Genomic DNA, 55371 nt, shown 5'->3' with positions numbered 1-55371 from the left:
TCGCTTCACCGGCGCGCGGCAGGCGCTTGGCCGGCGCATTGGCCCGAATTTACCCGCACGACACTGTGAACTTCGACTGTCGCGTCGATTCTCGGCTCCAACTGGCGCCCCCGCTCCATCCCCCCACGCCTTGCTCAACTTATCCACATAGTATAGGGGGGTATCCTATGCACATCATCGCGGATCGGGACAAATTGCTGGCGCGGGTGCGCCGCATCGCGGGGCAGGTCAACGCCGTCGAGCGCCAGCTGGCGGGCGACGCGGGCTGCTCGGAAACGCTGCAGCTGGTCGCCTCGGTGCGCGGCGCGGTCGGCAGCCTGATGGAGGAGCTGATCGAACAGCATATGCGCGAACATGTCGCCCGCCCCGGCCTGACCGACGAAGCGCGCACGGCCGCCACCGAAGAAATGCTGGCGCTGATCCGCCGCTACGGGAAATGACCATGCACGACGATCACGCCCATGGGCACCATCATCATGGCGCCGGCTGCAACCATGACCATGCGCATCATCCCGCCCCGGCCGCCCCGCCGCCGACCGACAAGGATGGCGCGGAACGCCATTATTTCGACCATATCTATCTGAGCGCCGGGCATGACAAGAATGCCAGGCGCACCCTGTGGGTCGTCTGGCTGACCGCCGCGACCATGGTGGTGGAAATCGCCTTTGGCTGGATCACCGGGTCGATGGCGCTGCTGGCCGACGGCTTCCACATGGCGACCCATGCCGGCGCGCTGGCGGTGGCCGCCGCCGCCTACAGCTATGCCAGGCGCCATGCCCGCAACCCGCGCTACACTTTCGGTACCGGCAAGGTCGGCGACCTGTCCGGCTTTGCCTCGGCGCTGCTGCTGCTGCTGACCGCGCTGTTCATCGCGATCGAATCCGGCATGCGCCTGTTCGAGCCGGTGAAGGTCGCCTTTGGCGAGGCAACCCTGGTCGCCATCATCGGCCTGGTCATAAATCTGGTCAGCGCCCTGCTGCTCGGCCACGACCATAGCCATGATCATGGGCATGCGCACGGTCACGCGCATGACGACCATGATCACGACCACAAGGGCGGCCATGCCGACGATAATCTGCGCGCCGCCTATGTTCATGTGCTGACCGATGCGCTGACGTCGGTGCTGGCGATCGCCGCGCTGCTGGCCGGCCGCTATCTCGGCTGGTGGTGGCTCGACCCGGCGGTCGGCCTGCTCGGCGCCGTGGTCATCGCCCGCTGGGCCTGGGGCCTGATGAAGGACACCGCCGCCATCCTGCTCGACACCGCCGAACCCGCGCTGATGGCCAGGGTGCGCGGCCTGGTCGAAGCCGAAGGCGCCACCATCCGCGACCTCCATGTCTGGCGCATCGGCCCGCACGCCCATGCCGCGATCATCAGCCTGGCGCCCGGCGCCGACGGGCCGAAGGTCCGCGAACGAGTGCGCAGCCTGCCGCGCATGGAGCATGTCACCGTGGAGTGCGGCTGAGCGGCCGCTTGAGAAAGCCGGTTCCGGCCCGCTCCCCCGCCCTGTCCTACAGAACCGGGCCCATGTTAGGCTGCGCCCGGCTCTTTCCCATCGTCCGGCGTCCCCATCCCCTCGCAACATGATTTCCTACTTGCGTAAGGAAATGTCGAAATGTGCGGGAAATATGCGAAGTTAAGCGGACGAAATCCTATTTTCAGGCGGGCTTCAACGCATCCATGATCTGGCGCACCGGGCCAAGATCATAGCCCGCAGCCGTCGCCTGCGCCGACAGCGCATCGGCATCGTCGCCGGCCCGCGCGCGGGTCAGCGCCCACAGCAGGGTGCTGCGCGTGCCCGACCGGCAATAGGCCAATATCTTGCCCTCGCCCGCCTGCTCGATCGCGGCGGCCATGCCGTCGAGCTGCCAGGGCGCGAAGCCGCCATGAGCCACCGGCACGGCGGCATAGGCGACACCAGCGTCGATCGCCGCTGCCTCGACCGCGGCACCGTTGGTCTGGCCCGGTTCCTCGTCATCGGGACGGTTGTTGATGATCATGGTCACGCCCAGCGCCTTGGCGGTCTCCACCTGATCGACACTGATCTGGGGCGAGACATAGAGGCGGTCGGTCAACTGGCGGAACATGGGCAAATCTCCTTCGCCCCCGCCATGCGCCCGCCCGCCACAGGATTCAAGCGTCTGCACGCCCAACCGGCATCGATGCCCCTTCATCCGTTCGTTTCGAGCCTGTCGAGAAACGGGGCCACACGCTCATCCGCTACAGATAGGGCCGGATCGCCGCCAAGAAGGCATCGCCATAGGCATCCAGCTTCTTCTGCCCGACGCCGCTCACCATGCCCAGTTCGTGGATGGTCGCCGGCCGCTGCTCGGCCATCTCGCGCAGCGTCGAATCATGGAAGATGACATAGGGCGGCACCCCGGCATCCTGCGCCAGTTCGCGGCGACAGGTGCGCAGCGCGTCGAACAGCGGATCGCCGACCGGATTGGCATCGCTGCCATTGCGGGCGTTGCGCTTCTTCCGCTCGCGCCGCGGCGGCACCAGGATGCGCACTTCCTCCTCGCCGCGCAGGATCGGCCGGGCATTGGGGCCGAGCATCAGCCCGCCATGCTCGGTCGTCTCCAGCGCGTCGCGCACCAGCAGCGCGCGCGACACCGGCCGCAGCAGCGCCGTCTCGTCGCCATCGACGATCGCATAGACGGAGATCTTGTCATGCCCGCGCTCGCGAATCTTGTCGGTGACGGCGCCGCTCAGCACCGCCTCGATATGACCCGCGCCAAAGCTCTGCCCGGTGCGATAGACGGCCGACAGATATTTGCGCGCGGTTTCGGTCGCGTCGACACTGGCCGGCGGGGTCAGGCAATTGTCGCAATTGCCGCAGGTCGCCGGCGGATTCTCGCCGAAGTGCCGCAGCAGGATCGCCCGACGGCAGGTCGCCGTCTCCACCAGCGCGCCCAGCGCCGCGATCCGCGCCCGCTCGCCCTGCTGGCGCGCCGGTTCCAGCTCCATGATGCGCTGGCGGGCACGGGCGAAATCCTCCGCTCCCCAGAAGAGATGCGCGACCGCCGGTTCGCCATCGCGGCCGGCGCGGCCCGATTCCTGATAATAGCCCTCGATCGACTTGGGCAGGCCAGCATGAGCGACGAAGCGCACGTCGGGCTTGTCGATCCCCATGCCGAAGGCGACGGTGGCGACCATCACCATATCCTCGCTGGCGATGAAGGCGGCCTGGTTGGCGGCGCGCTGGGCCGGGTCCATGCCGGCATGATAGGCGCGCACCGCCCGGCCGCCGCGCCCCAGCGTCTCGGCCAGCTTCTCGGTCGCGGCGCGGGTCGGCGCATAGACGACGCCCGGCCCCGGATTGGCGGCAAGCAGGTCGGCCAGCTGCCGGGTCAGCCCATCGCGCGGATGGACGGCATAACGGATATTGGGCCGGTCGAAACCGGAGATGATCAGGCCATCCTCGGGAATGCCGAGCTGGACGAGGATGTCCTTGCGGGTATGCGCGTCCGCCGTTGCCGTCAGGGCGAGACGCGGGACATCGGGAAACTCATCAAGCAGCGGCCGCAGCAGGCGATAGTCGGGGCGGAAATCATGCCCCCATTCGGACACGCAATGCGCCTCGTCGATCGCAAACAGGGCGACCTTCGCCGAGCGCAGCAGATTGCGGAACCCCTCGCCGCTCGCCCGTTCCGGCGCGACATAGAGCAGGTCCAGTTCGCCATTGCGCAGCCGGTCCTGCGTCTCGCGCCAGTCGGCATCGACGCTGGTCAGGCTGGCGGCACGGATGCCCACGGCGGTCGCCGCGCGCAGCTGGTCATGCATCAGCGCGATCAGCGGCGAGACGACGACGCAGCAGCCATCGAGCGCCACGGCCGGCAGCTGATAGCAGAGCGACTTGCCCGCGCCCGTCGGCATGATCGCTAGCGTCGGCTGCCCCGCCATGACCCGGCCGACCACCTGTTCCTGCACACCGCGGAACGTCGTGAAGCCGAAAATATCGTGGAGCAGCGTGGGAATGTCGCGGGGCATGGACTGGCCTTAGCGAGTCAGGGCCACAGGTGCCAGTGGCGCGGAGTGTCTGTTTGAGATGCGCCAGATGGCGCATTCCGGCACCAGCCCGCTCCCCCACCCGGCCACCCAACGGCAGTATTCTATGGGTGGCCGGGTGGGGGAGCGGGCTGGTGCCGTATCAGAAATCGCTCTTTCGCGATTTCTCAAACACGCGCTTAGCCTGCCGGGTCGAGCAGACAGCCCCAGCCCGGCTTGAAGCGCGCGGTGCGCGACGCCAGCAGCGGGACATGCGCCTCGACCGCCCGCTCCTCCGGCTTGTCGGTCAGCCGCACCATCGCCATGCCCGGCTCCTTGTCGCCCTGGCAGCTGCCCATGGCGCGACCCTCGACATAGCGGCAGGAACAGGTCAGCCGCGCACCATAGGCCGAGCCGAGCTGCGCGCGGGCACGCAGGGTCGACCAGTTCCACGCCAGCGCCGCCAGCAGCGCGAAGAGGATCAGTCCGGCGACGATCCACCATTTACCACGAACCGCCATGGTCCTTCTTCCCGCCTCCATGCTAAGGGCGCCGGCTTATGCAGATCGAGAAGCGAATCGTAAAGCGCCTTGCCATGGGTGCCGGACTGGTGGCGCTCGTCCTGGCCGGCACGCTGGCGGGGCGCGCGGCGCATGCGCCCGAGCCCGTCTATAGCGTCGACACCGACGCCGTGGTCAACGCCAGCGCGCTGCGCGGCGCGATCGATCCGCTGTTCGACGACAAGGACATGGGCGATACCCGCGCCCTGCTGGTCATGCGTGACGGCAAGGTGATTGCCGAACGCTATGCCCCCGGCATCACCCCCGACACGAAATTGCTGTCCTGGTCGATGGCCAAGAGCGTGACCGCGGTGCTGGTCGGCCTGATGGTGTCGGACGGGCGGCTGGCGCTCGATTCGCCGGTGCCGGTCGCGGCCTGGAGCCAACCGGGCGATCCGCGCGGCCGCATCACCCTGCGCCAGTTGCTGTCGATGACCTCGGGCCTCGACCATGCCGAGGATGGCGAACCGATCACCGACGGCGACACCGTGCGCATGCTGTTCATGGACGGCGCGCAGGACATGGCGGCCTATGCCGAATCCAAGCCGCTCGCGCATGTTCCCGGCGAGGTCTTCTCCTACTCCACCGGCAGCACGATGATCCTGTCGGACCTGATGACCCGGATGCTGACCAACAGCCCCCATCCCGACGTGCGTCGCCGGGCGATGCAGATGTTCATCGACGGCCGGCTGAAGGCGCCGGGCAAGCTGTCCAGCCTGACGCCCGAATATGACGCCAATGGCACGCTGATCGGCGGTTCGATCATGCACATGACCGCGCGCGACTATGGCCGCTTTGGCGAATTGCTGCGCAACCATGGCCGCTCGCCCAACGGCCATCAGATCGTGCCGGAAAAATGGGTCGACTATATGCGCGCGCCCTCGCCGCGGAACACGGCCTATGGCGCCCATCTCTGGCTCAACCGGGACAGCAGCGAAAGCGCGCTGATGCCCGGCCTCGCCTCGGCCAGCTTGTTCGGCTGCGTCGGCCATAATGGCCAATATATATTGGTCGCACCCGGCCAGCGGCTGACCATCGTGCGGATCGGCATGTCGCCCAAGAAGGAGCAGCGCGCAGCTGTGAAGGCGCAACTGGCCCGGCTGATCGGCCTCTTCCCCGGTTAAAGGGTGAATATGCCTTCGATCACCGTCCGACAGGCGCCGGTCATCACCACCCGGTCGCCCTCCAGCCGGCAACCGAGCCGCCCGCCCCGCGCCGACGCCTGATAGGCACTGATTGCGCTCTTACCCAAACGCTCCGCCCAATAGGGCGTCAGCAGACCATGGGCCGATCCGGTCACCGGATCCTCGTCGATCCCGCCGCCGGGCACGAAGACACGGCTGATGATGTCGCTGTCGTCGCCCGGCGCGGTCGCAATCAGCAGATTATCGCCCAACTTGCGCAGGGTCGCGAAATCAGGCTCCAGCGCACGGATCGCATCGGCGTCGCGATAGACGAAGATCGCATAGCCGCCCTCGCGCCAGCGTGTCTCGACGATGTCCCCGCCCATCCCTGCCGCCAGCTCCGGCAGCGCCTTCGGCGCGCTGGTCCAGGCCGGCAGCGACAGTTCATAGCCCTCGCCCGCGCGGGTCACGGTCAGCACCCCGGCATGGAGGGTGCGAAAGCGGATGGTCTCGCCCTCAATCAGCACATGCCCGCTCGCCAGCGTGGCATGGCCGCACAGCTTCACCTCGACCGCCGGGGTGAACCAGCGCAGCGCATAATCGGCCTCCGCATCGTCCGGCGACGGCACGGTGAAGGCGGTCTCGGACAGGTTGTTTTCCGCCGCGATCGCCTGCAGCACCGCATCATCGAGCCAAGCGTCGAGCGGCATCACCGCCGCCGGATTGCCGGTGAAGGGCGCGTCGGCAAAGGCGTCGACCTGGGTGAAGCGAAGGCGGGTCATGGCGATACTCCTGATGGATCGCCGTCTTCATGCCGGGCCCGCATCCGTGCCGACAGGGCCGGATGCGGGCAATTGGTCCCTAGCCCAGAATCAACAGCGCCGCGCACACCGCGGTGCCGACGATCAGGTTGAGCGGCACGCCGATGCGCACGAAATCGGCGAAGCGATAATCGCCCGCGGCATAGACCAGCGCATTGGTCTGATAGCCGATCGGCGTCGCGAAACAGGCCGATGCGCCGATCATCAACGCTATCACCAGCGGACGCGGATCGGTGCCCAGTTGATGCGCCAGCGCGATGGTGAGCGGCGTCAACAGCGCCGCGACCGCATTGTTGCTGAGAAGCTCGGACAGGATCAGCGCCGCGAAATAGACGATGAAGACCAGGCTCCATTGCGGCGCGACCTGCATCAACGGCGTGATCCAGCCGACCATCAGCGCGACGCTGCCCGCCTGTTCCAGCGCCAGACCGACCGCCAGCATGGCAAAGATCAGGATCAGCACATCGCCGTCGATCGCCGCCCAGGCTTCCTCCGCATCGATGCAGCGGGTGACCAGGATCACGCCGACGGCGATGAAGGCGGCCAGGCCGATGCCGATCACGTCGAGCGCCGACAGGATCACCACCGCGGCCATCGCCAGGATCGCGATCCATGCCTTGCGCGGGCGGAAGGCGCGCGTCCGGCTGATGTCGACGCCGATCAGGTTGGGATTGTCTTTCAGCGAACGCATCGCGTCGTCGCTGCCCGCCACCAGCAGCCGGTCGGCGCCGCGCACCCGCGTATCGGCCAGGTCCGGCCCCGGCAGATGGCGGGCGCGATGGATGCCGATCAGACGGACGCGCAGGGCATGAAGGAAGGGAATGTCGATCAGCCGCTCCCCGATCGAGGGGTGGCTGGGCGCGACCATCGCCTCGATCACCGTACCCTCTCGCGCCGAAGTCTCGGAATCGGCGGCAATGCCCAGTTCGAAATCGCCCGATTCGCGCAGCGTCATGATCGCCGTGCCATCGGCGCAGACGATCAGCCGGTCGCCGACATGCAGTTCCTCCTGCTCCAGGTCGTGGCGTCGTATCTCGCCGGCCCGCTTGAGCCCGATCAAGGTGACCGAGCGGCCAAGGACGGACAATTCGCCAATCTCCCGTCCGACCACCTCGCTGTCCGGCGTCACGACCAGTTCGGTCAGATATTCCTGCACATTGCCGCCATTCTCGCCCGCGATCGAGGGCGGGTCGCTGGGCAGCAGGAAACTGAGGCAGGCCAGGCCGATGACGCCGGCAATGGTGCCGGCCAGGCCATAGGGGGTGATATCGAAAATGCCGAAGGCCTGCATGCCCTGTTCGGCCGCGATGCCCGCGACGATCAGGTTGGTCGATGTGCCGATCAGGGTAACGCAGCCGCCCATCACCGCCACCGCATTCATCGGGATCAGCAGCTTCTTGACCGGATAGGCGGTCGCCTGCGCCAGCCGGAACATGATCGGGATCAGCAGCACGACGACCGGCGTGTTGTTGAGGAAAGCCGACAGCAGCACCGTGCCCACCGCAACCTCGATCAGCGCCAGCCGCGGATGCTTCTGCGCCCGTACCATGACCAGATCGGCGATGCGGTTGATCGTGCCGGTGCGAATGAGCGCCCCCGACAGCACGAACATCGCGCCCACGGTCAGCGGCGCGCTGTTCGAAAAGACGGAGAAGAGCGATTTCTCGTCGAGCAGGCCGAGCAGCGCGAAGGCACAGGCACCCAGCACGGAAACGACGGTCGGGGAATAGCGTTCGCGCACGAAGGCGACGAACATGCAGGCGAGAATGACCAGGCCGATTTCCGCGCGGTAGATGCCCAATAGCGCGGTGATGAAATGCATCTCGTCTTGCCCCCGTTTGATCGCGTGATCGCGTCTCTAACGGAGGTGAAACGAAATGGGCCAGCCATGGTTGCATGGCTGGCCCGTGTCGCGGCGTCAGGGGACGTTTTGACCGTCAATCCACGCATGGCGTGCTGACGCTCCCCAGGCTTACGCTCTGCCGCTCACCCTCCCGCGGGTGACCATGTCATCCTAGCGTAACATGGGTGAGTCGTCTCGCATCTTTTGCACATTCGGCGCGCGATTGGCGCGGTTCGGCGCGTCAGTCGGCCCCGCACTGGGCGCGGTGCAACAGCTTCTGGTCGGCCAGCACCAGCGCCATCATCGCTTCGACCACCGGCACGCCGCGAATGCCGACGCATGGGTCATGACGGCCCTTGGTGATGATGTCCGACGCATCGCCTTCGCGCGTCACGGTCTCGACCGGAATCAGGATCGAACTGGTCGGCTTGAAGGCGATCCGCACCTTGACCGGCTGGCCGGTCGAAATGCCGCCGGCGATGCCACCGGCATGATTGGCGAGGAAGACCGGACCATCGGCGCCGGGCCGCATCGGATCGGCATTCTGCTCGCCGCGCAGCCGGGCGGCTGCGAAGCCGTCGCCGATTTCCACGCCCTTAACCGCGTTGATGCTCATCATCGCGCTCGCCAGTTCGCTGTCGAGCTTGGCATAGAGCGGCGCGCCCCAGCCGGCCGGCACGCCCGATGCGACGCATTCGACCACTGCACCCAGCGACGAGCCATCCTTGCGCGCGCCATCGACCAGCGCTTCCCAGCGCACCGCGGCTTCGGCGTCGGGACAGAAGAAGGGATTCTGGCCGATCTGCGCCGCGTCGAAATTGCCATAGTCGATCGCGTCGCCGCCGATCTCGCTCACATAGGCGAAGATATCGACTTCGGGGATGACGAGCAGCGCCACTGCACCGGCCGCGACCCGGCTGGCGGTTTCGCGCGCCGAGGAGCGCCCGCCGCCGCGATAGTCGCGAAAGCCATATTTGGCGTCATAGGCATAGTCGGCATGGCCGGGACGATAGGCCTTGGCGACCTCCGAATAATCCTTCGATCGCTGGTCGGTGTTCTCGATCATCAGGCTGATCGGCGTGCCGGTGGTCCTGCCCTCGAACACGCCCGACAGGATGCGCACCACATCGGGCTCGCGCCGCTGGGTCGTGAACTTCGATGTGCCCGGCTTGCGCAGGTCGAGCCAGGGCTGAATGTCCGCCTCGCTCAATGCCAGGCCCGGAGGGCAGCCATCGACCATCGCGCCGATCGCCGGCCCATGGCTCTCGCCCCAGGTCGAGAAGCGGAAGACGCGACCGAATGTGTTGAAGCTCATATCCGTTCCAATCCGGTCGCGTCGTTCTTACTTGTCCAGCGCGATGTCGGGCGCGTCTTCGGCCTTCATGCCGACGACATTATAGCCCGCGTCGACATGGTGAATCTCTCCGGTCACGCCCGAAGCGAGGTCCGACAGCAGGTAAAGGCCGGCACCGCCGACATCATCAATCGTCACGTTGCGACGCAGCGGCGAGTTCAACTCGTTCCACTTCATGATGTAGCGGAAATCGCCGATGCCGCTGGCGGCCAGCGTCTTGATCGGGCCGGCCGAGATCGCGTTGACGCGGATATTTTCCGGGCCCAGGTCCATCGCCAGATATTTGACGCTGGTTTCCAGCGCCGCCTTGGCCACGCCCATGACGTTGTAATGGGGGATAACCTTTTCCGCGCCATAATAGCTCAGCGTCAGCAGGCTGCCGCCTTCCTTCATCAGCTTGCGCGCGCGGGCCGCGACGGCGACGAAGCTGTAGACCGAGATGTTCATGGTCATCAGGAAATTGTCGAGGCTGGTATCGGCATAGAGGCCGCGCAGCTCATTCTTGTCGGAAAAGCCGATCGCATGGACGACGAAGTCCAGCTTGCCCCAGCGCGCCTCTATCTCGGCAAAAGCCTCATCCAGCTTCGCCATGTCGGACACGTCGCAGTCGATCAGGAAGTCCGAGCCGAGCTGTTCCGCCAGCGGCTTGACGCGCTTGGCCAGCGCCTCGCCCTGGTAGGAGAAGGCCAGTTCCGCGCCCTGCGCATGCAGCTGCTTCGAAATACCCCAAGCCAGCGACTTATCGTTCGCCAGGCCCATGATCAGCCCGCGCTTTCCCGCCATCAAGCCTGTCATATCGTCGTTCCGTTCCCTTTATCCTGCACGGTGCCGGCTGCTTCGTCTTCCGGAAATTCCGCCAGTGCCGCATTCAATTCGGCGCCAATTACCACGCCGAGCCCCACGAGAAAGAAAAAAATGAGGGTGATCATGACACCGGCCAGACTGCCATAGGTCCGGTCATAGCCGCCCAGCATCGACAATGTGACCGGCAATAGCAGAGTGACGGCATACCACCAGAGCGCGGTGGCGGCGGCGCCAGGCCATTTGGGAAAGCGCTTGTCACGGTAGAGCGACGGGGTCAGCGAGACATAGAGCGAGTGGAGCGCCACGCATAATATCGCCATCGGCACCAGCTTGGCCGAGGAAACCCAGGCGATCGCCTCATCCGCGAAGGGCAGCAGCCGGTGGAGCAGCTGGTCCACCGCCGTTATCATCACCTGCATCGAAAAGGCGAACATCACAGCTAGCACACTGACCAGGGTGATGCCCACCGACGCCAGCCGATACCGCCAGAAGGGCTTGGTGCTCTTCGTCCCATAGGCGCGGCGCAATATATCGCGGATCGTCTCGATCAGGCTGCCCACGGTCCAGAGCCCCACCAGACCACCGAACCAGAGCAGATTGCCGGAACGGGCCTGCAACACATCGCTGATCGGCTGGCGCACGACATCGGCAACGCCGCGCGGCACGGTGTAGAGAAAGGCGTTCACCGCCGACAGCCCGTCCGACGTGCGGCCAAAGACGCTGGCGACGGCGGCGGCGACGATGAAGAAGGGAAACAGCGTCATCAGCGAGAGATAGGCCAGGTTCCCCGCATGGATGAACCCGTCGCTATAGACGCCCACCATCACCCGCTTGGCGATCTCGAAGCTGCGCGATCCCGGCCGGACCCGATCGATCTGGCGATGGAATTTCTCCTGCGCCTGCGCCGCCATGTGGCGGCGCGACTCCGGACTATAGGGGGAAGGCAGCGGCACCCTCGCCGAACGTCCTAGACGCCCAGATGGGTCCGCACCGCGCGACCATCCTGCCAATCCTCGACCAGCTGGAGGATCACCGGATCATCGGCAGGCACGTCGATCAGCAAGGTCACAAGCTGGTCGCCGCGCTGGCCATCCTTGCCGGTAAAGCCCTTGCCGCGCAGGCGCAGCGTCTTGCCCGATGTGGTGCCGGCCGGCACGCCCAGCATCACCGGGCCATCGACGGTCGGCACCTTCACCTTGCCGCCCTTGACGGCCTCGTTGATGGTGATCGGCAAATCGAGCAGCACATTGTCGCCGTCGCGCTTGAAGAAGGGATGCGACTTCACCTCGATGGTGACGATCGCGTCGCCCGCACCGCCGGCGCCCGGCTGCCCCTTGCCGGTCAGACGCATCTGTGTGCCGGTTTCGACCCCGGCGGGCAGCTTCAGGTCGATCGTCTTGCCATCCTGCAGGGTGATGCGCTGCGGCGCCAGCGTCGCGGCGTCAACGAACTGCACCGCCAGCCGATAGGCGACATTGGCCCCCTTGGCCGGCGGCGCGCCGCGACCAAAGCCGCCAAAACCACCGCCGCCCCCGGCGCGACGGCCCGCACCGCCGAACAGGCCTTCGAAAATGTCACCGAAATCGGCGCCGCCCTCGTTGAACTCGAACCCGCCGGGACGGCCACGCCCGCCGCCACCGCCGCCAAAGCCAAAGGGGGCTGTCGGATTGCCATCGGCATCGATCTCGCCCCGGTCGAAACGGGCCCGCTTGTCCTTGTCCGACAACAGGTCATAGGCGTTGGTCACGGCCGAGAATTTCTCCGCCGCCTTGGGATTATCCTGATTCTTGTCGGGGTGATATTGCTTGGCCAGCTTGCGATAGGCGGACTTGATCTCCGCTTCGCTCGCGCTGCGCGCCACACCCAGAGTGGAATAGGGATCCGCCATCTATCATCCTGTTATGCTGAACCGGTATTTGCCGCATCACGGCCATATCGCCCCTATGTGGCCGAAGGCCGGGCATCGTTCAAGCTGCGGCGCATCCGTATCGACAGTGCGGTGCCGGGAATCTAAGGCAGGGGCATGACCGATCCCTTCGCCCTTTTCGACGAGTGGTATGCGCAGGCGCGCGAGACCGAACTCAATGACAGCAACGCCATGGCGCTGGCCACGGCCGATGCACAGGGCCGCCCGTCGGTCCGCATGGTGCTGCTCAAGGGCCATGGCCCCGACGGCTTCATCTTCTACACCAATTTCGAAGGGCGCAAGGCGGGCGACCTGCTCGCCAATCCGCATGCCGCCCTGCTGTTCCACTGGAAGTCGGTGCGCCGCCAGATCCGGATCGAGGGCAGCGTCGGCCCGGTCGACGACGCCACCGCCGACGCCTATTTCGCCACCCGCAGCCGCGACAGCCAGCTGGGCGCCTGGGCCTCCGACCAGTCCCGCCCGCTGCCCTCGCGCGCCGTCTTCATGGATCGCTATGAAGAGGTGCGCGCCCGGTTCGAGGGCGGCCCGGTGCCGCGCCCACCCCACTGGTCGGGCTTCCGCCTGACCCCGGAACGGATCGAGTTCTGGCAGGACCGCGAGCATCGCCTGCATGAACGGCGCGTCTTCACGCGCCAGGAAAATGCCTGGAACGAGGGGCTTCTCTACCCCTGAGCGAGCACCATGCCATTGTCCTGCCGTAAAACAGGGCGCGGAATATGGTGGCTCATTCGTCTATCCCCGCACAGTCCAAGCCTGCCCGATTGCGGGCTGGCCGGGCGCCTGTTAGGTGTCACCACCCAGCAGAACAGAATGAATGCGCGGGCGGACCGCTCGCTGGCTAGAGGAATATAATGCGAAATCGACTGACGGCCTACATCCTGACAGGCATGGTCCTGGGCGTGATCGTGGGCTTCGTGGCCAATCTCTGGGTCGGCGGGGATGAAGCGCTGGCCAAGGATGTGGCGGGCTACTTCCATCTTCTGGCCGACATCTTCCTTCATCTGATCAAGATGATCATCGCGCCTTTGGTCTTTTCCACGCTGGTCGCGGGCATCGCCCATATGGGCGACAGCGCGGCACTGGGGCGGATCGGCGGGCGCGCGCTCGCCTGGTTCATCATCGCCAGCCTCATTTCGCTGACCTTGGGCCTGATCTTCGTCAATTTCTTCGAGCCGGGTGCCGGCCTCAACCTCGTCCGGTCGGGCGCGGATGCAGGCGTCAACACCGAAGCGCTCAATTTCCGCGACTTCATCCTGCACGTCTTCCCGACGTCGATGATCGGCGCGATGGCGGACAATCAGATCCTGCAGATCGTCGTCTTCTCGCTGTTCGTCGGCGTGGCGCTGACCGCCATCGGCGAAAAGGGCAAGCCGATCATCACCGTGATCGAGGCGCTGGTCGAGCTGATGCTGCAGGTCACCGGCTATGTCATGCGGGTCGCGCCGCTCGCCGTGTTCGGCGCCCTCGCCTCGTCGGTGACGGTGCAGGGCTTGGGCGTGCTCAAGACCTATGGCGCGCTGGTCGGCGAATTCTACATCGCCCTCATCTGCCTGTGGGTGCTGCTGTTCGGCGCGGGTGCGATTTTCCTGGGTAAGCGAATGTTCAAGCTGATCCGCTATGTCCGCGAACCGATCCTGATCGCCTTCTCGACCGCCTCGTCGGAAGCCGCCTATCCTAAGATGTTGGAACAGCTCGACCGGTTCGGCGTGCCGCGCCGCATCTACAGCTTCGTGCTGCCGCTGGGCTACAGCTTCAACCTCGACGGCTCGATGATGTATGCGACCTTCGCGACCATCTTCATCGCCCAGGCCTATGGCATCGACCTGCCGATCGCGACCCAGATCACGATCCTGCTCGTCCTGATGGTCACCAGCAAGGGCATCGCCGCCGTGCCGCGCGCCTCGCTGGTCGTGGTCGCCGCCACGCTCGGCCAGTTCGACCTACCGGTCGAGGGCGTCGCCTTCATCCTGGCGGTCGATCATTTCATGGACATGGGCCGCACCGCCACCAACGTGCTGGGCAATGCCATCGCCACCTCGGTCATCACCAAGTGGGAAGGCATGCTAGAAGTGGAGGAGCCGGTCGACGTGCCCCATCCCAAGGCGCCGGCCCATACCCCGTCCCATGGCCGGGCGGGGCTGGAACTGGCCTCCGACATGGTCGACGAAGACCGCAAGGGCTAAAGCCCGCGCTTCAATATCAAAGAAAAAGCCCCGCCTGCATCATGCCGGCGGGGCTTTTTCTTACCAGAGGACGCCGCGCACCGGCGTGACGGGGTCTGGCGCCGGATCTCCGATCGACTGGAGCAGGTCGATCTCGATCGTCCGACACATCGCGGTCAGCGGCACGTCATGCACGCTGTCGGCAAAGGGATCGGTCAGATCATCGCCGATCCGCAGCACCGCCATGAACATCAGGCCCGCCACCGTCGAACCGAGCGGCGTGGCGAAACCCAGCGTCTCGACCAGCCCGATCGGCAGCAGGATGCAGAAGAGATGGGTGAACACGACCGGCAGCAGTCGATACTGGAAAGGCAGCGGCGTGTTCTTCAGCCGCTCCATCCCGCCCTGGGCATTGGCGATGTCGACCAGCACCTTTTCCATCTGCGTCTGCTGGATCGTATCGATCCAGCCTTCCCGCCGCGCCATGTCGATCCGCCGGCCCGTGCTGTCGAGCAGGCCATTGGCCGGATTGGCGCGCGCCAGCGCCTTGCCCTTGTCCTCCTCGCGCAGGAATTTGGTCACATCCTCGCCGATCGTCTGGCGCCGCAACTGGCAGCGCAGCGCATTCACATAGGCGATCTGGCGCTTCACGATCTCGCGCTTGAGGTCGCGGGCCTCCGGATCGGGCAGGAAATTGCGCGCCGAACGCGCCAGGCTGCGGGAAGCGTTGATCATCGCCCCCCACAAGGTGCGCCCTTCCCACCAGCGCTGGTAACTGCTGTTCGACCGGAAGCCCAGGAACAGGGCGAGGGCCGAACCGAAGATGGTGAGCGGCAGCGAGGGGGCCTTGAACGGCAATAGATAATAAGCGGCCGTGACCGCACAGTCCCACACGAACAGCGCGGTCAGCGGTTTCCACACTTCCGATGCGATCCGGCGCATGCTGGGGACGGCATCAACGATCATGCAAGACTCCTTCTGGTGAACCGGCCCAACGCCCGAGCATGCGCCTATGCTCCGTCGATGCCCTAACGAAACGAAATATTGCCGGCCGCGCAACCCGCTTCCGCATGGCTCGTTGGTCGGGAGGAAGAGGAGAGGCCATGAGTGATCCGGGCACAGAGGAACAGGCGAGCCGGCGCGCGGCCTTCTCGCTGCAGTGGCAGATGCTGGCCGGCTTCCTGATCGGCCTCACCGCCGGGCTGATCGCCTATGCCGTAACCCCCGGCGCACCCTGGATCGATGCGGTCACCCGCTATCTCACCGGCCCGATCGGCCAGGTCTTCCTGCGCCTGCTGTTCATGCTGGTGATCCCGCTGCTGGTTTCCGCGCTGATCGTCGGCATCGCCGAAATGGGCGAGATGCGCTCGCTGCGCCGAGTAGGCCTGCGCACCCTCCTCTATACGCTGATCGTGTCCGGTATCGCCGTCGTCATCAGCCTGGCGCTGGTCAACCTGCTGCAACCGGGCAGCGGTGTCGATCCGGCGCAGGCGCGCGCACTGCTGGCCGATGCAGGCCAGGGGGCCAAGGCGATCCTCGACCGCGGCGCCGACACGCCGACCGGCATGCAGGCGCTGATCGCGATCGTCCCCGACAATGTGATCGCGGCGATGGCCGACAATGACATATTGGCGGTGATGGTCTTCGCCCTCTTCTTCGGCATCGGGCTGGTGCTGGTGCAGACGAAGGAAACGAAGCTGCTGCTCGACGCGATGGAGGGGCTGTTCGCGGTGACGATGCGCCTCATCTCGATCGTCATCCGCCTGGCGCCGATCGCCATCGCCTGCTTCATGTTCAACCTCGCCGCCCAGTTCGGCTGGGACTTGCTGCTGCGCTTGTCCGCCTATGTTGGGGTCGTGCTGCTCGCGCTCGCGATCCAGATGTTCGGCATCTATTCGCTGCTGATCGCCTTGCTGGCGCGCCGGTCGCCGCTGCGCTTCTTCGCCGCCGTGCAGGAAGCGAGCGTCATGGCCTTCGCCACCGCCTCCTCCAACGCCACCCTGCCAACCGCCATCCGCGTTGCGGAGGAGAAGCTGCACCTGCCGCGTCGCATCGCCCGCTTCGTCCTCACCATCGGCGCCACCGCCAACCAGAATGGCACGGCGATGTTCGAGGGGATCACCGTCCTGTTCCTCGCCCAATTCTTCCATGTCGACCTCAGCCTTGGCCAGCAGCTGATGGTGATGCTGGTCTGCATATTGGGCGGGGTCGGCACGGCAGGCGTGCCCGCCGGGTCGCTGCCGGTGGTGGCGATGATCCTGGCGATGGTCGGCATCCCGCCCGAGGGGATCGGACTGGTGCTGGGCGTCGACCGGCTGCTCGACATGTGCCGCACCGCGCTCAACGTCACCGGCGACCTGGTGGCCGCGACGGTGATATCGGCGCGCGAGGAAATCAGCGCTGCGCCTTCGCCGCCAGCGCCCACCAGATGAGCGTGTCGGCGAACCCGGCAAAGCCACGGTCCAGCGCCGCGCCGCCGTCACCGTGAGGCTCGGCATTTTCATCCAGCGTCTGCCCGATCTGGCCGACGCTCAGCCGCTCGGGCATTACCGCCATGCCCATGGCGGACAGCGTCACCGTCCAGTCGGCATGGCTGTTGACCCCGGCGAAGCGGCCCATCGAGTAACTGGCGATCGCGGCGGGGCGGCGGTCGAACTCCTTGAGATAATGGTCGACCAGATTCTTGAGCCCCGGCTGCATGCCGCGATTATATTCGCCCGCGACGAAGACGAAGGCATCGGCGGCGGACAGGCGTTCGGCAAGCTGCGCCATGGCGGCGGGCGCCTCGCCGGCGGGATAGTCGCTATAGCGCAGGTCGAGCATCGGCAGGCCCACGGCCTTGGCATCGACCAGTTCCGCCCTGTGGCCCAGTCCCTCAAAGCTGCGGATCAGATAATCCGCCAGCCGTATACCAAGCCGGCCGCGTCGATAGGAGCCGTAGAGGACGAGGATGTCGAGTGCCATGCGGAGCCTCCTGTCTGGATGTCGACAGACTTGTCGCATCCTGTCCCGATCGGGTCCAGCCGGCCTTGCAATCTTTCAATATCTCACGATACGAAATTGCATTTCACATGACGGAACGCCATCATCGCATCAATGACCGACATGGGAGGATGCGGATGAAGAGGATGGCGCTGCTGGCCTGCATGGGCCTGCTGATGGCCAATGGCGATGTCGAGCCGGGCAAGCCGATCAGCCCCCGCTTTGCCGGCGATCCCTCGCCGCACTGGTTCGACGATCGCTGGTATCTCTATGCCACCGACGACGCCTCCAATTCCGGCCGCTACTGGGACAGCACAAGCTGGCGCCTCTACAGCTCGGTCGACATGAAAAGCTGGCAGGATGACGGCGCCTTTCTCGACGTCACCACCTTCACATGGGCACGCCCCGATGCAAAGGCCTGGGCCCCCGAAGTCGCCCGGCGCAACGGGCACTATTATTTCTACGCGCCGATCGGTGGTGACCGGATCGGCGTTGCCGTGGCCGACCAGCCCCAGGGCCCCTATCGCGACGCGCGCGGCGACGCGTTGATCGACAAGGCGCGCGACGCCAATGCCGGTGCCGAACCGATCGACCCCGCCGTCTTCATCGACAGTGACGGACAGGCCTATCTCTATTTCGGCACCCGCGTGCCCAAGGTTGTGCGGCTGAAGCCCGACATGATCCATGTCGACGGCCCGATCATGGATGTCGTCGTCACCGGACTACCGGCCAGCGATCCGAAGAAGAAATATGGCGAGGCACCCTATCTCCACGCCCACAAGGGCCGCTATTATTTCAGCTTCTCGACCGGCTGGCCCGGCCAGATCATCTATGGCACCGCCGCCTCGCCGCTCGGCCCCTTCGCCTATGGCGGGGTGATCCTCGACTATCTGCCGATCTCGACCAATCATCAGGCGATCGTCGAGCGGGGCGGCAATAGCTGGCTCTTCTATCATGACAAGCTGTTGCCGGGTGGCGGCGATCACCGGCGCTCGATCACCATCGCACCGCTGACCTATGCCAAGGACGGGGCCATCCAGCCGGTCCAGCGCCACGTCCCGGAATGAGGAAAGGCCGGACGTTTCCGCCCGGCCTTCTCATCTCTCAGCGCAGCTTGGCGATCGACAACCCGTCCTGCTTGGCGCGGGTCTTGACCGATTCCTCGCTGCGGGTCAGCGCCTTGGCGATCGCCTTCAGCGCCATGCCCTTCTTGGCGAGCGTGTGCAGCTTCTGGACCTCATCCTGGGTCCAGGGCTGCTTGTGCCGCTCGAAGCGTTCGCCGGCCATGCCCCTTAATCCGCGAAGGGATCGCGGACGAGGATGGTGTCGTCGCGTTCCGGGCTGGTCGACACGAGCGTGACCGGGCAGCCGATCAGTTCCTCGATACGGCGGATATATTTGATCGCCTGTGCCGGAAGCTCCGCCCAGCTGCGCGCGCCCGCGGTGGTTTCGCTCCAGCCGGCAATGCTTTCGTAGATCGGCTCGGCCTTGGCCTGGTCCTGCGCATGGGCGGGCAGATAGTCGAAGCTCTGGTCGCCAATCTTATAGCCGACGCAGATCTTCAGTTCCTCAAAGCCATCGAGCACGTCCAGCTTGGTCAGCGCAATGCCGGTCACGCCCGAAACCGCGACCGACTGGCGCACCAGCACCGCATCGAACCAGCCGCAGCGGCGCTTGCGGCCGGTAACGGTGCCGAACTCATGGCCCCGCTCGCCCAGACGCTGGCCGACGTCATTTTCCTGCTCGGTCGGGAACGGGCCCGAGCCGACGCGGGTGGTATAGGCCTTGACGATACCCAGCACGAAGCCGGCGCCATTGGGGCCAAGGCCGGTTCCGCTCGCCGCCGTGCCCGCCACCGTGTTGGACGAGGTGACGAAGGGATAGGTGCCATGGTCGATATCGAGCAGCGTGCCCTGCGCGCCTTCGAACAGGATGCGCTTGCCTTCCGACTTCGCCTTGTTGAGCGTCAGCCAGACGGGCTTCACGAAGGGCAGGATGAAGGCGGCGATCTCGGTCAGGTCGGCCATCAGCTGGGCGCGATCGATCGGCGCTTCACCGAAACCAGCGCGCAGCGCGTCATGATGCGCGGTCAGGCGGTCGATCTGCAGGTCGAGATCGTCGAGATGGGCGAGGTCGCAGACGCGGATGGCGCGGCGGCCGACCTTGTCCTCATAAGCCGGGCCGATGCCGCGACGGGTGGTGCCGATCTTGCCGGCGCCCGACGCGTCCTCGCGCAGGCCATCGAGGTCGCGGTGGAAGGGCAGGATCAACGGGCAGGTCTCGGCGATCTGCAAATTTTCCGGCGTGATCTCCACGCCCTGGCCCTTGAGCTTCGCGACCTCGTCACGGAAATGCCAGGGGTCCAGCACCACGCCATTGCCGATCACCGACAGCGTGCCGCGCACGATGCCCGAGGGGAGCAGAGAGAGCTTGTAGACCTTCTCGCCGACGACCAGCGTGTGGCCGGCATTATGGCCGCCCTGGAAACGGGCGACGACATCGGCGCGCTCCGACAGCCAGTCGACGATCTTGCCCTTGCCTTCGTCACCCCACTGGGCGCCGATCACGGTAACATTTGCCATGGATACACTCCTCCGCCCGCCGCGCGGACCGGCCATGCCCTTCGACGGGACTCGGCATGCCGGTGGAATAGGATGGGCGGGGTACGCCCTGTGCGGGGCGCGCGTTAGCCGGGCATGGCCGATGCGTCAAGGTTGGAGGCACATTACACTTTGATACCAGGTGCCGACTTTACGGCAAGATGCGCCCTCGCGATCATGGCGGCGCAGGGGCAGCGAAGGAAGATACATATGCGCAGACGGCTGATTCCCATCCTGATTCTCTCCCTGCTCGCCGGCACGCCGCTTGCCGCCCAGGGCCAGACGGCCGCCGCCGCGCCGCAGGCCATGACCTATGGCCATGATCCATTGCAGGCGATCGACTTCTGGCCGGGCAAGGGCACGAAGGCACCGCTGGTCATATTCGTCCATGGCGGCGGCTGGAAGCGCGGCAGCAAGGACAATGCCACCGGCGCGGCCAAGGCGCCCCATTATACCGGCCTTGGCTATGCCTTTGCCTCGATCAATTACCGGCTGGTGCCCGATGCCACGGTCGAGAGCCAAGTGCAGGATGTCGCCGATGCGATCGCCCATCTGCGCAGCCGGGCGGTAACGCTGGGGGTCGATCCCAACCGCATCATCCTGATGGGCCACAGCGCCGGCGCGCATCTGGTGGCGCTGGTCGGCACCGACATGCGCTATTTCGCCAAGGCCGGGCTGAAGCCCGATGCCGTGCGTGGCATCATCGCGCTGGATGGCGCCGCCTATGATGTACCGACCCAGATGGCGCAGGGCGGCCGATTCATGGCGAAAACCTATGAACAGGCGTTCGGCACCGATCCGGCGCGGCAGAAGGCGCTATCGCCCACCTTGCAGGCGGCAAAGCCCAATGCCCCCGATTTCCTGCTGCTGCATGTCGATCGGGTCGACGGCACCGCCCAGTCCAATGCGCTCGCCGCCGCGCTGCGCAAGGCCGGCACGCCAGTGGAGATTCATGCCCTACCCGGACGCGGCCTGCGCGGCCATATGCAGATCAACCGCGAGATGGGCGACGCCGACTATGCCGGCACCGGCATTGTTGATGCCTGGCTGCGTCGCCTGTTCGGTCAGTAGGCGCGGGGCTCGCCGCCATCCAGCCAGTGCGAACAGCGCTGGGCCGCGCCATCTTCGCCGTCAGCCAGGGCCGCAACCGTGTGCCAGCCTTCGGCCCGCAACGCAGCCGCGCGCACGACATCATGGCCGACCGGCAGGAACAGGCGCCTGGGCCGCTCGTCGCCAAAGCCCGCGTCGATCAGCGGATCGGGATAGAGCGAAAAGCCCATGGCGGGCTCATCCGTTTCGCCAGCACGAGCAATGGCATAGCTGCCGCCACGGCCGATCTCACCGATGAAGCCCTCGGCAAAGATGGAGAAGCCGAACCAGTTCTGGAATTCGAAACCGTGCCGTTCGGTCGGGTCGAGGGTCAGGGTGATGTCCCAGCCGATCGGCTTGGCGATCGCGCGCAGGCCCGCGATGCGGCTGTCTATGGCGCCACCCAGGCTGGCGCTGAACGACTCCAGCCGTTCCATCGCGGCGTGGAACGGGCCAGTCGCCTCGATCAGCGGCAGATAGGCGGCGGCGGCCGGGCTGATCGCCACCAGCGCGCCGGCATCCTTGGCGTCCAGTTCGGCGCGCACGGCTTCCAGTTCCTCTGCCCCCAGCGGCAACGGACCAGCAGCCAGCGCGTCGATCAGGTCGGGCAAGGTGAAATCGATGGTGATGCCGGTGACGCCGGCGGCAGTCAGCGCCTCGATCGCGATGTTGACGATCTCGACCGCGGCGGCGGCGCTGTCGCTGCCGATCAGTTCGGCGCCCAGCTGCATCTTCTCGCGCTCGGGGCGCAGCTGGCTCGCCTTCTGGCGGATCACCGGCCCGGCATAGGACAGGCGCAACGGACGCGGCGCGCTGCGCAGGCGGGTGGCGGCGATGCGACCGACCTGCGCGGTCATGTCGGGGCGGAAGGCCAAAGTGCGCTGCGACACCGGGTCGACGGCACGGACCAGATCCTGCGCGCGCATCGACTTGAGCCGCTGGGTCAGTGTGTCCTCGAACTCCGCCAGCGGCGGCATGACCCGCTCATAGCCATGGGTCGCGACCGTATCGAGCACGCGGCGCGCCAGGCGCGCGGAAGCTTCGGCCTGCGGCGGCAGGCGATCGGAAAGTCCTTCAGGAAGAAGGCCGGGCGGGATCATGGTCATGGGACAGGCCCTTTAGCGGAATTTTGGGGTTAGGCCATCCCCTACCCCCGTTCGGTTCGAGCTTGTCGAGAACTGTTCTCGACGACGCTTCTCGACAAGCTCGAAGCCTGTCCTGAGCGCCTGCCTTGCAGGCAGTCGAAGGGCTGCTCGAACCGAACGGCAGATATTTAGGTCAGCTTAGGCGAAGCGCAGCAGCTTCACCTGCTTCACGCCGGCGAGGTTGCAGATCGCCCAGCGCAGCGGTTCGGTGACGGTGCCGTCGACCGACAGCAGCAGCACGGCTTCGCCGCCCTGATTGCGACGACCCAGATGGAAGGTGCCGATATTGACGTCCGACTCGCCCAGCTTCGAGCCCAGGCGGCCGATGAAGCCCGGCGCGTCCTGGTTGACGATGTAGAGCATGTGGCCGTCGAGATCGGCTTCGACCTTGATGCCGAACAGCTCGACCAGGCGCGGCTGGGCGTGGCCGAACAGCGTGCCGGCAACCGACTTGTCGCCCGCTTCGGTCGAAACGGTGACGCGCACCAGCGTCTGATAGTCGCCCTCGCGGTCATGGCGCACTTCACGCACGTCCAGGCCACGCTCCTTCGCCAGGAAGGGCGCGTTGACCATGTTCACCGTGTCCGAATAGACGCGCATCAGGCCGGCCAGCACCGCGGCGGTGATCGGCTTCTGGTTCAGCTCGGCGGCATGGCCCTCGACCTCGACCGCGACGCCGGTGATGGCATCGCCTTCCAGCTGGCCGATCAGGCTGCCCAGCTTTTCCGCCAGCGCCATATAGGGCTTGAGCTTGGGCGCTTCCTCGGCCGACAGGCTCGGCACATTCAGCGCATTGGTGATGCCGCCGTCGAGCAGATAGTCGCTGAGCTGTTCGGCCACCTGCAGCGCGACATTGACCTGCGCTTCGTCGGTCGATGCGCCCAGATGCGGGGTGCAGATGAAGTTGGGCGTGCCGAACAGCGGCGATTCCTTGGCCGGTTCGGTCTGGAACACGTCGAGCGCGGCACCCGCGACATGGCCCGAATCCAGCGCGTCCTTCAGCGCCGCTTCGTCGATCAGGCCGCCACGGGCGCAGTTGACGATGCGCACGCCCTTCTTGGTCTTGGCCAAATTTTCCTTCGACAGGATGTTGCGGGTCTGGTCGGTCAGCGGCGTGTGCAGCGTGATGAAGTCGGCCTTGGCCAGCAGCGTGTCGAGATCGGCCTTTTCCACGCCCATTTCCACGGCGCGCTCGGGCGTCAGGAACGGATCGAAGGCGACGACCTTCATCTTGAGGCCGAGCGCTCGGGCAGCGACGATCGAACCGATATTGCCGGCGCCGATCAGGCCCAGCGTCTTGCCGGTCACTTCCACGCCCATGAAGCCGTTCTTGGGCCACAGGCCCTGCTGGGTCTGGGCATTGGCTTCGGGGATCTGGCGGGCCAGCGCGAACATCAGCGCGATGGCATGTTCGGCGGTGGTGATCGAGTTGCCGAATGGCGTGTTCATCACGATCACGCCCTGGGCCGATGCAGCCGGGATATCGACATTGTCGACGCCGATGCCGGCGCGACCGATGACCTTGAGGTTGGTCGCGGCGTCGAGGATCGCCTTGGTAACCTTGGTCGAGCTGCGGATGGCGAGGCCATCATAGGCGCCGATCATCGCGGCCAGTTCTTCCGGCGTCTGGCCGGTGATGACGTCGACCTCGACACCACGCTCGCGGAAGATCGCGGCGGCGCGGGGGTCCATCTTGTCGGAAATGAGAACCTTGGGCATGGCGAATTGCCTTTCTTGCAATTCGTCATCCTGACGAAGGTCAGGATCTCAGGCGGCTAGGCTGAACCTAGAGGCCCGAGATCCCAGCCTTCGCTGGGATGACGGGAATATGGGGAGAGTTGGTTAAGCAGCCTTGGTCTGGGCATAGGCCCAGTCGAGCCACGGGCCGAGCGCCTCGATATCGGCGGTCTCGACGGTCGCGCCGCACCAGATGCGCAGGCCGGCCGGGGCGTCGCGATAGCCCGCCACGTCATAGGCGGCGCCTTCCTTTTCGAGCAGGCCAGCGAAGGCCTTGATGAAGGCTTCGTCGGCGCCCTCGACGGTCAGGCAAACGCTGGTGGTCGAGCGCGAGGCTTCGTCGACGGCGAGATGGCCGAGCCAGTCGCGTTCGGCGACGATCTTGCCCAGCGCCGCCGCATTGGCGTTGCTGCGCGCGATCAGGCCCTGGAGGCCGCCCAGCGACTTGCCCCATTCGAGCGCGAAGATCGCGTCCTCGACAGCCAGCATCGACGGGGTGTTGATGGTTTCGCCCTTGAACACGCCTTCGGCGAGCTTGCCCTTCGCCATCAGGCGGAACACCTTGGGCAGCGGCCAAGCGGGCGTGTGGTTTTCCAGGCGCTCGACGGCGCGGGGGCCCAGGATCAGCACGCCATGGCCGCCCTCGCCGCCCAGCACCTTCTGCCAGGAGAAGGTGGCGACGTCGATCTTGGTCCAGTCGATCTCATAGGCGAAGACCGCGCTGGTGGCGTCGGCGAAGGTCAGGCCTTCACGATCGGCCGGGATCCAGTCGGCGTTCGGCACGCGCACGCCCGATGTGGTGCCGTTCCAGGTGAAGAGCACATCGTTCGAGAAGTCGACGGTGGAAAGGTCGGGCAACTGGCCATAGTCGGCGCGGATCACGGTGGGATCGAGCTTCAGCTGCTTGGCGGCGTCCGTCACCCAGCCTTCGCCGAAGCTTTCCCAGGCCAGCGTCGTCACCGGGCGGGCGCCCAGCATCGTCCACATCGCCATTTCGAAGGCGCCGGTGTCGCTACCCGGCACGATGCCGATGCGGTGGGTGTCGGGCAGGTTCAGCAGCTCGCGCATCAGGTCGATGCTGTAGGCGAGGCGGGTCTTGCCGATCTTGGCGCGGTGCGAACGGCCGAGCGACTCGGTAGCCAACTTGGCGGCATCCCAGCCCGGAGGCTTGGCGCAGGGACCGGAAGAGAAAAAGGGGCGAGCCGGACGGGTTGCGGGCTTTGCGGCAGGCGCAATGGTGGCGTCAACGGCAGTCAGATCAGTCATGTAATGCGTCTCCTTACAGAGAGCACGCGCGGCGTTGGGACCGCGTGGCCCGTCGGCCGCCCTAAAGATTTCGGAAAAAGAGTCAAGCCGCAGCAAAATGCGACGAAATGACAGCGCCGTTAACCCATCAGCCCGGAAAGCCGTGGTAAATGCGGGATTGATGGTAGAGCGGGCGACGAAAAATTCGGTATGGCGCAGCGCGGCCCTGGCCGCGACGATGGCGAGCATGCTGGCCGCCTGCAGCGGCGACCTGGTGCCCAAGGGTCGAGTCGCGCGTGCATCCAAGCCGGTGAAGAGCGCGCGCCCGACCACCCCGCCCGCGCCGCCGCCGCTCGAAACCCGGCAATGTTTCGCCAAGCTGCAATCCCAGTCGGTCGCCTTCACCCCCCTGCCCGATCAGAATTTCGGCGGCGGATGCAGTGCGATCGGCAGCGTCAAACTGCTCGACATCGGCGTGCCGACCTCGGGCCTGGGGGCCATGACCTGCAACCTTGCCGCCAATTTCGCCGCCTGGTCGCGCTATGCCGTGCAGCCTGCCGCCCGGCTGATCCTGGGCGCGGAGATCGAGAAGATCGAGACATTCGGCACCTATAATTGCCGGCCGATCGCGGGCAGCGGCAAGCTTAGCGAACATGCCCACAGCAATGCGATCGACGTGTCCGCCTTCGTCCTGAGCGACGGGCGGCGGATCAGCGTCGAGAAGGACTGGAATGGTGACAAGCGCACCCGCCAGTTCCTGGAAGTGGTCCATGCCAGCGCCTGCAAGCGGTTCAACACGGTGCTGTCGCCTGACTATAACGCCGCCCATCATGACCATTTCCATTTCGACATGGGCGGCCGCGGCGGCTTTTGCCGTTAAGCGGTAATCACAAACGCGGCGGCTTCTGCCGTTAAGCGGAAATAGCCAACTTGGCGGATTTTGCCGCTGAACGGTCTTGGCATTGTCACCTGCCGCGCCTAGCTTGTTGGGAATGACCAAGAAAGAAATCGAAGAACGCAAATTCCGCCCCGCACGCCAGGAAGCGGACGACGCCAAGAAGGCGATCGAAACCCCCCAGACCAGCAGCGCCGCCTACAAGCTCGCCTTCCAGGACAATGAGTTCCTGCTGCGCGAGGATCTGCGGCCGGTGCGCTTCCAGCTTGAATTGCTGAAGCCCCAGCTGCTGATGGACGAGGCGCGGATCGAATCCACCTTCGTCTTCTACGGCTCCGCCCGCATTCCCGAACCCGACCAGGTCCAGGCGCGGATCGACGCGGCCACCACGCCCGAACAGAAGAAGATTGCCGAAAATCTGGGCAAGAAGGCCCGCTATTATGAGGAAGCGCGCGAGCTGGCGCGGATCGCGGCGCAATATCCGGTGAATGCCGCCGGCTGCCGCCACTTCGTCGTCTGCTCGGGCGGCGGCCCCTCGATCATGGAAGCGGCCAATCGCGGCGCGGTCGATGTCGGCCAGACCACGATCGGCATGAACATCGTGCTGCCGCATGAACAGGCGCCCAATCTGTTCGTCACGCCGGAACTGAGCTTCCAGTTCCATTATTTCGCGCTGCGCAAGATGCATTTCCTGCTGCGCGCCCGCGCGCTCGCGGTCTTCCCCGGCGGCTTCGGCACGTTCGACGAGATGTTCGAGCTGCTGACCCTCATTCAGACCGGCAAGATGAAGCCGATCCCGATCCTGCTGTTCGGCAAGGATTTCTGGAACAAGGTCGTCGATTTCGAGGCGCTGGCCGACGAGGGTGTGATTTCGCACAATGACCTCAACCTGCTGACCTGGGTCGAGACGGCCGAGGATGCCTGGGCCGCGGTGCAGGACTTCTATCACGACAGCGAAGCGCCCGGCTGCGGCTGATGCGGCCGATCCATGGGGCCTTTGCGCCCTTGCCCTAATCCCCGGCGGGGATTAGGGCCCGGCTATGCGCGCGGACCTGGCCCATGTCGACACCTGGATCTTCGATCTGGACAATACGCTCTATCCGGCGAAGGCGGACCTGTTCGCGCTGATCGACGTGAAGATGGGCGAATATATCCAGGGCCTGCTGGGCTGCGACCCGGCCGAGGCGCGGATCGTCCAGAAACGCTATTTCATGGAGCATGGCACGACCCTGTCGGGACTGATGCACCATCATGGCATCGAGCCGCGCGAATTTCTCGACTATGTCCATGACATCTCGATGGAGCGGCTGGCGGTCGATGCCGACCTCAACGCCCATATCGCCGCCCTGCCTGGCCGCCGCCTGATCTTCACCAATGGTGATGCCACCTATGCGGGCCGCGTGCTCGACCGGCTGGGCCTCGCCGGCGCGTTCGAGCTGATCCACGACATCCACGCCTGCCGCTATGTGCCCAAGCCCGATCCGTCGGGCTATGCCGAACTGTGCAGCGTCCACGCCATCGACCCGACCCGCGCCGCCTTTTTCGAGGACATGGCGCGCAATCTGAAGCCTGCCAAGGCAATCGGCATGACCACCATCTGGGTCAATAACGGGTCGGAAGCGGGCAATCACGACCATCATCCCGATTTCATCGATTATGAAACCGACCATCTGACGCCGTTCCTGGCGGATATTTTTGGGGAAAGACCATGAGCCAAGACCTGATCGCGATCATCGACGCCGCCTGGGAGGACCGGGCCAATATCAACCTGTCGACCCAGGGCGACGTCCGCCAGGCGGTCGACAAGGCGCTGGCCCTGCTCGACAAGGGCGAACTGCGCGTCGCAGAACCGACGCAAGCCGGCTGGCAGGTCAATCAGTGGGCGAAGAAGGCCGTGCTGCTTTCCTTCCGCCTCAACGACAATGTCATGATCGACAATGGTCCGGGTGCCGGCCACTGGTGGGACAAGGTGCCCAGCAAGTTCGCCGGCTGGGACGAGGCCGCCTTCCGCGCCGCCGGATTCCGCGCCGTGCCGGGCAGCTTCGCCCGCGCCGGCAGCCATATCGCCAAGAATGTCATCCTGATGCCCAGCTTCGTCAACATCGGCGCCTTCGTCGATGAAGGCACGATGGTCGACACCTGGGTAACGGTCGGCAGCTGCGCCCAGATCGGCAAGAATGTCCATCTGTCGGGCGGCGTCGGCATTGGCGGCGTGCTGGAACCGCTGCAGGCTGATCCGGTCATCATCGAGGATGACTGCTTCATCGGCGCCCGGTCGGAAGTGGTCGAAGGCGTGCGCATCGGTAAGGGGTCTGTGCTGTCCATGGGCGTGTTCATCGGCCAGTCGACCAAGATCATCGACCGCGCCACCGGCGAAGTCTTCATGGGCGAAGTGCCGCCTTATTCGGTCGTCGTCCCCGGCTCGTTGCCCGGCAAGCCGCTGCCCGACGGCACGCCCGGCCCCAGCCTCTATTGCGCTGTGATCGTCAAGCGCGTCGATGCGCAGACCCGGTCGAAGACCGGCATCAACGAACTGCTGCGCGACTAATCAAGCGAGGGGGCGGTCCGCCGCCCCTTCACCCCTTGAGCGCGAGCGGCAGGCCCGCCGCAACAAACACAACTTGATCCGCCACCGCCGCGACCCGCTGGTTCAACGTGCCGGCCAGATCGCGAAAGCGCCGCGCCAGCGCATTGTCGGGCACGATACCCAGCCCCACTTCATTGGCGACTAGGATGATCGCCCCGTCATGGGCCAGGATCGCGGCACAGAGCGCGTCGGCCGCCGCCTCCTCATCCCGATCCGCCAGCAGCAGGTTGCTGGCCCACAAGGTCAGGCAGTCGACCAGCACGGTCTTGCCCCGCGCCGCCGCGATCGCGCCCGGCAGGTCGATCGGCGCCTCCACTGTTTCCCATTCCGGCCCGCGATCGGCCCGGTGCCGGGCGATCCGGTCGGCCATTTCCGCGTCCCAAATCTCGGCCGTGGCGATGAAGACGTGCGCGCCGGGCAGCGCTTCCGCCGCTGCCTGGGCATGGCGGCTCTTGCCCGATCGCGCGCCGCCCAGCACTAGCAGGCTGCTTGTCATATCATGTCTCCAGCAAACAGCGCCTGCAACCCGGCCACCAGCCAGAGCAGCAGGCAGGCCTGAACATAGATGGCCAGCGCCCAGCGTAGGTCGAGCGGATCGGCCTCGCTTCGCCCGCTGCCGATCCAGGGCTTGTCATGGCGCACGCCATCATAGCGGATCGGCCCGGCCAGCCGCAGGTCGAGCGCGCCCGCTATCGCTGCTTCGGGCCAGCCGGCATTGGGCGAGGCATGATTGCGCGCGTCGCGCCACATCACCCGCCAGCCGCCCCCCCCGGCCAGACAGAGCAGGCAGCCGGCCAGCCGCGCCGGGATCAGGTTCATCAGGTCATCGGTGCGCGCCGCCGCCCAGCCGAACGGCCCCCAGGGGGCTTCGCGATGGCCGATCATGCTGTCGGCCGTGTTCACCGCCTTATAGGCCCAGACGCCCGGCAGCCCCAGCAGCAGCAGCCAGAAGAAGGGCGCGACGACACCGTCGCAGAAGCTTTCCGCCAGGCTCTCGATCGCGGCGCGGGTCACGCCGCTTTCATCGAGCGATTGCGTATCGCGGCCGACAATCATGCCAACCGCCTCCCGCGCCGCCGACAGATCATCGGCCGCCAGCGCGCGATGGACCGCGCGGACATGGCTATAGAGGCTGCGCAGCGCCAGCGCCGGATAGGCCAGCAGGCCGATCAGCATCCAGCTCCACGGCTGCGGCAACCAGAGGCGGAGCAGATATTGGACCAGCCATCCGCCACCGCCCGCCACCGACAGCAAATGCAACACCGTCGCCATTCCGCCCATTTTCCGGGCGAGAGCGCTACGCGCCGGATCATTCCAGCGCGCGGCACAATGATCGATGAGCCGCGCAAAGCCGCCGACCGGATGGCCGACCCGGCGATAGAGCGCCGCCGGCCAGCCGACCACCGCATCCAGCGCGAGCGCCAGCAACGCAACCGGATCAGCCATGGCGCAGCGCCCGTTCCAGTCGGGCCAGGCCCATCGCGTCTGCCGGCAGGCCGATGCGCAGCCAGTGCGGCTGGGCCTCGAACGGCCGGGTCAGGATCGCCTGCCCTGCCAGCCGCTCGAACAGGGCCATGGCATGGGGCGTTTCGATCAGGCGAAAGAGCGGGCTTTGGCCGATCGGCTGATAACCGCAGCGCAACAGCAGCGCGTCGAGCGCCTGCGCCTCCCGCTGGAGCTGGTCGCGCATCGCTTCTATCCAAGCTCTATCGCGATAGGCGGCCGTGCCGATGGCAATGGCGGCGGCCGACACCGGCCAGGCACCCAGCCTGTCCCGCACCCGCGCAATGATTGCACGCGGCGCCACCAGAAAGCCGAGCCGCAGGCCGGCCAGACCGAAAAACTTGCCGAAGGATCGCAACAGCATGAGGCGGCGATCGTCGGCCACGAAGGGCGCCAGGCTGATGCCCGGATGGCCATCGGCAAAGGCCTCATCCACCACCAGCCAGCCATCCGGCCCGCGTCGGTCGAGCAGGGCGAGCAGATCGGCCACGCCATGGATGCGCCCGTCGGGATTATTGGGATTGGCAAGGATCAGCGTCTGCCCGTCGGCCTCGTCCAGACGGTCGAGATCGACCGGCGCGGCGCCGGACACCATCGCGCCATGGGTGCGATAGGCCGGGCTGGCATGGCGGACCGAACCGTCAAGCAATGCGCCAACGAGGCGCAGGCCAACCTCCGTCCCCGGCAGTGCGCAGACATGATCGGCCGCGACGCCAAAATGGTCGGCCGCCGCCTGTTCGAGCGCGCGCAGCCCCTGCTCGTCGGGCAAGGCGCGCCAGTCGATCGCCTGCTCGGCAGCGCCGGGCCAGGCATGGGGATTGATGCCTGTGGATAAGTCGAGCCAGCTTGCGGGCGCGCCGCCAAAATGCGCGCTCGCCGCCGCGACACCACCGCCATGCCATGTCCAGCGCGTCGTCATGTAGTGCCGCCCGCGATCAGAACGACGAAAAGCAGCCCGCTTTCAACCAGTTCGATACCCGCGCCATGGCCATCGCCGGAAATGCCACCCAGCCTGCGCTTCAGCCAAAGCCCCCAAAGTAGCATCAGCAGCGGCGCTGCGAGCAGGGCCGGCAGCCACCAGGATACGATTATCAACAGACTTATCCACAGGGCGATGTGGATCGTTTTGACGGCATCGGCAAAACGCGCACCCAGCCCGGCATGCAGGGGCGGCAGCTTGCGCGCCCACAGCAGCGGCCCGATCCGCGCGGCAAAGGGAATGAGCAGCAGCGGCAGCATCATGCCCCGTTCGACCAGCGCATGGAGCAGCAGCAGCTTGGCGATCAGTTGCAGGCCGATCGCCACCACGCCGAAACTGCCGACATGCGGGTCGGCCAGCACCGCCAGCAGCCGGTCGCGCCCCTTATGTACCGCGCCGCAGGCGTCGGCGATGTCACCCAAGCCGTCGAGATGCAGCGCCCCGGTCACGCCGACCCAGCAGAGCAGCCCGGCCAGCGCCCCGATCCAGGGATCGATACGAACAGCAAGATTGACAGCGAACATGACAGATAGACCGACAATCGCGCCAACGGCCGGAAACCATCGAATGGACCGTGCGAAGTCTGTCTCGTTCGCTGTCACCTTCGGCATCGGCAGGCGGGTCAGAAACTGGATGGCAAGGACCAGCCCCTTCATGGGCGCAGGCCCGTGATGCGGGCGAGTGGCGGCTCCCCGGTCCAGCGCTCCAGCGACAGCAAGGCGGCATAGGGCAAGCCGAAGCTCCAGCTCTGCTGCACGCTGAACCCGCACAAATGGGCCAGCGCCGCGCGCATCGCCCCGCCATGGGTCAGCACCAATGTGGGCACGCGCGGCAGATCCTCGACCGCATCGGCGATCCGCCCCAGCAATGCCGTCCATCCCTCGCTGCCCGGCGGCGCGAAGCCATCGGGATCCTGCCAGAAACGGGCGAGCGCCTCGGGATCGACATCGGCCGGGGCCAGACCATCCCAGATGCCGAAATCCAGCTCCCGCCAGCGCGGATCGACCCATACCGGCAAGCCGGCGCGCTCGCCGATCGCCGTTGCCGCCTGCCGGGCGCGCTGCAGATCGGACGTCACGATCATCTCGATCTCCAGCCCCTCCGCCTGCGCCAGGCAGGCATCGATGCCCGCGCGCGTCGGCACGCTGTCGGTCCGCCCCAGCAACAGGCCGGGCGTCTCGGGCGCGCCATGCCGCAGCAGATGGAGCGGCATGCCCATCATGTCGCGGTCGACACCGCCGCTTCGGCAAAGGTCGCCATGCCGCTATGCGCGGCTACGGCGGCGCGGACGATATTGGCCGCCACCGCCGCGCCGCTGCCTTCGCCCAATCGCATGTCGAGGCGCAGCAGCGGTTCAAGGCCCATTTTTTCCAACAGCAGGGCATGGCCCGGCTCGGCCGAGCAATGGCCGGCCAGGCAATGATCGGCAAAGACCGGCACCTGCGCCACCAGCGGCGCGATCGCGGCGCAACTGATGAAACCGTCGAGCAGCACCGGCACGCCCAGCTGGCGGGCGCGCAGCACCGCGCCGGCAATCGCCGCCAGTTCGCGCCCGCCCAGCCGGCGCAGCGTTTCAAAGGCGCTGTCCGGCGCATCGGCATGGAAGGCGAGCGCGCGATCGATCGTCGCGATCTTGCGCCCGATCCCCTCGCCATCGACGCCCGTGCCGGGACCAACCCAGTCACGCACCGCACCGCCAAAGCTGCGCGCGCTCAGGGCTGCGGCGGCGGTCGAATTGCCGATCCCCATCTCGCCCACGACCAGCAGGTCCAGATCCTCTTCGGCCGCCGCCGCGCCGATCGACAGCGCGGTCAGGCACTCCTCCTCGGTCATGGCCGGGGCGATGGTGAAGTCCGCCGTCGGCCGGTCCAGATCGATCGATCGCACCGCCAGTTCCAGCCCGGCGACACCGGCGAGCGCATTGATCGCCGCGCCGCCGGCGGCGAAATTGGCGACCATCTGGGCGGTCACGGCGGCGGGATAGGCGCTGACGCCATGGACGGTGAAGCCATGATTGCCGGCAAAGATCGCGGCACGCGCCCGCTTCAGGCGCGGCACCGCGCGCCCCTGCCAGCTTGCCATGAAGATCGCGACATCCTCCAGCCGGCCGAGCGCACCCAATGGCTTGGTCAGCTCAGCCTGCCGCGCGCGTGCCGCCGCGCTCGCCAGTTCCTCGGCCGGCGGCAGATTGGCCAGGGCATTTTCGAAATCGGTGATCGAGGCGAAGCTCATTCGACGACAAATCCTTCCGGCGGGGTACGGGTGATGAAATGGCCCTTCACGCCTTCGGGCCATTCGCGAAAGGCGACGCGGCCATGCTCGCTGGCGGCATAGGCAATGGCGTAATCGAGGATCGCGCGCGCCGCATCGGCATCCGGGGCAAAGCGCCCCATGACGTAGCCGACCTTGCCCGGCGCGCGCAGATGGACGGTGCAATGATCCTGGCAGGCGAACAGGCATGGCATGTCCTGCACCGCGACGGTGGCATAGCGCGGGTCGGAGGCCTGCACCGTGCGCAGCGCCTCCGTCAGCCGTGCCCCGCCGCGCACGCCCTCCCCATCCTCCCGCGCCTCGGCCGAATGGCGGCAGGTGCTGCAGGCGACGATGGCAGGGCCGGGCGCGACGGGGCGGAGCATCAGAAGCGGCCCCGGAAGCCGGCATAGATGCTGCGGCCGAGCGTGCCATAGCGATAGGCCGTCATATAATTCTCGTCGAAGAGATTTTCGACGCGGGCGAACAGGCGCAACGCCGGGGTGAGCGCATATTCGGCGCGCAGGTCAACCAGCGTATAATCGTCCAGCCGCGTCGTGTTGGCCGCATTGTCATAGCTGTGGCCGGACCAGCGCACCGCCGCGCCGGTGGTGAGGCCGAAGGGCCAGGCATAGCTGATCGAACCATTGGCGCTGTTGCGCGGCCGGCGCGGCAGCCAATTGCCTTCGTTCGCGGTCCCTTCCGAACGATCCTCCGCGACAGTCCAGCTATAATTGCCGTCGATGGTCAGCCCCTTGACTGGCTCGACCGCCGCCTGCGCCTCTATGCCATGCGCCTTGGCGCGCGCGACATTGAGATAATAGCCATAGCGGCGGGTGGTGGTGCCGGGCGTGAAGCAGAGCGGATCGGTCGAACTGGAGGAACAGCTGTTATAGATGATCTGGTCGGTCGTGGTCCGGTCGAACCAGGTCGCGCCCAGCCGCAGTTTCTCGCCAAAGAAACGCTGCTCCGCGCCCGCTTCCCAGCCATTGGCGCGTTCGGGGTCGAGCGCCTGGTTCCCATATTCGGAAAAGAGCTGATAGAGGGTCGGCGCCTTGACCCCCTCGCCATAGCTGGCGCGCAGCACCGTCCCGGTCGGCAGCGCCCAGACGCCGCCGGCGGAAAAGAGGGTGCGGCCGCCATAGCGATCATGATCGTCATAGCGCAGCCCGCCGGTCAGGGTCAGGCCCGTAATCGGCTGGGCATTGAGCTGGCCATAGACGCTGGTGATCTCCGCCTTGCCGCGAGCCGGATCGGAAATCGGCACCGAAAGCGACGCCGAAGGCGACACGCTGCGGAAGCGGCTATTCTCATTCTCCACCCCGAACAGCGCGGTCCAGCCGTCGGCGATCGCGAAGCTACCCTGATATTCCAGCCGCTGGTTGCGCCCCGCCGCGTCGAACGTCTGCTTGCGCGGGTTGCGCGGGTCGTAATTGTCGCGATCGGTGTCGGTATAGCCATAGCCGAAACGGTTGCGGAAGCGGCCGTCGAGCAGTGCGACGTTAAGGCCGGCATAGCCGACAAATTCGCAATTGGTGCCATAGGCGGGGCTGTCCGCGCTGGTGGCGTCGAAATCGACCTTACCATCGGAATAATAGCCGCGCAGATCGGCGCTGATCCCGTCCGCCAGCGCAACCTCTACCCGGCCGGTGACGCTGCGGTTGGTATAGCCGTCCTTCTCCTTGCCGCCAAAGGCCGGGCTGATCGCGGAAATACCGTCGGTGGTGAAGCTCTGGCCGCCGATCCTCCAACTGACCGGGCCGGTCTTCCCACCCAATGCCGCGCGGGCGCTGACCGTGTCGCGCGACCCCGCCTCGATATCGAAGCTACCCTCCAGCGGCTGTTCGGGCATGGCGGTGACGACATTGACGACGCCACCGATTGCCTGACTGCCCCACAGGGTCGACTGGGGACCGCGCAGCACTTCTATGCGCGAGGCGTCGCCGACCAGCAGATTGGCGAAATTATAGCCGCCGCCGGTCGAGGACGGATCGTTGAGCTTCACCCCGTCGATGACCACTACGGTCTGGTCGGACTCGGCGCCACGGATACGCAGCGACGTCGCCGTGCCATAGCCGCCATTGCGCGAGATGCTGACACCCGGCGTGCGCAGCAGCAATTCGGTGACCCCCAGATCCTGCGCCCGGTCGATCGCTGCCTTGTCGAGCACGGTGACGGAGGCCGGCACCTGATCCACCGGCGTGGCGAGGCGGGTCGCCGTGACGAGGATCGAGGATGCCCCGGCATCGGCGGCGGCATCGGGCGATGGTGCCTGCTGCGCCTCTTCGGCGAAAGCGGTGGTGGAGAGAAGGAAAGAACAGAAAGTCAGATATTTGAACACATAAGCCCCCGGACGAGGGACCGCATCCCAGGGACGATATCGGTGCCCGGCCGGGCGCGACATGGTCCCCGCAATTTGCGGTCCACCTGTCGCCACGCGGGTTCACCCCCGTCCGCTCGGCACACCCTGTCCGCGCGAAGGACGACCGCGACCGGCAGGTCTCCTGGCTCACGGGTCATCGCTGATTCATGCCGCCTTCTCAGAACCTTGCGGTCCCAATGGCATGTGGCACAAAGGCTCGCCGCTCACAGTTGCAGGGGCAGCCGGGGTCTTGAACCCCATTCCCTTTTCATCCCCGTTGCCGGGGAACCTGTCGCAGTCCGGGCGATAGGCGAGCCCGACTGGAGCGTCAATCTTCCTTGCTTGGCGGAGCGCGCCGGCTAAGGGAGGTGGCCATGCGGATATTTGCCCCCATCGGCCCCGGCAAGGGGATGATCGCCCTGGTGATCGCCCTGATCGGCGGCGCCACATTATGGGCGGCCACCGCTCGCCAGCCTGCCAATGCCAGCAAACGTCCGCAACGGATCGTGTCGCTCAACCTGTGCGCCGACCAGCTGCTGGTGGCGCTGGCCGATCGCGACCAGATTGCCGGCCTGACCCATAATGCCGGCGATCGGCAGATGTCGGCAGTGGCTGCCGCGACCCGCGGCCTGCCCATCCTCGACGGATCGGCCGAGCAGATTTTGGCGACCAATCCCGATCTGGTGATCGGCATGCCGGCGCGGCGCAACCCGGCGATCGCGATCCTCAAGGCCCAGCATTATCCCGCCGTCGACCTCAAAAGCGCGGACAGCTATGCCGATATCGTCGCGTCGATCCGCACGGTGGCGCAGGCGATCGGCCATGCCGACCGGGGCGAAGCGATGATCGCGCGGATGGACCGGGAGCTTGCCGCCCTGCCCCGCGCACCGAAGCCCAAAGTCGCGGCCTATTATCAGCGGCGCGGCTACATGACCGGCACCGGCACGCTGGTCGACGACCTGATGACGCGGGCGGGGCTGCGCAACCTGGCCGCCGACCTTGGCAAGCCGGTGATCGCGCAGGTCAGCCTGGAGGAGATGGTCGCCGCCCGGCCCGACTATCTGATCGTCGAGAGCGCCACCGACCGCATCACCGACCAGGGCACCGAAATGCTGCATCATCCGGTGCTGCGCGACATAGCGCGCATCAGCCTGCCCCAGGCCTGGACCGTGTGCGGCGGACCGGCCTATGTGCAGGCGGCCCGCGCCCTCTCCCAGGCCGTCAGCGCCCGCTGAGGCTGGGCCGACTCAGTCCTCGATGAAGTTGGCGGCGACTTCGGCCGGCACCCGCATCAGCCGGCCGCTTTCCTTGTCGATCATCGCCCAGGTGGATTTGGCCGACACCTTCACCTTGCCGTCCGGCCCGGTGAACTCGATCAGCCGGTCGAACCGCGCGCCGCGCGGTCCTTCCGGAATCCAGGTGCGGCCCGACACGACATCGCCTTCGACCACATTGCCGCGATAATCGACCTCATGCCGGGTCACGACCCAGATATAGGCGTCGACATGGGCCGGGTCGGCATCGGTCATCCAATGTTCGACCGACAATTGCTCCATCCACTGCACCCACACCGCATTGTTCACATGGCCCAGCACATCGATATGCTGCGCCTGCGCGGTGAACTGCTTGGTGAAGCTCGACGCCATCAGCCTTCCACTCCCAGCTGCCACAGGATGAACGCAAATTCCTCGGCGGTCTCGTGCAGGCTCTCGAACCGGCCCGACTTGCCACCATGGCCCGCGCCCATATTGGTCTTGAGCAGCAGGATATTCTTGTCGGTCTTGGTCGCGCGCAGCTTCGCCACCCATTTGGCCGGCTCCCAATAGGTGACGCGCGGGTCGTTCAACCCGGCGGTCACCATCAGCGGCGGATAATCCTGGGCGCTGACATGGGTGTAGGGATCATAGGACTGTATGGTGCGGAATGCGGCCTCATCCTCGATCGGATTGCCCCATTCGGGCCATTCGCCCGGCGTCAATGGCAGCGTTTCGTCCAGCATGGTGTTGAGCACGTCGACGAACGGCACATGTGCCACCACCGCGCCCCACAGGTCGGGATCGGAGTTGATGACCGCGCCCATCAGCTCGCCGCCGGCCGATCCGCCCGAAATGCTGATCCTGCCCTTGGCCGAATAGCCAAGATCGATCAGCCCCTTCGCGACATCGACAAAGTCGGTGAAGGTATTGGTGCGCTTGTCGAGCTTGCCGTCCAGATACCATTGCTGGCCCATATCGTCGCCGCCGCGAATATGGGCGATGGCAAAGGCAAAGCCGCGATCGAGCAGCGACAGGCGGCTGGTCGAGAAGCCCGGCTCCATCGCCAGCCCATAGGCGCCATAGCCATAAAGGTGCAGCGGCGCGCTGCCGTCGCGGGGGAAGTCGGCGGGATAGACGATCGACACCGGAATCTGCGTCCCGTCGCGCGCCGGGATCATCAGCCGCTCGGTGGCGTAGCGGCTGGCGTCATAGCCCGAGGGAATTTCCTGGACCTTGAGTATCTCCAGCTCACCCGTTGCCAGATGATAATCATAGATGGTGTCGGGCGTGACCATCGATTCATAGCCGATGCGCAGCTTCGTCACCTCATATTCGGGATTGTCGTCGAGACTCGCCGAATAGCTGGCTTCCGGGAACGGAATGCGCTTTGCCGCATGGGTCGCATAGTCGCGCAGCTCGATCTGATCGAGCCCGTCCTGCCGCCCTTCGGTGACGTAGAAGGTCTTGAACAGGGTGAAATCGGTCAGGTAGAAATGAGCGTCGGCGCCGATCACCTCATCCCACTGGTCGGGCGCATCGAGCGATGCCTTCACCAGCCGGAAATTGGGATGGGTGTCGTTGGTCTTGATGTAGAGCGTGCCTTCATGCTCATCGACATCATATTCGCGGCCGGGCTGGCGCGCGGAGACGAGCAACGGCGTCGCGGTCGGATTGTCGGCCGGGATCAGCCAAGCTTCGCTGGTGACATGGTCGCCGGTCGCGATGACGATCCATTTTTCAGATGAGGTGAGGCCGATCGAGACGCGGAAGCCCTCATCCTCCTCATGGAACAGCTCGACATCGCTCTCGACGCTCTGGCCCAGCCAGTGCAGCCGCGCATTGTCGGTCCGCCAATTCTCGTTGGCCAGGCCATAGAGCAGCCCCTTTGAATCGCTGGTCCACACCAGCGACGACAATGTGTCGGGAATCACCTCGGGCAATATCTCGCCAGAAAAGAGATCCTTGATCCGCGCCTCGAACCGTTCGGAGCCATTGGTGTCGATGGCGTAGGCCAGATAGCGGCCATCCGGGCTGACCGACATGGCGCCCAGACGAAAATAGTCATGACCCTGCGCCAGCGCCGGTTCGTCCAGGATCAGCTGGTCGTCACCGCCTGCTGCGGGCTTGCGATACCATTTGCGATATTGCGCCCCGGTCTCGAACGCGCGCCAGTAGATATAGTCGCCATCCTTCTGCGGAACCGACTGGTCATCTTCCTTGATGCGCCCCTTCATCTCGTGGAACAGCGTGTCGAGCAGGGGCTTGTGCGGCGCCATCGCGCCCTCGAACCAGGCGTTTTCGGCCTCCAGATAGGCCAGCACATCCTTGTCCTTGACGTCGGGATAGCCGGGGTCGCGCAGCCATGCGTAAGGATCGTCCACCGTGATGCCATGATGCGCGAAACTGTGCGGGCGGCGTTCGGCGATCGGCGGGGACAGGGGCGGCTGCATTTGATCGGTCATTAACTATCCATGGTCCAGACGGGGGCTGCGCTGGAATAAGCGCGCCGGCCCCTCTATGTTGTCGGCATTATGGCCAACGCAAGAGGCCGGAATGATCCAAGGGAAGTTCGATGTCCAGTTATGAAGATCGCCTGAAGGCCCTGCGCGCCCAGCTGGTACGCCAGAAGCTCGATGGTTTCGTGGTCCCCCTGACCGACGAGCATATGAGCGAATATGTCGGCGCCTATGCCCAGCGGCTCGCCTGGCTGACCGGTTTCCAGGGTTCGGCCGGCAGCGCCGTGGTCCTGCCGGAGGAGGCCGCGATCTTCGTCGACGGCCGCTATACGCTGCAGGTGCGCGAGCAGGTGGACGGCGCCCATTGGCAATATGAAAGCGTGCCGCAGACCTCGATCGCCGCCTGGTTGAAGGACCATGCGATCGAAGGCGCGCGCATCGGCTATGATTCCTGGCTGCACACCCGCGCCTGGGTGAAGCAGGCCACCGAAGCGCTGGCCCAGAAGGGCGCGGAGCTGGTGGCGGTCGACACCAATCCGGTCGACGCCGTCTGGCCCGATCGCCCGGCGCCCAGCGACGCCAAGCTGGTGGTCCATGAGGATCGCTATGCCGGCAAGAATGCGGCCGAGAAACGCGCCGACATCGCCGACTGGCTGGTGTCGAAGAAGGCGGACGCCGCCGTCCTCTCCGCGCTCGATTCGATCGCTTGGGCCTTCAACATCCGCGGCAAGGATGTCGAGCGCACCCCGGTCGCGCTCGCCTATGCCATCGTCCATGCCGATGCCACCGCCGACCTCTATGTTGCGCCGGAGAAGATGGACGAGGCGGTTGCCAAGCATCTGGGCAATGCGGTGCGCATCCATGACCGCGCCGCCTTTGCCGATGCGCTCGCCGACCTCAAGGGCAAGACCGTCGTCGCCGACCCCGAGCGGGCCGTTGCCGCCATCTTCGAGGCGCTCGACGCCGGTGGCGCCCAGATACTCAGCCTGCGCGACCCCGCCGTGCTGCCCAAGGCGATCAAGAACGACACCGAAATTGCCGGCCACAAGGCGGCGCAGGCGCGCGATGGCGCCGCCTTGAGCCGCTTCCTCCACTGGATCGCGGTGGAAGCGCCCAAGGGCGGCCTGACCGAACTCTCCGCCTCGGACCGGCTGGAAGCGTTCCGCAAGGATACCGGGCTGCTGGAGGATCTGTCCTTCGACACGATCAGCGGCGCCGGTCCCAATGGCGCGGTCGTCCATTATCGCGTCGAGGAAAAGACCAACCGCCCGATCGAGACCGGCAGCTTCTACCTGGTCGATTCGGGCGGCCAGTATCGCGACGGCACCACCGACGTCACCCGCACCATCGCCATCGGCACGCCCAGCGAAGAGATGAAGCAGCGCTTCACCCTGGTGCTGAAGGGCCATATCGCGCTGGCCCGCGCCGTCTTCCCGGTCGGCACGCGCGGCGGCCAGCTCGACGTGCTGGCACGCCAATATCTCTGGGCGCAGGGTCTGGATTATGCCCATGGCACCGGCCATGGCGTCGGCAGCTTCCTGTCGGTGCATGAAGGGCCGCAACGGATCGCGACCTTCGGCGGCGGCGACGAGCCGCTGGTGGCGGGCATGATCCTCTCGAACGAGCCGGGCTATTACAAGACCGGCGAATATGGCATCCGGATCGAGAATCTGGTGCTGGTCGAGGAACGGGCGATTACTGGCGGCGAAAAGCCGATGCTGGGTTTTGAGACCCTGACCTTCGCGCCGATCGACCGCAACGCCATCGCCATCGACCTGCTGGACGCGGGCGAGCGCGCCTGGGTCGACGCCTATCATGCGCAGGTGCTGGCCGTGGTCGGCCCGCAGCTCGACGGCGAGGCGCTGGCCTGGCTCCAGACGGCCTGCGCGCCGCTCTAATCCGAATCAGTCCTTGGACGATTCCGGCGCGGGGGTGGGCTCAGCCCCTTCCCGCGCCACATCGCGGCTCTGGGCCTTGCGACGCCGCAAATTGTCGCGCAGCGCCTGCGCCAGCCTTGCTTTCTTTTCGTCCGGGGTCTCGCTCATGACGAAGCGCATAAGCAAAATGCATTATCTGCCGCAACCCGCCTTGACAGGAGGCAATGGGGCGGCCATAGGCGCGACCTCCGAAGCGCACGGCGCGACGGAGACGAAATAGAGTGCTGCCGTAGCTCAGTGGTAGAGCGCATCCTTGGTAAGGCTGAGGTCGCGAGTTCAATCCTCGCCGGCAGCACCATTTCTCCCCCGACAAATGAAAAATCAGATCATCGCCCATCCGGCGAGGACCAGCCCCTGCGCCGCGGCGATCAGCCATAGCCACCGAACGAAAGGCTGTTTGCGCGTCTTGTGACGAAAGAGGTGACGGGCGGCGAATGCACCCGGCGTCCCGCCTGCAAGCGCCCAGAGCAGCAAGGTTCGCTCGCGGATTCGCGCCATTCCCCGCACGGCCCGGCGCTTGTCGAACCCGAACAGCATGAAGGCCATCAGGTTCGCCAGCAGCAACCAGGCGAGGGCGAGGAACTGCGCGGCGGGAATCGGCTCAACCGCGCACGGTGACGCCGATCCAGAGCGTCCTGGGTGTGCCCAGGTCGATGGATCCACCGGCATTGCGGGTGACGACATCCTCGTCGAACAGATTTTCCCCGCGCGCGACCAGGCTGATGCCATGGCCGATCGGCAACCGGGCGAGGGCGTCGAGCGTCAGCGCATCGGGCAGCACATCGCTCTGCAGATCATCCTCATATTGCTTGGCCGTGTAGCGCAGCGTCGCCGACAGCTCCGGCCCGGCCTTGGGCGCCCAGGCCAGCGTCGCGCTGGCCGAGTGACGCGGCACCTGCGCCGGGGCAAAGCCGTCAAATGCCATGCCCGGCGCATCGACCTTGCTGTGGCTATAGGCATAGGAAGCCAGCAGTGAAAAATTCGCCGGCAGTTGCGCGCTGGCGGTCAGTTCCACGCCCTTCGCCACGATCGCATTCACATTCTGGCGCTGGCGGGTGTTGGTGGAGATGGTGACATTGGCGATCGCATCGTCGAGCCGGTTGTAGAAAAGCGTGGCGGAGAGCTGCACGCCCGACGCCGGGGTCAGGTCGATGCCCCCCTCCACGCCCTTGAGCTTCTCTGGCTTGAGTGCCGCATTGGCCTGGGTGGTGATCGGGAAGACGACGAAGGGTCGATACAACTCGTTGAGCGTCGGCAAACGAAAGCCGCTATAGGCCGCGCCGCGCAGCGCTACCGCATCGCTGACATGGTAGAGCGCGCCGGCCCGACCGGAGAAGGCCCAGTCCGAGCGATTGGCGTAGCTGCTGTCCTGCGTCACCGTCCCAGCCGCACTGACCGCCTTGTAGAAGCCGTTGCGGATCGACCAGCGATCGGCGCGCACCCCGCCGGTCAGGACAAGATTGCCAATCGTCCAGTCATCCTCGGCAAAGATGCCGCTGGTGATCTGGTCGCCACCGGCATGGCGGCGCGATGTCAGCGGGTTGGTGGCGATGCCGGCATTATAGGCATCCTCATACATGTCGCCGGTGGCAAAGCGGCTATCCACGCCGATACGCAGCACATGATCCTCGCCCACCGGCGGGCGCAGCTCGATCTTGCCGCCGATCCCGGTCGAGGGGGTGTTGCGCTGGTCGAGCGACTTGCGGAAGCTGGTGGAGGAGATGACGATGTTCGAGAAATTGCGCGCCTGGAGATAGGCGAGCGCATCGACCTGCCAGCGCCCCCGCGAAATATAGCGGATACTGGCATCCTGGCCCTGGCTCATGCTGTCGGCGCCAGCAAAGCGCAGCGTACGATTATCCTGGAACAGGGTGCCGCGAAACTGGATTTCCGAGGTCGCGTCGATCGGCGCGACGGCGCGAAGATTGGTCGACCAGCTATCATAGGCGGCGGGAACGGTGGCGGCAACGCGCTGGTCGCGGGGCGTGGTCTGGAAACCGTCGCCCCGGTCCCAGCGACCCGAGAGCGAGACATAGCCGCTGCCCAGGTCGGGCGCGATGCTGGCGGACAGCTCGGTCGCATCCCTGCTGCCGTAGAAGGCGCTGGCGCCGAAGTGCGGCATCTGGTCGCGGGTGGCGCTGGCCAGTTCGATCGTGCCGGCAACCGCGCCGGCCCCGAACGCGCCGCTGCCCCCGCCACGCGTCACCCGGACCAGCGCCAGCCGATCGGGCACCAAAGCCGAAAAGGGGATATAGCCAAAGAAGGGATCGGCGACCGGCACGCCATCGAGCAGCACCAAGGTCCGGCTCGACGCATTGCCGCCCAGCGCGCGCAGCGTGGCGCCCTGATTCGAGGGATTGGACGCCCTGCTGTCGGACCGGCGGAATTGCTGGAAGCCGGCGACATCGGCCAGCACGCTCTCGATCCGACCCGATGCCGCATCCTCCAGCCGATCCCGGTCGATCACCACAGAGCCATAGGCCGGCGTGCCGGGCGGCAGGCTTAGGCCCGTGCCCGTCACCACGATTGACGCGGCCTCATCCGCCGTCACATCGGGCGCCTGGGCAGCGGCGACGCCGGGCAGCGCGCACAGCATCAACGGCAGCGGCAGGATTTTCATGAAGCGCGTCCCCTTGGTCCGATTTTGCATCGGGGACTAGGAAGTCGCGCCCGCCACTGTCAAGCCGCGACCACCGGCAGCGCTGCCATCACCAATATCGCGCAGATACATGCACACCATGGCCAAAGGCGGCATGATTCGACGATTCGCCATGGGCCGATCCGCAGCCGCGCTCGCCCCGGCGCCACCCGCCAATTTAATCACACTGCCAAAACCCCCGGAAAACGGGGGATTTTTTCCTTTTTCAAAAAGTTTTTCATTTTTCTGCAATTCAACCCTTGCCGACTTTGGAAACCACTGCTAGTTCGCCGCCACCCGCCGAGAGGGACACACTCTCCCGGCCGCCAAGAGCGGGCGTAGCTCAGGGGTAGAGCACAACCTTGCCAAGGTTGGGGTCGAGGGTTCGAATCCCTTCGCCCGCTCCAGAATTCTTCAATAAAATCAAAGAATTCTGGCCCGCCGGGGCCGATCGAAACCGCTTATTTTTCCTTCGAAAATCGCAAAGTAAGCGCATGGTAAGCATGTTTGGGGCTAGGTTCCGCTGTGCTTTTTCCATCACAGTTTACCAGCCTCTGATCGCACCGGCTGCCTTGCGCAATCGATTACATGCCGCCATCATCGTGACGTGAGGAAATCCGAAGAGTGCCTCGCAAGCATACCTGCCAAGCATAATTTACGTCGGTCCACGAAGGACGGGCGGCCGCCTAGAGATGACAGTGGCATGTCGAACCGCGGCATAGCGCAGGGGAAAGCAAACAGTCGGGCGGCTGCCCGATGGCAGTTGCTGTCGCCTGGATTTGACTTGTGCCCTCTCAATTCCCTTTCCCGTGCCATCGTCCGCCTAGGTCCGTATCCTCTGGATGCCACAATAGTCCCGCCGATGGGACGCCGGCATCCGACGCCGTTTCTCCGCCGGCCGAAAGCCTTGCGCAAACTTTCCAGACCGAGCGAGCCGGGCTTCTGCGTTATCTGGGCAAACGCGCCGGATGGGATGCAGCACCTGATCTTGTCCAAGAAGTCTTCGTGCGCGCCGCAAGCAGCGAGCAGGCGGGACGACTCATAAATCCTGCCGCGTTCGTCAGACGAATCGCCCGCAATTTGCTGATCGATCGAGCCCGAAAGATAGGACGTGATAATGTCGTCATCTTTCCGCTCGACGAGCAGCGAGATGTCGTCGCGCAGCCAGAGCAATGCCTCAATTTGGAGGCGTCCGATCTACTACGCCTCTACGAGAATGCCGTCGATACGCTTCCCGAAAAGACCCGCCGTGTATTCCTGATGCACCGGGTGGATGAAATGAGCTATCGCCAAATCCATGAGCGATTGGAAATCAGCGTCGCGACGGTGGAATATCACATGGTGAAGGCGCTCGCGCATATCAGCCGCCACGTGGACGCGGCGCGATGAGCGACCTGGATGGCGACGATGGCGTCGACCGCGATGCCATCGAAGAACAAGCTATCGCCTGGTTCCTGAATCTGCGCGCTCGTGAACCGGGGGCGGATACCTCGGATCTCGACGCATGGCTGGATCAGTCTGCCGATCATCGACGGGCCTATGAGCGGGCTCGATATCATTTTGAGGCTTCAGAGATACTGAAGTCATCTGTCCGCCATGGCAAAAAGAAGCCGTTACATTCCCGCACATTTTTCCTCGGCCTGGGAATTGCAGCAGCACTTGCGCTGGCAATAGCTCTAGGCGCGACCTTCACGTCGAACCAGCATCTGCGGACCGCTATCAACGAGGAAGCTGCGCCGGCGCGCATGCGTGCGCCGCGGCATCAGATCCGCACCGTGGCGCTCGCCGACGGTTCCGATCTCACGCTCGACGCCGCCAGCCAGATCGAAGTTGCAATGACGAGCAGAGAACGTCGAATCCGGCTTCTCGAAGGGAAGGCTCGTATAGCCGTGAGCGCAGACCCTCGCCCCTTCATCGTCGAGGCTGGTTCAGGCGAACTTATGGCCAATGCCGCAAGCTTTGATGTGGATATGGCGGCCGATGGTCAAATCGAGGTTGCCGTGCTGTCGGGTGAGGTCGAATTACGAAGATTGCTGCGCCCTGCGGTGTTGGAGAGGGTAGCCCCAAAGATGCAGGCCGGGCAAAGCTATGGCTATCTTGCAAGCGACTTCACACCAATTGCGGTCGGACAGGACGACACCGATCGGCGTGACTGGCCTAATGGCTGGACCGAATATCATTCCGCGCCCCTGTCGGAGGTGATTGCGGATGCCAATCGATATGCAAGGCAGCCGATCGAGCTCGATGAGCCACCCCTGGGCAATCTGCTGGTTTCGGGACGGTTCCATATTACGGATAGCGACCGCTTTGCCGAGAGGATCGCCTCTCTTTTCGGACTTGCTGCAGTGCACCGCCAAGGCGCCATTCACCTGCGCAAGAGATAAAATATTTTGATCGACGACTAAGGTCGTACCATTTGCAGCGTCAATCCCCCCCAGACGCGCCGATGTGGCGGGTCGGCAAACGCATTGGGGGGAACAATGTCCGTCACGAAGGTTCAAACGATTGCATTGCTCATGGCTGGCGCGGCAGGGGTTATTTCAATCCCAGCAACATGGGCCAAGGACGATCCGGCTATCGTCATCGACTTGCCTGCGCAGACGCTCGACCAATCTCTGCGCGCCGTTGCCTCGAGCGCTGGCTGGGAAATTTACATGTCTGCCAGCGATATCGAGGGCATTGCCGCTGCCCCGCTCAAAGGCAATCTGACCCCGAGTGAAGCTATTGGTCGGCTCCTCAAAACCACCGACCTCGAAGCTAAGATCGTGGATGGAGCCGTGATCATCCGCTCGAAGTCGATCAGCGATGAAAATTCGAGGGACATCATCACCGTCACCGGCAGCCGGATTACCGGGGCGCCGCCGTCGGCCCCCGTTCGCGTCATAACGGCCGAAGACATGCGCCGCGGCGGACAAGCGGACCTCGGTGAGGTCATCCGAAGTTCGCCGGTGAATTTTGGCGGAGGGCAGAATCCCGGTGTCGGCACCAGCCAGGGCAACAGCGACGTCAACGTCAACGGATCTTCGTCCCCCAACCTGCTTGGCTTGGGTCCAAATGCCACTTTGACGCTGTTGAATGGCAACCGCCTCAGCTACACCGGTCTTAATTCTGCCGTCGACATCAGCGCCATTCCCGCAACCGCAGTGGATCGTGTCGAAATCATCACGGACGGCGCTTCGGCGATTTACGGCGCCGATGCCGTAGCCGGCGTCGTCAATGTCATTCTGAAGCGCGACTATGAAGGCGTTAGCGCGCTGGCGAGAGTCGGGGGTTCGACCGATGGCGGCAATTTCCAGCAGCAATATAATCTGACGGGTGGCGCCAAGTGGGCCGGAGGCGGAATTCTCGCCGTTCTGGACCATTCGTCCAACTCCGACATTCCAGCATCGAGCCGTTCCTACGCCAAAAGCATGGCGACGGATTCATCGCTTTACCCCAGGCTCGGGCGCGATAGCGCGCTGATAAGCCTCTTCCAGGACATTGGCAGTCAGCTGAAGGCCAATGTCGACCTGATGTACAAGGACGGAAGGCAAGATGTGATCGCCGGCTTCCTTGAGGGACAGCCGCACACCGCCAGCGGCGCGGCGGTCCGGGCAGACACCCGGTCGTGGCTTGTCGCCCCGTCGCTTACGGCCAGCCTTGGCGCATCCTGGAATCTGCATCTCCTGTCGTCGTTCGGCGCCGACAAATCCCAGACTCATTCGGACATCTTCGCGGGAGGCTCGGTTTATGGGGCAAGTTATCGGCAATATGACAATGATGCTCAGTCGATCGAATTGAACGGCGACGGCCCGCTTTTCAGCCTACCGGCCGGCGAGGTTCGCGTTGCATTGGGCGGCGGCTATCGCCGTACCGGCATCGAACTGACCACCACCACATTGGGCGTCACGAGCAACGCCTTCAAGCAGCACAGTGAAAACGGATTTGGTTTCGCCGAACTGCTGGTCCCGATCCTTTCGCCAGCACAGAATTCCCGGCTGGGGCGTGCGCTTCGGCTGACGGGAGCATTCCGCTACGAGGCGAACTCAGGCACGGATTCCGTCGCGCTTCCGAAATTGGGGATCGTCTATGAGCCATTTGATGGCTTGGCGATAAAGGGTAGTTGGGGCCGCTCATTCCGCCTCCCGACCCTGTATCAGCGATATGGAAGCTACTCCGCCGTCCTATATCAGACCGCCAGATATGCCACGGGCTTTCCAGCCGACTCGACCATGATAATCTTGGGGGGCGCGAACGCCGACCTGAAACCCGAGAAATCGGAAAGCTGGACCTTCTCGGCGGAATTCCGTCCAGTCGAACATCCCGAATTCACCGGCAGCATCAGCTTTTTCCATTTTGATTACACCGATCGTGTTGCAACGCCACTGACGTCTGCGATCGGCGTACTCAACAATCCGATCTATAACAGCCTCGTCACGCTCGACCCGTCCACCTCCTTGCAACAGTCGCTGATCAGCGGTGCAGCGATCGGTCTGCAGAATGGCACGACCGGCACTTATGATCCCAGCCGGGTCGTCGCAATTCTGGATGGCCGCGACCGAAACATGGCACGCGAGATCTACAAAGGCATCAGCCTTTCCATGCGCTACCTGATCGGAGACCCGGATCGCGAGGCGCTCGATCTCAGCTTCGATGGCAATTGGATCGATAGCAGCAGGCAATTGTTCGACGGCCTGCCGACGGTCGATCTTTCCGGCACCATATTCAACCCGCCCAAGCTCAAGGGCCGGGCCGGTGCCAGCTATGTCACACCGCGGCTCACCCTCTCTGCATTCACCAATCTGAGTTCAAGCATCCTCGATAACCGGAGGCTGCCAGCTTACCGCCTGCGCGCGCTCGCGACCCTCGATCTTTCCGCCATCGCCAAGATGGGAGGCGGATTCGAATTGGGCGCCAATATGCAGAATGTCTTCAACGCCAAGCCCCCGTTGATCGTCACAGGCTCTGGTTATGACACGCCCTTCGATACGACCAATTACTCCCCGATTGGACGCTTTCTCTCCATCCAGATTCGCCGGTCGTGGTGATGTTGATGCGCGTGGGAACATGCCTGGCCATCTTGCTGACACTCGCGGCGGCACAGCCGATGGTGGGCCGTGCGGTCGCGGCTCAAGGCCACTTCTGGACCATGGACGACATATTGGCGATCCCTGCAGTGGCCGGCACCGCGCTGGCCGATGACGGACGAACGCTTGCCTACATCCTTCGAGTCGCAAACCGAAAGGAGAACCGCACGGAGTTTGAACTCCATGTGACTAACTTCCAGCCGGATGGAGACAGGATCCTTGCCCGTTCCATCTGGATGGAAAGGCTCCAGGCCGTTCCCGGCAAAATGGCCTGGAGCCTATTGATCGATCAGGGACAAGGCGTTCAGCTCTATCAGTTCGGCAACAACGGCGCCATGCAAGCCCTTGTCGTCAATCCCGAGCCAGTCCTGGTCGGGTCAGCCGATGGTGCACAATTCGGCTATGGCTTCACCGGGCCAGTACGCTTTGGCCTTGCCTATTATGACTGGTCACCCGACGGGCGTCGGCTCTTCTACTCACTGCTGCGCGCGGAGGACGAAAAGGGAGAAATCCGGCATGATGAAGACGTCACGCGGCTGACCATCTATCGGCGACGAGGCCCGAGGGTCACGGCACATTTCTTCCTGAAGGAGGATGGTGGTCCGCCGCTCTGGATCGCTGACGTTTTCGGCCCTGATCGGATTGGGCGTTATATGGGCGGCATGCCGATCTGGCACGATGATGCGCTCGACTACGCACTTCAGGCAGACAATCTCAATGTGCCCCATATCCAGCGTTACCGCTGGCGGTTCGAGGATCGCAAAAGCCGCCCTCTTGACGAAGGGCCCGCGCTGTTCGCCGATCGCATCGCGGGACCTCATGACGGAACGGTCGCGATCGAGCGCGTCAACCAGCAGCGTCGCTTGAGAGAGCGAACAATCGATGGCCGCTTGATCGACTATGGGGTGCTTGATGCCACATTGTCGGACCCTCGATCCCCTGGACATTGGCGATCTCCAGACGGGAGTGTGGCACTCATAGCAGTCCGCTTCACGAGCGCGGGCCGCTATGGCCTGATCCGCCTAGATACTGCTGGCAGAGTGGCGCGGATCGAGGTTCCTGAAAGCCTGACCCATTGCAGCTTCGCGCCCAGCCTATCCGCAGGCGTCTGCGCGCGCGAGGGTGTGACGCGGGCGCCATCCTTCGTACGGGTCACGGTCGGCACAGGAAGGATAGAGGCGCTTCAACCCCTGTCGCCGCGACATGATGCGATTACGCCGCTTCGCGTGGAAACCCGCATCCTGACAAACGCCTATGGATACCGTGCGCGAAGCCTGATCATTTATCCTCGAGCGTATAAATCCGGGCAGCGCTACCCCGCTGTGCTTGTCACGCATGGTTCCGACGCAGATGAACGGTTCGGGTCGAAGGATATACAATGGGATTATCCGATTCAGCTCTTCGCTGAACGCGGATATATGGTCATACTGGCCAATGAGCCCGACGTCTCGCAAAGCGACGAGCTGGTAAAGGCTTCGGCAGATCGCAACATGTGCGGCGGGGCAACGCCGCCTGCGGAAATACAGCGCTTGGGTTGGCTCAATCAGATTGAGAGCTTCCGTGTAATATTGCATGCGCTTGATACAGAAGGCCTGATCGATCCCAGGCATGTCGGCATTGCAGGGTATAGTTACGGCTCCCAGATCGCGAATGTCGCCGTCACCCAGGCTGATCTGTTTTCAGCTGCATCCAGCGGCGATGGGGGGTTCCTCGAACCAACCAGCTATCGCACGCACCAATGTGTCTACCGGGCTATCTATGGCGGGGCTCCTGGCGATCCTGTTGCCCAGCCAAATTATGCCGCTTTGGCCCCTTCCTATCGAGCGCGCTTCGCTCAGGCGCCCGTGCTGCAGCAGATCGCCGAACCACATGAGTCCGCGATCGATTTCCATCAGGCATTGCGCGCTGCGCAGATCCCCTCGGAAATATCACTTTATCCCGGAGAGAGCTGGGCGTCGGACGAGACGCATTTTTTCCATCTGCCCTCAAATCAGCTGGGCGCCATGGCGGAGAATCTGGAGTGGTTTGATTATTGGCTACGGGATCTTCCACCCTCAGCTGGACCGGATGGCGCGCGACACGCGCGATGGGAGGCCATGCGGCTTGCGCGGCCCAAGTCAGGCGATCGATGATCGCCGAGCTAGCCGGCCCACTGGCGAGCCCAGCTTTCCACCCCGGCAAGACCGAGCAGGCGGCGGGCATCCGCTCGGTCATAGGCCGGTCTGCCTGACGGTGCATCCGGCGGGGGCACAGCGCATATGAGGTCATGCTCAGCGAGGAAGCCGGACTTGAGGAAGGACAATATCTTGCGCTCATTATCCCAATAATACCGGTCGAGAAAGCCCGCCGGCCCGCCTTTGGTCCGGCGGGCGGTAATGGCCGGCGGCAGATCGGACGAAAAGGCGCGGCGCGCCATGGAGCGATCGATCCCGCCTTCCACCCATTGCCAACTGGGTATGCCCAGGCAGACCTCCATGACCGACTGGGCCAGTAACGGCGCTATTGTCGGCGGCTGGAAGCGCCGGTCATGAAAGCCTTCATAGCCTACAGCTCGGGATAATGCGCGAATATGCGCGGCTGCGCCGGGTGCGAGGCCCTCGGGCGGTGTCAGCCAAGGATGGATAGCGATCCTTTCCTTCGCCGCATTCAATCTCTCGATGTTGAGAAAGCCAGGAGTGCCTTGCGCTGCTTTGCGCGGACCACGTGCGAGATGCCGCAAGATATGAAGCAGAATGGTGGCATAGGAGGCGTCGTGCAATCTCGAAACATCCTGGATCGACGCGATAACAGCCTTGGCGCCCGCTGCGTCTCGATAGCGATCGAGGATCGGCACAATCGAATGGGTCATTCCAAAGACATTATCCCCGCCATGGCCCGTGAAGAACGCTGCAATATTATGTTGTGCTGCAACCATGGCCTGGGCCTTGGCAGTGCTTTGGGCATAATGGGCCATCAGCGGACGCGCAGCATGTGCGACAATGGGCTGCTCAACATCGATGGCATCCAGGTCATAAGGATAGATGTCGAGCGGCATGTCGAGCGCTTGGGCAACAAGCTGCGCATAGTATGTCTCATCACCTTCGCGGTCGGCCCAACGCATGTGGAAGCCCCGAGGCGAAGATGTCGCCCCGGCGAGCCCCGCGCAGACGATCGAAGAATCCAGTCCGCCCGACAGGCCCGACGAGATCGAGGCGAACTCACCAGCCCAAGTTTTGATCGCGTCGAGAACGGTGGCGCGCAGATGTTCGATCGAGGCAGGGCCAAGGCGCGCACGACCGGCTATATAGTCCCAAGGTTGCCAGAGAAGGTCCGAGCGCTGCTTTGATGGCCCGATGTGTAGCCGCCCGCCCGGCACAATTTCCCGCACTCCGCAGAGGCATGTCTGTTCGCCAGCGTGGAACGGATGCCACATGTGGACAAGCAGCGCGTCCAGATCGACAGATATTCCATCTGATGCCGCGAAGGGAGATGTGCCCACCTGAGGCGCAATGACGATGCCCCCGTCAATCTCTCTCCAAAAAGCCGGCAGACCACCGGAGGGATCGCGGATTATGACGATGTCGCCGCCAGCAATCTGGAAGATGGCGACATAACTGCCCCAATAATCGCGTATCAGACTTTGCCCATGGGTTATGATGGCCGCATTGGTTTCGGCCGCGTTGAGCTCCTTGACCCGCCGACTGGGTAGCGCCTTCGTAAACAGATGCCCGATTATCGCGCCCTGCGTGCCGATCATCACGACAGGGTCGGACGTCCAAAGGTTGATAGGCACCGCGAGCGGCACCTTTGACATCTGGTCTGTCGCTGCACCTTTGGATCCGGCAGGCGCGCAGCGGACATAAGCCAGATAGCGCGACGCACTCATCTCGCCAGGATAGGTTCGAAAGCGGTGATCCGATCGACTCTGTCGGCCATCAGCCTGTCTTCGCACTGAACCCAACAATGCGCCGCGATCGGCAACTGTACGCCAATCACCAGGGTCGCTTGGTGGCCGAAGCGTCGCAACATCCGCGAAATCGCGATGCTGCGCGCAAGACAGTGATTATCGAGCGGCAGAAACTGCCGCAGGAGGTAGAATGCAGCGGCGACCATGGCTTCGCTGAAGATTGGCAGTTTCAACCGCGGCCTCCCTGCCCCCACCTCGACGCGATCCAAGATGGTCCGCAGCGCGTCGCGACGGACCTGAATCACAGCAATGGACAATGCAACAAGCGCCACTGGTGCCAAGAGCCAACCATGTCTGAGCTTGATCAGATCCAGATGACTGCATGTCGGAGCTACGGGTGCCGCTGCGCCTTCTGCGTCCATTATGGCCGGATCGAGCAGTCCTGCTCGGACCAGGGCCGCAATGTTCTCAGGGCCTGGCTTTGTTGCGAGGAGGGCGGTCAGATGGTCTCTGGTTGGCCCACGGACAAGCTGATATCGCTCGCTCGCAATATTGAGAATTACGGGCGTCTGTCCGATCAGGCAGGCATGTAAATCTCGTCCTATCTGTCGCATTGCGATTTCCTTCCGCAAATCAAAAGGGCGCGCCGCTTTGGATGAGCGGTGCGCCCTTTCGACCTTCAGTCTTCGTCGGAAATGCCGGAAGCCTTGTACAGCGTGCCGTTGCCATCATCCTGGCCGATCAGCAGAACGCCGCGGGTGAGTTCGACTGCATCTCCCAAATCGACGATATCCTGCGAATGTGCATCACGTTCCATGGTCATTCTCCTTCAAATCAGCGACTCCATGTCGCAATTCGAAAGATTTCACGGAAACAATTCACCATCCATTTTATAATTACATTATAATCTATGAACAATTATCCCGATGCCACGGGGATGCGCTAATAGTGACCGAGCAGTGAGGGCGTGCGTTGGGCACACGCACTGACCCCTTTAGCCTTTCAGCCTGGACATGCGGGCCAGTCGCCCGGTCACCATCCACAATTGACTTTGTGGAAGAAGGAGACTGTTGCGACATATCTTGTTGCACAAGATAAATTGCCCCCACTTTGATACCTATCTGGCCCTTCGCGGCCAGTGATTGCATATTTGTCTGAGGTCTCGATCAAAGCGGCAGACCTGCATTCTCCTCGCAACCCAAGAGGATTATCCCTTCGCTGCCATGCACCCATTCCGACGCTCGTCGGCTGCTCTGCCGTGTCGTCAAACGGACATGCGAAATTGCAGCAAATCTTCGATAAAGTCCCATATTCGCCATGCTCAAGAATGAGAGCGGCAACAGATTCAGTGGGGAATGCGGTTTCTTCAGAACCATTTTGGAGACACATCCATAGTGCCTGAAATATAATTAGAAACGTCCGTAGCGATAATTATAATAATCATTATTGCCCGATAGCAGTGAAATTTATATCGGAAATTCCTTATTTCAACCAATATTAAATTGTTCGTTTGACATTTCCCAAATATAATATATTTTCAATAGTGCTTAACGTCGCCTGCGACGAAATTTGCATCCTATTTGGGTGTCGTTTCCTTACTTGCGCTATCAGCTTCACCTGCAATTCCGCGGGTGGATTCTCTGTTTTCGTGAAGGGAACGCCCATGCCTATCGGCACCGTAAAATTCTTTAATTCTGACAAGGGGTACGGCTTCCTCGCCCCCGAGGACGGCGGTCCGGACAGTTTTGTCCATATTTCTGCCGTAGAGCGTGCGGGAATGATAACGCTCCATAAGGATCAGCGTCTGAGCTACGAAGTCGAAGCAGATCGACGGGGCAAGCAGTCTGCCGTGAACCTGGAAGCCGCGTAAATTACGAAGTCGAGTTTCTATTTTACACTGCCAGCGCGGCATTGCGTCGCGCTGGCTTGCCGTCTTGTCTTTGCTTAAACATCGGATAGCGGTTAAGTACCACATAATTGCCCGAAATATGGGCAATTGCCCCCGGCCAAGTGACAGCGGCCTAATGCTCCGGCTTTTTTTCTTTTGCCTTATGTACCGGCGAAAGACGTCGTTGAGCGAGACTTTTTCATTACATCACACGCCAAGATGCGTGTTTCAGGAATATCATGAATCTCAGTATCCGTTCGAATATGGCTCATGCCAAATTATCGC

52 protein-coding genes, 2 tRNA genes and 1 riboswitch are annotated in these 55371 nt (G+C 64.3%); of the genes, 21 read left to right on the top strand and 33 right to left on the bottom strand.

The genetic code is table 11. The annotated features are described in order from the left end of the window. The first annotated feature begins 167 nt into the window (after positions 1-167). Together ACUCV3_RS17795 and dmeF are read left to right on the top strand one after the other, a co-directional pair. Positions 168-440 carry a metal/formaldehyde-sensitive transcriptional repressor gene (locus ACUCV3_RS17795; RefSeq protein ID WP_010335593.1) on the top strand — a complete coding sequence of 91 codons (273 nt, stop codon included), beginning with the start codon at positions 168-170 and terminating at the stop codon, positions 438-440. Beyond that, a complete protein-coding gene (gene dmeF / locus ACUCV3_RS17790; RefSeq protein ID WP_482240941.1) occupies positions 437-1465 on the top strand; it encodes a CDF family Co(II)/Ni(II) efflux transporter DmeF in 1029 nt (342 codons plus the stop codon). Before ACUCV3_RS17795 ends, dmeF begins: the two co-directional genes overlap by 4 nt. Before the next feature lie 193 nt (positions 1466-1658). Here dmeF and ACUCV3_RS17785 read toward each other — a convergent pair whose 3' ends face one another. From ACUCV3_RS17785 to ACUCV3_RS17775, 3 genes are all read right to left on the bottom strand, one after another. Continuing rightward, positions 1659-2087, bottom strand: a complete 429-nt coding sequence (locus ACUCV3_RS17785; RefSeq protein ID WP_004209769.1) for a protein tyrosine phosphatase family protein — start codon at positions 2085-2087, stop codon at positions 1659-1661. A 133-nt stretch (positions 2088-2220) separates the two neighbouring features. Further along, complete coding sequence (gene recQ, locus ACUCV3_RS17780; RefSeq protein ID WP_037521909.1) at positions 2221-3993, bottom strand: DNA helicase RecQ; 1773 nt, start codon at positions 3991-3993, stop codon at positions 2221-2223. Between the two features lie 197 nt (positions 3994-4190). After that, a complete protein-coding gene (locus tag ACUCV3_RS17775) occupies positions 4191-4511 on the bottom strand; it encodes a hypothetical protein (protein WP_004209764.1) in 321 nt (106 codons plus the stop codon). Positions 4512-4549: 38 nt separating this feature from the next. Between ACUCV3_RS17775 and ACUCV3_RS17770 the strand changes: the two genes are divergently transcribed. Beyond that, positions 4550-5674: a serine hydrolase domain-containing protein gene (locus tag ACUCV3_RS17770; protein ID WP_279731565.1), complete on the top strand. Its 1125-nt coding sequence runs from the start codon at positions 4550-4552 to the stop codon at positions 5672-5674. Here the strand turns inward: ACUCV3_RS17770 and ACUCV3_RS17765 are convergent. The 6 genes from ACUCV3_RS17765 to ACUCV3_RS17740 all read right to left on the bottom strand — a co-directional run bounded on the left by ACUCV3_RS17765 (position 5671) and on the right by ACUCV3_RS17740 (position 12384). Then, complete coding sequence (locus ACUCV3_RS17765; RefSeq protein ID WP_482240940.1) at positions 5671-6456, bottom strand: PhzF family phenazine biosynthesis protein; 786 nt, start codon at positions 6454-6456, stop codon at positions 5671-5673. The genes ACUCV3_RS17770 and ACUCV3_RS17765 overlap by 4 nt on opposite strands. A gap of 79 nt (positions 6457-6535) precedes the next feature. Next, positions 6536-8317: a sodium:proton antiporter gene (locus tag ACUCV3_RS17760; RefSeq protein ID WP_279731569.1), complete on the bottom strand. Its 1782-nt coding sequence runs from the start codon at positions 8315-8317 to the stop codon at positions 6536-6538. Positions 8318-8579: 262 nt separating this feature from the next. Beyond that, a complete protein-coding gene (aroC, locus tag ACUCV3_RS17755; RefSeq protein WP_482240939.1) occupies positions 8580-9653 on the bottom strand; it encodes a chorismate synthase in 1074 nt (357 codons plus the stop codon). Positions 9654-9680: 27 nt separating this feature from the next. Continuing rightward, a complete protein-coding gene (gene fabI / locus ACUCV3_RS17750) occupies positions 9681-10487 on the bottom strand; it encodes an enoyl-ACP reductase FabI (protein WP_279731573.1) in 807 nt (268 codons plus the stop codon). Continuing rightward, positions 10484-11407, bottom strand: a complete 924-nt coding sequence (locus tag ACUCV3_RS17745; RefSeq protein ID WP_099232815.1) for a YihY/virulence factor BrkB family protein — start codon at positions 11405-11407, stop codon at positions 10484-10486. The genes fabI and ACUCV3_RS17745 overlap by 4 nt, the downstream gene beginning before the upstream one ends. Before the next feature lie 56 nt (positions 11408-11463). Next, positions 11464-12384: a DnaJ C-terminal domain-containing protein gene (locus ACUCV3_RS17740; RefSeq protein WP_010335582.1), complete on the bottom strand. Its 921-nt coding sequence runs from the start codon at positions 12382-12384 to the stop codon at positions 11464-11466. Between the two features lie 135 nt (positions 12385-12519). On the opposite strand from ACUCV3_RS17740, the gene pdxH reads away from it, so the two are divergent. Both pdxH and ACUCV3_RS17730 read left to right on the top strand, forming a co-directional pair. Next, on the top strand, positions 12520-13095 hold the full coding sequence (gene pdxH / locus ACUCV3_RS17735) for a pyridoxamine 5'-phosphate oxidase (protein ID WP_279729459.1): 576 nt from the start codon (positions 12520-12522) through the stop codon (positions 13093-13095). Positions 13096-13274: 179 nt separating this feature from the next. Next, positions 13275-14606: a dicarboxylate/amino acid:cation symporter gene (locus tag ACUCV3_RS17730; RefSeq protein ID WP_004209753.1), complete on the top strand. Its 1332-nt coding sequence runs from the start codon at positions 13275-13277 to the stop codon at positions 14604-14606. Between the two features lie 60 nt (positions 14607-14666). Here the strand turns inward: ACUCV3_RS17730 and ACUCV3_RS17725 are convergent, their stop codons facing one another. Continuing rightward, positions 14667-15551 carry a bestrophin family protein gene (locus ACUCV3_RS17725; RefSeq protein WP_010335581.1) on the bottom strand — a complete coding sequence of 295 codons (885 nt, stop codon included), beginning with the start codon at positions 15549-15551 and terminating at the stop codon, positions 14667-14669. Positions 15552-15688: 137 nt separating this feature from the next. Here ACUCV3_RS17725 and ACUCV3_RS17720 point away from each other — a divergent pair, with 137 nt between their 5' ends. Continuing rightward, a complete protein-coding gene (locus tag ACUCV3_RS17720; RefSeq protein WP_279729463.1) occupies positions 15689-17017 on the top strand; it encodes a dicarboxylate/amino acid:cation symporter in 1329 nt (442 codons plus the stop codon). Here the strand turns inward: ACUCV3_RS17720 and ACUCV3_RS17715 are convergent. Further along, positions 16980-17549 (bottom strand): NADPH-dependent FMN reductase, encoded by a 570-nt coding sequence (locus tag ACUCV3_RS17715; protein ID WP_048936185.1) that lies wholly within the window; start codon positions 17547-17549, stop codon positions 16980-16982. The genes ACUCV3_RS17720 and ACUCV3_RS17715 overlap by 38 nt on opposite strands. 155 nt (positions 17550-17704) lie before the next feature. Between ACUCV3_RS17715 and ACUCV3_RS17710 the strand changes: the two genes are divergently transcribed. Beyond that, complete coding sequence (locus ACUCV3_RS17710; RefSeq protein WP_048936435.1) at positions 17705-18634, top strand: family 43 glycosylhydrolase; 930 nt, start codon at positions 17705-17707, stop codon at positions 18632-18634. Between the two features lie 37 nt (positions 18635-18671). Here ACUCV3_RS17710 and ACUCV3_RS17705 read toward each other — a convergent pair whose 3' ends face one another. Both ACUCV3_RS17705 and ACUCV3_RS17700 read right to left on the bottom strand, forming a co-directional pair. After that, positions 18672-18854: a hypothetical protein gene (locus ACUCV3_RS17705; RefSeq protein ID WP_004209747.1), complete on the bottom strand. Its 183-nt coding sequence runs from the start codon at positions 18852-18854 to the stop codon at positions 18672-18674. 5 nt (positions 18855-18859) lie between these two features. Beyond that, entirely contained in the window at positions 18860-20149 is a 1290-nt protein-coding gene (locus tag ACUCV3_RS17700; RefSeq protein WP_004209746.1) for an adenylosuccinate synthase, read from the bottom strand. 228 nt (positions 20150-20377) lie between these two features. Here ACUCV3_RS17700 and ACUCV3_RS17695 point away from each other — a divergent pair, with 228 nt between their 5' ends. After that, positions 20378-21238, top strand: coding sequence for an alpha/beta fold hydrolase (locus tag ACUCV3_RS17695; protein WP_482240938.1), 861 nt, complete (start codon positions 20378-20380; stop codon positions 21236-21238). Here the strand turns inward: ACUCV3_RS17695 and ACUCV3_RS17690 are convergent. The 3 genes from ACUCV3_RS17690 to ACUCV3_RS17680 all read right to left on the bottom strand — a co-directional run bounded on the left by ACUCV3_RS17690 (position 21232) and on the right by ACUCV3_RS17680 (position 25404). Then, on the bottom strand, positions 21232-22362 hold the full coding sequence (locus ACUCV3_RS17690; protein WP_279729466.1) for an ATP phosphoribosyltransferase regulatory subunit: 1131 nt from the start codon (positions 22360-22362) through the stop codon (positions 21232-21234). The two genes, ACUCV3_RS17695 and ACUCV3_RS17690, sit on opposite strands and share 7 nt — an antisense overlap. Before the next feature lie 177 nt (positions 22363-22539). Continuing rightward, positions 22540-24120 (bottom strand): phosphoglycerate dehydrogenase, encoded by a 1581-nt coding sequence (gene serA, locus ACUCV3_RS17685; protein WP_279729468.1) that lies wholly within the window; start codon positions 24118-24120, stop codon positions 22540-22542. A gap of 123 nt (positions 24121-24243) precedes the next feature. Further along, positions 24244-25404 carry a phosphoserine transaminase gene (locus ACUCV3_RS17680; protein ID WP_279729470.1) on the bottom strand — a complete coding sequence of 387 codons (1161 nt, stop codon included), beginning with the start codon at positions 25402-25404 and terminating at the stop codon, positions 24244-24246. A gap of 160 nt (positions 25405-25564) precedes the next feature. Between ACUCV3_RS17680 and ACUCV3_RS17675 the strand changes: the two genes are divergently transcribed. The 4 genes from ACUCV3_RS17675 (at position 25565) to dapD (ending at position 28826) form a co-directional block, all read left to right on the top strand. Beyond that, positions 25565-26263, top strand: a complete 699-nt coding sequence (locus ACUCV3_RS17675) for an extensin family protein (protein WP_099232833.1) — start codon at positions 25565-25567, stop codon at positions 26261-26263. A gap of 112 nt (positions 26264-26375) precedes the next feature. Next, a complete protein-coding gene (locus tag ACUCV3_RS17670; RefSeq protein WP_279729472.1) occupies positions 26376-27254 on the top strand; it encodes an LOG family protein in 879 nt (292 codons plus the stop codon). A gap of 64 nt (positions 27255-27318) precedes the next feature. Continuing rightward, entirely contained in the window at positions 27319-27990 is a 672-nt protein-coding gene (locus ACUCV3_RS17665) for a pyrimidine 5'-nucleotidase (RefSeq protein ID WP_279729474.1), read from the top strand. Then, the gene (dapD, locus tag ACUCV3_RS17660) at positions 27987-28826 is read left to right on the top strand and encodes a 2,3,4,5-tetrahydropyridine-2,6-dicarboxylate N-succinyltransferase (RefSeq protein WP_279729476.1); all 840 of its coding nucleotides are present in this window, start codon (positions 27987-27989) and stop codon (positions 28824-28826) included. The genes ACUCV3_RS17665 and dapD overlap by 4 nt, the downstream gene beginning before the upstream one ends. Positions 28827-28854: 28 nt before the next feature. Here the strand turns inward: dapD and cobU are convergent, their stop codons facing one another. From cobU to ACUCV3_RS17620, 8 genes are read right to left on the bottom strand one after another with little or no spacing between them, the layout of a single operon-like run. After that, on the bottom strand, positions 28855-29361 hold the full coding sequence (gene cobU, locus ACUCV3_RS17655) for a bifunctional adenosylcobinamide kinase/adenosylcobinamide-phosphate guanylyltransferase (RefSeq protein ID WP_279729477.1): 507 nt from the start codon (positions 29359-29361) through the stop codon (positions 28855-28857). Further along, positions 29358-30311, bottom strand: coding sequence for an adenosylcobinamide-phosphate synthase CbiB (cbiB, locus tag ACUCV3_RS17650; protein WP_482240937.1), 954 nt, complete (start codon positions 30309-30311; stop codon positions 29358-29360). The genes cobU and cbiB overlap by 4 nt, the downstream gene beginning before the upstream one ends. After that, entirely contained in the window at positions 30304-31287 is a 984-nt protein-coding gene (cobD, locus tag ACUCV3_RS17645) for a threonine-phosphate decarboxylase CobD (RefSeq protein ID WP_279729479.1), read from the bottom strand. The genes cbiB and cobD overlap by 8 nt, the downstream gene beginning before the upstream one ends. Continuing rightward, a complete protein-coding gene (locus ACUCV3_RS17640) occupies positions 31284-32003 on the bottom strand; it encodes an adenosylcobinamide-GDP ribazoletransferase (protein WP_279729480.1) in 720 nt (239 codons plus the stop codon). The genes cobD and ACUCV3_RS17640 overlap by 4 nt, the downstream gene beginning before the upstream one ends. After that, positions 32000-32569 carry a histidine phosphatase family protein gene (locus ACUCV3_RS17635; RefSeq protein WP_004209730.1) on the bottom strand — a complete coding sequence of 190 codons (570 nt, stop codon included), beginning with the start codon at positions 32567-32569 and terminating at the stop codon, positions 32000-32002. Before ACUCV3_RS17635 ends, ACUCV3_RS17640 begins: the two co-directional genes overlap by 4 nt. Further along, the gene (gene cobT / locus ACUCV3_RS17630; RefSeq protein WP_279729481.1) at positions 32566-33579 is read right to left on the bottom strand and encodes a nicotinate-nucleotide--dimethylbenzimidazole phosphoribosyltransferase; all 1014 of its coding nucleotides are present in this window, start codon (positions 33577-33579) and stop codon (positions 32566-32568) included. Before cobT ends, ACUCV3_RS17635 begins: the two co-directional genes overlap by 4 nt. Continuing rightward, positions 33576-33983, bottom strand: coding sequence for a DUF1636 domain-containing protein (locus ACUCV3_RS17625; protein WP_279729482.1), 408 nt, complete (start codon positions 33981-33983; stop codon positions 33576-33578). Before ACUCV3_RS17625 ends, cobT begins: the two co-directional genes overlap by 4 nt. Next, positions 33983-35938, bottom strand: coding sequence for a TonB-dependent receptor plug domain-containing protein (locus ACUCV3_RS17620; RefSeq protein WP_279729483.1), 1956 nt, complete (start codon positions 35936-35938; stop codon positions 33983-33985). The genes ACUCV3_RS17625 and ACUCV3_RS17620 overlap by 1 nt, the downstream gene beginning before the upstream one ends. A gap of 136 nt (positions 35939-36074) precedes the next feature. Next, positions 36075-36267, bottom strand: a riboswitch (cobalamin riboswitch). Positions 36268-36333: 66 nt separating this feature from the next. Between ACUCV3_RS17620 and ACUCV3_RS17615 the strand changes: the two genes are divergently transcribed. Further along, positions 36334-37194, top strand: a complete 861-nt coding sequence (locus ACUCV3_RS17615; protein ID WP_279776244.1) for an ABC transporter substrate-binding protein — start codon at positions 36334-36336, stop codon at positions 37192-37194. Between the two features lie 12 nt (positions 37195-37206). Here ACUCV3_RS17615 and ACUCV3_RS17610 read toward each other — a convergent pair whose 3' ends face one another. Then, entirely contained in the window at positions 37207-37605 is a 399-nt protein-coding gene (locus tag ACUCV3_RS17610) for an acyl-CoA thioesterase (RefSeq protein ID WP_279729485.1), read from the bottom strand. Continuing rightward, complete coding sequence (locus ACUCV3_RS17605; RefSeq protein WP_279729486.1) at positions 37605-39677, bottom strand: S9 family peptidase; 2073 nt, start codon at positions 39675-39677, stop codon at positions 37605-37607. Before ACUCV3_RS17605 ends, ACUCV3_RS17610 begins: the two co-directional genes overlap by 1 nt. 110 nt (positions 39678-39787) lie before the next feature. Between ACUCV3_RS17605 and ACUCV3_RS17600 the strand changes: the two genes are divergently transcribed. Beyond that, positions 39788-41569 carry an aminopeptidase P family protein gene (locus tag ACUCV3_RS17600; RefSeq protein WP_482240936.1) on the top strand — a complete coding sequence of 594 codons (1782 nt, stop codon included), beginning with the start codon at positions 39788-39790 and terminating at the stop codon, positions 41567-41569. Positions 41570-41575: 6 nt separating this feature from the next. Here the strand turns inward: ACUCV3_RS17600 and ACUCV3_RS17595 are convergent, their stop codons facing one another. Beyond that, positions 41576-41716: a hypothetical protein gene (locus tag ACUCV3_RS17595; protein WP_162181981.1), complete on the bottom strand. Its 141-nt coding sequence runs from the start codon at positions 41714-41716 to the stop codon at positions 41576-41578. A 115-nt stretch (positions 41717-41831) separates the two neighbouring features. On the opposite strand from ACUCV3_RS17595, the gene ACUCV3_RS17590 reads away from it, so the two are divergent. After that, a tRNA-Thr gene (locus ACUCV3_RS17590) sits at positions 41832-41906 on the top strand. Positions 41907-41929: 23 nt separating this feature from the next. Here ACUCV3_RS17590 and ACUCV3_RS17585 read toward each other — a convergent pair. From ACUCV3_RS17585 to ACUCV3_RS17575, 3 genes are read right to left on the bottom strand one after another with little or no spacing between them, the layout of a single operon-like run. Then, positions 41930-42154, bottom strand: a complete 225-nt coding sequence (locus ACUCV3_RS17585) for a DUF1294 domain-containing protein (protein ID WP_051125409.1) — start codon at positions 42152-42154, stop codon at positions 41930-41932. A gap of 55 nt (positions 42155-42209) precedes the next feature. Next, positions 42210-44228: a TonB-dependent receptor gene (locus ACUCV3_RS17580; protein WP_482240935.1), complete on the bottom strand. Its 2019-nt coding sequence runs from the start codon at positions 44226-44228 to the stop codon at positions 42210-42212. Between the two features lie 36 nt (positions 44229-44264). Continuing rightward, on the bottom strand, positions 44265-44498 hold the full coding sequence (locus tag ACUCV3_RS17575) for a hypothetical protein (RefSeq protein ID WP_137406055.1): 234 nt from the start codon (positions 44496-44498) through the stop codon (positions 44265-44267). Positions 44499-44578: 80 nt separating this feature from the next. On the opposite strand from ACUCV3_RS17575, the gene ACUCV3_RS17570 reads away from it, so the two are divergent. From ACUCV3_RS17570 to ACUCV3_RS17550, 5 genes are all read left to right on the top strand, one after another. Further along, positions 44579-44653, top strand: a tRNA-Gly gene (locus tag ACUCV3_RS17570). A gap of 379 nt (positions 44654-45032) precedes the next feature. Next, the gene (locus ACUCV3_RS17565; protein WP_234415660.1) at positions 45033-45635 is read left to right on the top strand and encodes an RNA polymerase sigma factor; all 603 of its coding nucleotides are present in this window, start codon (positions 45033-45035) and stop codon (positions 45633-45635) included. Then, positions 45632-46630 carry a FecR family protein gene (locus ACUCV3_RS17560; protein ID WP_063142214.1) on the top strand — a complete coding sequence of 333 codons (999 nt, stop codon included), beginning with the start codon at positions 45632-45634 and terminating at the stop codon, positions 46628-46630. Before ACUCV3_RS17565 ends, ACUCV3_RS17560 begins: the two co-directional genes overlap by 4 nt. A 96-nt stretch (positions 46631-46726) precedes the next feature. Further along, positions 46727-49273 (top strand): TonB-dependent receptor domain-containing protein, encoded by a 2547-nt coding sequence (locus ACUCV3_RS17555; RefSeq protein WP_287003968.1) that lies wholly within the window; start codon positions 46727-46729, stop codon positions 49271-49273. Positions 49274-49374: 101 nt separating this feature from the next. Further along, positions 49375-51444, top strand: coding sequence for a prolyl oligopeptidase family serine peptidase (locus tag ACUCV3_RS17550; protein WP_482240934.1), 2070 nt, complete (start codon positions 49375-49377; stop codon positions 51442-51444). 8 nt (positions 51445-51452) lie between these two features. Here the strand turns inward: ACUCV3_RS17550 and ACUCV3_RS17545 are convergent, their stop codons facing one another. The 3 genes from ACUCV3_RS17545 to ACUCV3_RS17535 form a co-directional block, all read right to left on the bottom strand. Beyond that, positions 51453-53177 (bottom strand): asparagine synthase-related protein, encoded by a 1725-nt coding sequence (locus tag ACUCV3_RS17545; RefSeq protein ID WP_287003966.1) that lies wholly within the window; start codon positions 53175-53177, stop codon positions 51453-51455. Continuing rightward, complete coding sequence (locus ACUCV3_RS17540; RefSeq protein ID WP_287003964.1) at positions 53174-53812, bottom strand: lasso peptide biosynthesis B2 protein; 639 nt, start codon at positions 53810-53812, stop codon at positions 53174-53176. Before ACUCV3_RS17540 ends, ACUCV3_RS17545 begins: the two co-directional genes overlap by 4 nt. Before the next feature lie 65 nt (positions 53813-53877). After that, positions 53878-54015 (bottom strand): benenodin family lasso peptide, encoded by a 138-nt coding sequence (locus ACUCV3_RS17535; protein WP_004209709.1) that lies wholly within the window; start codon positions 54013-54015, stop codon positions 53878-53880. Positions 54016-54861: 846 nt separating this feature from the next. Between ACUCV3_RS17535 and ACUCV3_RS17530 the strand changes: the two genes are divergently transcribed. Further along, the gene (locus ACUCV3_RS17530; protein WP_004209708.1) at positions 54862-55068 is read left to right on the top strand and encodes a cold-shock protein; all 207 of its coding nucleotides are present in this window, start codon (positions 54862-54864) and stop codon (positions 55066-55068) included. The last annotated feature ends 303 nt before the right edge of the window (positions 55069-55371 follow it).

The organism is Sphingobium sp. VMM, from assembly GCF_056790315.1.
Note: the sequence above shows the minus strand (reverse complement) of the source record. Positions and strands in the feature narration are given on the sequence as shown.

Bases quoted from the DNA above. Each gene is read 5' to 3' on its own strand.
- ACUCV3_RS17625 (WP_279729482.1), bottom strand. From the start codon at position 33,983: ATGCTCCGCCCCGTCGCGCCCGGCCCTGCCATCGTCGCCTGCAGCACC.
- dmeF (WP_482240941.1), top strand. From the start codon at position 437: ATGACCATGCACGACGATCACGCCCATGGGCACCATCATCATGGCGCC.
- ACUCV3_RS17670 (WP_279729472.1), top strand. From the start codon at position 26,376: ATGACCAAGAAAGAAATCGAAGAACGCAAATTCCGCCCCGCACGCCAG.
- ACUCV3_RS17665 (WP_279729474.1), top strand. From the start codon at position 27,319: ATGCGCGCGGACCTGGCCCATGTCGACACCTGGATCTTCGATCTGGAC.
- ACUCV3_RS17540 (WP_287003964.1), bottom strand. From the start codon at position 53,812: ATGCGACAGATAGGACGAGATTTACATGCCTGCCTGATCGGACAGACG.
- ACUCV3_RS17680 (WP_279729470.1), bottom strand. From the start codon at position 25,404: ATGACTGATCTGACTGCCGTTGACGCCACCATTGCGCCTGCCGCAAAG.
- ACUCV3_RS17635 (WP_004209730.1), bottom strand. From the start codon at position 32,569: ATGATGGGCATGCCGCTCCATCTGCTGCGGCATGGCGCGCCCGAGACG.
- dapD (WP_279729476.1), top strand. From the start codon at position 27,987: ATGAGCCAAGACCTGATCGCGATCATCGACGCCGCCTGGGAGGACCGG.
- ACUCV3_RS17785 (WP_004209769.1), bottom strand. From the start codon at position 2,087: ATGTTCCGCCAGTTGACCGACCGCCTCTATGTCTCGCCCCAGATCAGT.
- ACUCV3_RS17745 (WP_099232815.1), bottom strand. From the start codon at position 11,407: ATGGCGGCGCAGGCGCAGGAGAAATTCCATCGCCAGATCGATCGGGTC.
- ACUCV3_RS17710 (WP_048936435.1), top strand. From the start codon at position 17,705: ATGAAGAGGATGGCGCTGCTGGCCTGCATGGGCCTGCTGATGGCCAAT.
- ACUCV3_RS17775 (WP_004209764.1), bottom strand. From the start codon at position 4,511: ATGGCGGTTCGTGGTAAATGGTGGATCGTCGCCGGACTGATCCTCTTC.
- ACUCV3_RS17725 (WP_010335581.1), bottom strand. From the start codon at position 15,551: ATGATCGTTGATGCCGTCCCCAGCATGCGCCGGATCGCATCGGAAGTG.
- ACUCV3_RS17555 (WP_287003968.1), top strand. From the start codon at position 46,727: ATGTCCGTCACGAAGGTTCAAACGATTGCATTGCTCATGGCTGGCGCG.
- ACUCV3_RS17600 (WP_482240936.1), top strand. From the start codon at position 39,788: ATGTCCAGTTATGAAGATCGCCTGAAGGCCCTGCGCGCCCAGCTGGTA.
- ACUCV3_RS17760 (WP_279731569.1), bottom strand. From the start codon at position 8,317: ATGCATTTCATCACCGCGCTATTGGGCATCTACCGCGCGGAAATCGGC.
- aroC (WP_482240939.1), bottom strand. From the start codon at position 9,653: ATGAGCTTCAACACATTCGGTCGCGTCTTCCGCTTCTCGACCTGGGGC.
- cobD (WP_279729479.1), bottom strand. From the start codon at position 31,287: ATGACGACGCGCTGGACATGGCATGGCGGTGGTGTCGCGGCGGCGAGC.
- ACUCV3_RS17545 (WP_287003966.1), bottom strand. From the start codon at position 53,177: ATGAGTGCGTCGCGCTATCTGGCTTATGTCCGCTGCGCGCCTGCCGGA.
- ACUCV3_RS17770 (WP_279731565.1), top strand. From the start codon at position 4,550: ATGCAGATCGAGAAGCGAATCGTAAAGCGCCTTGCCATGGGTGCCGGA.
- fabI (WP_279731573.1), bottom strand. From the start codon at position 10,487: ATGACAGGCTTGATGGCGGGAAAGCGCGGGCTGATCATGGGCCTGGCG.
- ACUCV3_RS17705 (WP_004209747.1), bottom strand. From the start codon at position 18,854: ATGGCCGGCGAACGCTTCGAGCGGCACAAGCAGCCCTGGACCCAGGAT.
- ACUCV3_RS17560 (WP_063142214.1), top strand. From the start codon at position 45,632: ATGAGCGACCTGGATGGCGACGATGGCGTCGACCGCGATGCCATCGAA.
- recQ (WP_037521909.1), bottom strand. From the start codon at position 3,993: ATGCCCCGCGACATTCCCACGCTGCTCCACGATATTTTCGGCTTCACG.
- ACUCV3_RS17595 (WP_162181981.1), bottom strand. From the start codon at position 41,716: ATGAGCGAGACCCCGGACGAAAAGAAAGCAAGGCTGGCGCAGGCGCTG.
- ACUCV3_RS17675 (WP_099232833.1), top strand. From the start codon at position 25,565: ATGGTAGAGCGGGCGACGAAAAATTCGGTATGGCGCAGCGCGGCCCTG.
- cobT (WP_279729481.1), bottom strand. From the start codon at position 33,579: ATGAGCTTCGCCTCGATCACCGATTTCGAAAATGCCCTGGCCAATCTG.
- ACUCV3_RS17715 (WP_048936185.1), bottom strand. From the start codon at position 17,549: ATGGCACTCGACATCCTCGTCCTCTACGGCTCCTATCGACGCGGCCGG.
- ACUCV3_RS17640 (WP_279729480.1), bottom strand. From the start codon at position 32,003: ATGAAGGGGCTGGTCCTTGCCATCCAGTTTCTGACCCGCCTGCCGATG.
- ACUCV3_RS17730 (WP_004209753.1), top strand. From the start codon at position 13,275: ATGCGAAATCGACTGACGGCCTACATCCTGACAGGCATGGTCCTGGGC.
- ACUCV3_RS17605 (WP_279729486.1), bottom strand. From the start codon at position 39,677: ATGACCGATCAAATGCAGCCGCCCCTGTCCCCGCCGATCGCCGAACGC.
- pdxH (WP_279729459.1), top strand. From the start codon at position 12,520: ATGACCGATCCCTTCGCCCTTTTCGACGAGTGGTATGCGCAGGCGCGC.
- cobU (WP_279729477.1), bottom strand. From the start codon at position 29,361: ATGACAAGCAGCCTGCTAGTGCTGGGCGGCGCGCGATCGGGCAAGAGC.
- ACUCV3_RS17795 (WP_010335593.1), top strand. From the start codon at position 168: ATGCACATCATCGCGGATCGGGACAAATTGCTGGCGCGGGTGCGCCGC.
- ACUCV3_RS17765 (WP_482240940.1), bottom strand. From the start codon at position 6,456: ATGACCCGCCTTCGCTTCACCCAGGTCGACGCCTTTGCCGACGCGCCC.
- serA (WP_279729468.1), bottom strand. From the start codon at position 24,120: ATGCCCAAGGTTCTCATTTCCGACAAGATGGACCCCCGCGCCGCCGCG.
- ACUCV3_RS17740 (WP_010335582.1), bottom strand. From the start codon at position 12,384: ATGGCGGATCCCTATTCCACTCTGGGTGTGGCGCGCAGCGCGAGCGAA.
- ACUCV3_RS17550 (WP_482240934.1), top strand. From the start codon at position 49,375: ATGGACGACATATTGGCGATCCCTGCAGTGGCCGGCACCGCGCTGGCC.
- cbiB (WP_482240937.1), bottom strand. From the start codon at position 30,311: ATGGCTGATCCGGTTGCGTTGCTGGCGCTCGCGCTGGATGCGGTGGTC.
- ACUCV3_RS17695 (WP_482240938.1), top strand. From the start codon at position 20,378: ATGCGCAGACGGCTGATTCCCATCCTGATTCTCTCCCTGCTCGCCGGC.
- ACUCV3_RS17700 (WP_004209746.1), bottom strand. From the start codon at position 20,149: ATGGCAAATGTTACCGTGATCGGCGCCCAGTGGGGTGACGAAGGCAAG.
- ACUCV3_RS17690 (WP_279729466.1), bottom strand. From the start codon at position 22,362: ATGACCATGATCCCGCCCGGCCTTCTTCCTGAAGGACTTTCCGATCGC.
- ACUCV3_RS17610 (WP_279729485.1), bottom strand. From the start codon at position 37,605: ATGGCGTCGAGCTTCACCAAGCAGTTCACCGCGCAGGCGCAGCATATC.
- ACUCV3_RS17585 (WP_051125409.1), bottom strand. From the start codon at position 42,154: ATGGCCTTCATGCTGTTCGGGTTCGACAAGCGCCGGGCCGTGCGGGGA.
- ACUCV3_RS17615 (WP_279776244.1), top strand. From the start codon at position 36,334: ATGCGGATATTTGCCCCCATCGGCCCCGGCAAGGGGATGATCGCCCTG.
- ACUCV3_RS17535 (WP_004209709.1), bottom strand. From the start codon at position 54,015: ATGGAACGTGATGCACATTCGCAGGATATCGTCGATTTGGGAGATGCA.
- ACUCV3_RS17530 (WP_004209708.1), top strand. From the start codon at position 54,862: ATGCCTATCGGCACCGTAAAATTCTTTAATTCTGACAAGGGGTACGGC.
- ACUCV3_RS17580 (WP_482240935.1), bottom strand. From the start codon at position 44,228: ATGAAAATCCTGCCGCTGCCGTTGATGCTGTGCGCGCTGCCCGGCGTC.
- ACUCV3_RS17720 (WP_279729463.1), top strand. From the start codon at position 15,689: ATGAGTGATCCGGGCACAGAGGAACAGGCGAGCCGGCGCGCGGCCTTC.